55 protein-coding genes and 1 riboswitch (1 of these 56 cut by a window edge) are annotated in these 55,918 nt (G+C 72.7%); of the genes, 30 read left to right on the top strand and 25 right to left on the bottom strand.

The window, feature by feature from the left end; all coding sequences use genetic code 11:
* From SM611_RS35495 to SM611_RS35455, 9 genes are all read left to right on the top strand, one after another.
* On the top strand, positions 1-8 hold the final stretch of the coding sequence (locus SM611_RS35495) for a PP2C family protein-serine/threonine phosphatase (RefSeq protein WP_371954770.1). Its footprint begins 1,855 nt before the window's first position; only the last 8 of its 1,863 coding nucleotides appear in the window; its start codon lies beyond the left edge, outside the window; its stop codon occupies positions 6-8.
* 461 nt (positions 9-469) lie between these two features.
* A riboswitch (cyclic di-AMP (ydaO/yuaA leader) is annotated at positions 470-622 on the top strand.
* 11 nt (positions 623-633) lie between these two features.
* Positions 634-1,398, top strand: coding sequence for a CHAP domain-containing protein (locus tag SM611_RS35490; protein WP_371954769.1), 765 nt, complete (start codon positions 634-636; stop codon positions 1,396-1,398).
* Between the two features lie 240 nt (positions 1,399-1,638).
* Positions 1,639-4,533 (top strand): bifunctional glycosyltransferase/CDP-glycerol:glycerophosphate glycerophosphotransferase, encoded by a 2,895-nt coding sequence (locus SM611_RS35485; RefSeq protein WP_371954768.1) that lies wholly within the window; start codon positions 1,639-1,641, stop codon positions 4,531-4,533.
* On the top strand, positions 4,517-5,788 hold the full coding sequence (locus tag SM611_RS35480; protein WP_371954767.1) for a glycosyltransferase: 1,272 nt from the start codon (positions 4,517-4,519) through the stop codon (positions 5,786-5,788). The genes SM611_RS35485 and SM611_RS35480 overlap by 17 nt, the downstream gene beginning before the upstream one ends.
* Positions 5,789-5,821: 33 nt before the next feature.
* Positions 5,822-7,051, top strand: coding sequence for an acyl-CoA dehydrogenase family protein (locus SM611_RS35475; protein ID WP_371954766.1), 1,230 nt, complete (start codon positions 5,822-5,824; stop codon positions 7,049-7,051).
* On the top strand, positions 7,048-7,827 hold the full coding sequence (locus SM611_RS35470) for an SDR family oxidoreductase (protein ID WP_371954765.1): 780 nt from the start codon (positions 7,048-7,050) through the stop codon (positions 7,825-7,827). The genes SM611_RS35475 and SM611_RS35470 overlap by 4 nt, the downstream gene beginning before the upstream one ends.
* 8 nt (positions 7,828-7,835) lie before the next feature.
* Positions 7,836-8,453, top strand: a complete 618-nt coding sequence (locus SM611_RS35465; protein ID WP_371954764.1) for a TetR-type transcription factor C-terminal domain-containing protein — start codon at positions 7,836-7,838, stop codon at positions 8,451-8,453.
* Positions 8,454-8,478: 25 nt separating this feature from the next.
* Positions 8,479-9,633: an acetyl-CoA C-acetyltransferase gene (locus tag SM611_RS35460; protein ID WP_371954763.1), complete on the top strand. Its 1,155-nt coding sequence runs from the start codon at positions 8,479-8,481 to the stop codon at positions 9,631-9,633.
* Between the two features lie 33 nt (positions 9,634-9,666).
* Positions 9,667-10,827, top strand: a complete 1,161-nt coding sequence (locus SM611_RS35455; RefSeq protein WP_371954762.1) for an NADH:flavin oxidoreductase — start codon at positions 9,667-9,669, stop codon at positions 10,825-10,827.
* 145 nt (positions 10,828-10,972) lie between these two features.
* On the opposite strand, the gene SM611_RS35450 is transcribed toward SM611_RS35455, so the two are convergent.
* Complete coding sequence (locus SM611_RS35450) at positions 10,973-12,124, bottom strand: acyl-CoA dehydrogenase family protein (RefSeq protein WP_371954761.1); 1,152 nt, start codon at positions 12,122-12,124, stop codon at positions 10,973-10,975.
* An 81-nt stretch (positions 12,125-12,205) separates the two neighbouring features.
* Between SM611_RS35450 and SM611_RS35445 the strand changes: the two genes are divergently transcribed.
* The 6 genes from SM611_RS35445 to SM611_RS35420 all read left to right on the top strand — a co-directional run bounded on the left by SM611_RS35445 (position 12,206) and on the right by SM611_RS35420 (position 16,883).
* Complete coding sequence (locus SM611_RS35445) at positions 12,206-12,901, top strand: GntR family transcriptional regulator (RefSeq protein ID WP_371954760.1); 696 nt, start codon at positions 12,206-12,208, stop codon at positions 12,899-12,901.
* A 50-nt stretch (positions 12,902-12,951) separates the two neighbouring features.
* Positions 12,952-13,728: an enoyl-CoA hydratase/isomerase family protein gene (locus SM611_RS35440; RefSeq protein ID WP_371954759.1), complete on the top strand. Its 777-nt coding sequence runs from the start codon at positions 12,952-12,954 to the stop codon at positions 13,726-13,728.
* 12 nt (positions 13,729-13,740) lie between these two features.
* Positions 13,741-14,916 carry an acyl-CoA dehydrogenase family protein gene (locus tag SM611_RS35435; RefSeq protein WP_371954758.1) on the top strand — a complete coding sequence of 392 codons (1,176 nt, stop codon included), beginning with the start codon at positions 13,741-13,743 and terminating at the stop codon, positions 14,914-14,916.
* Positions 14,917-15,006: 90 nt separating this feature from the next.
* Positions 15,007-16,242, top strand: coding sequence for a CaiB/BaiF CoA transferase family protein (locus SM611_RS35430; RefSeq protein WP_371954757.1), 1,236 nt, complete (start codon positions 15,007-15,009; stop codon positions 16,240-16,242).
* Positions 16,243-16,267: 25 nt separating this feature from the next.
* Positions 16,268-16,504: a hypothetical protein gene (locus SM611_RS37615; RefSeq protein ID WP_443112155.1), complete on the top strand. Its 237-nt coding sequence runs from the start codon at positions 16,268-16,270 to the stop codon at positions 16,502-16,504.
* Entirely contained in the window at positions 16,461-16,883 is a 423-nt protein-coding gene (locus tag SM611_RS35420) for an aldo/keto reductase (protein WP_443112154.1), read from the top strand. Before SM611_RS37615 ends, SM611_RS35420 begins: the two co-directional genes overlap by 44 nt.
* Before the next feature lie 3 nt (positions 16,884-16,886).
* Here SM611_RS35420 and SM611_RS35415 read toward each other — a convergent pair whose 3' ends face one another.
* Complete coding sequence (locus SM611_RS35415) at positions 16,887-17,459, bottom strand: peroxiredoxin-like family protein (RefSeq protein ID WP_371954755.1); 573 nt, start codon at positions 17,457-17,459, stop codon at positions 16,887-16,889.
* Between the two features lie 67 nt (positions 17,460-17,526).
* Between SM611_RS35415 and SM611_RS35410 the strand changes: the two genes are divergently transcribed.
* Positions 17,527-18,153, top strand: a complete 627-nt coding sequence (locus tag SM611_RS35410) for a TetR/AcrR family transcriptional regulator (protein ID WP_371954754.1) — start codon at positions 17,527-17,529, stop codon at positions 18,151-18,153.
* Positions 18,154-18,243: 90 nt separating this feature from the next.
* Entirely contained in the window at positions 18,244-19,062 is an 819-nt protein-coding gene (locus tag SM611_RS35405; RefSeq protein ID WP_371954753.1) for an SAM-dependent methyltransferase, read from the top strand.
* 46 nt (positions 19,063-19,108) lie between these two features.
* Here SM611_RS35405 and SM611_RS35400 read toward each other — a convergent pair whose 3' ends face one another.
* From SM611_RS35400 to SM611_RS35385, 4 genes are read right to left on the bottom strand one after another with little or no spacing between them, the layout of a single operon-like run.
* Complete coding sequence (locus SM611_RS35400) at positions 19,109-20,179, bottom strand: NAD(P)H-dependent flavin oxidoreductase (RefSeq protein WP_371954783.1); 1,071 nt, start codon at positions 20,177-20,179, stop codon at positions 19,109-19,111.
* A 53-nt stretch (positions 20,180-20,232) separates the two neighbouring features.
* Positions 20,233-20,964, bottom strand: a complete 732-nt coding sequence (locus SM611_RS35395; RefSeq protein ID WP_371954752.1) for a CoA-transferase subunit beta — start codon at positions 20,962-20,964, stop codon at positions 20,233-20,235.
* The gene (locus SM611_RS35390) at positions 20,961-21,824 is read right to left on the bottom strand and encodes a CoA transferase subunit A (RefSeq protein ID WP_371954751.1); all 864 of its coding nucleotides are present in this window, start codon (positions 21,822-21,824) and stop codon (positions 20,961-20,963) included. Before SM611_RS35390 ends, SM611_RS35395 begins: the two co-directional genes overlap by 4 nt.
* Positions 21,821-22,567, bottom strand: a complete 747-nt coding sequence (locus SM611_RS35385; protein WP_371954750.1) for an enoyl-CoA hydratase family protein — start codon at positions 22,565-22,567, stop codon at positions 21,821-21,823. The genes SM611_RS35390 and SM611_RS35385 overlap by 4 nt, the downstream gene beginning before the upstream one ends.
* 64 nt (positions 22,568-22,631) lie before the next feature.
* On the opposite strand from SM611_RS35385, the gene SM611_RS35380 reads away from it, so the two are divergent.
* The 5 genes from SM611_RS35380 (at position 22,632) to SM611_RS35360 (ending at position 31,109) form a co-directional block, all read left to right on the top strand.
* Positions 22,632-23,399: an SDR family oxidoreductase gene (locus SM611_RS35380; protein WP_371954749.1), complete on the top strand. Its 768-nt coding sequence runs from the start codon at positions 22,632-22,634 to the stop codon at positions 23,397-23,399.
* Positions 23,396-24,304: an SDR family oxidoreductase gene (locus SM611_RS35375; protein WP_371954748.1), complete on the top strand. Its 909-nt coding sequence runs from the start codon at positions 23,396-23,398 to the stop codon at positions 24,302-24,304. The genes SM611_RS35380 and SM611_RS35375 overlap by 4 nt, the downstream gene beginning before the upstream one ends.
* A gap of 245 nt (positions 24,305-24,549) precedes the next feature.
* A complete protein-coding gene (gene hrpA, locus SM611_RS35370; RefSeq protein ID WP_371954747.1) occupies positions 24,550-28,494 on the top strand; it encodes an ATP-dependent RNA helicase HrpA in 3,945 nt (1,314 codons plus the stop codon).
* A 29-nt stretch (positions 28,495-28,523) separates the two neighbouring features.
* Positions 28,524-29,531, top strand: a complete 1,008-nt coding sequence (pip, locus tag SM611_RS35365) for a prolyl aminopeptidase (protein WP_371954746.1) — start codon at positions 28,524-28,526, stop codon at positions 29,529-29,531.
* A gap of 27 nt (positions 29,532-29,558) precedes the next feature.
* Positions 29,559-31,109: a coiled-coil domain-containing protein gene (locus tag SM611_RS35360; RefSeq protein ID WP_371954745.1), complete on the top strand. Its 1,551-nt coding sequence runs from the start codon at positions 29,559-29,561 to the stop codon at positions 31,107-31,109.
* Between the two features lie 34 nt (positions 31,110-31,143).
* On the opposite strand, the gene SM611_RS35355 is transcribed toward SM611_RS35360, so the two are convergent.
* The 3 genes from SM611_RS35355 to SM611_RS35345 all read right to left on the bottom strand — a co-directional run bounded on the left by SM611_RS35355 (position 31,144) and on the right by SM611_RS35345 (position 32,898).
* The gene (locus tag SM611_RS35355; RefSeq protein WP_371954744.1) at positions 31,144-31,359 is read right to left on the bottom strand and encodes a hypothetical protein; all 216 of its coding nucleotides are present in this window, start codon (positions 31,357-31,359) and stop codon (positions 31,144-31,146) included.
* Between the two features lie 140 nt (positions 31,360-31,499).
* Positions 31,500-32,189: a hypothetical protein gene (locus SM611_RS35350; RefSeq protein WP_371954743.1), complete on the bottom strand. Its 690-nt coding sequence runs from the start codon at positions 32,187-32,189 to the stop codon at positions 31,500-31,502.
* A gap of 193 nt (positions 32,190-32,382) precedes the next feature.
* Complete coding sequence (locus SM611_RS35345; RefSeq protein WP_371954742.1) at positions 32,383-32,898, bottom strand: hypothetical protein; 516 nt, start codon at positions 32,896-32,898, stop codon at positions 32,383-32,385.
* 159 nt (positions 32,899-33,057) lie between these two features.
* On the opposite strand from SM611_RS35345, the gene SM611_RS35340 reads away from it, so the two are divergent.
* Positions 33,058-33,240: a hypothetical protein gene (locus SM611_RS35340; protein WP_371954741.1), complete on the top strand. Its 183-nt coding sequence runs from the start codon at positions 33,058-33,060 to the stop codon at positions 33,238-33,240.
* An 11-nt stretch (positions 33,241-33,251) separates the two neighbouring features.
* Here SM611_RS35340 and SM611_RS35335 read toward each other — a convergent pair whose 3' ends face one another.
* The 7 genes from SM611_RS35335 to SM611_RS35305 form a co-directional block, all read right to left on the bottom strand.
* Positions 33,252-34,601, bottom strand: coding sequence for an AAA family ATPase (locus SM611_RS35335; RefSeq protein WP_371954740.1), 1,350 nt, complete (start codon positions 34,599-34,601; stop codon positions 33,252-33,254).
* Positions 34,598-36,070 (bottom strand): hypothetical protein, encoded by a 1,473-nt coding sequence (locus tag SM611_RS35330; protein WP_371954739.1) that lies wholly within the window; start codon positions 36,068-36,070, stop codon positions 34,598-34,600. The genes SM611_RS35335 and SM611_RS35330 overlap by 4 nt, the downstream gene beginning before the upstream one ends.
* Before the next feature lie 7 nt (positions 36,071-36,077).
* A complete protein-coding gene (locus SM611_RS35325; protein ID WP_371954738.1) occupies positions 36,078-37,172 on the bottom strand; it encodes a hypothetical protein in 1,095 nt (364 codons plus the stop codon).
* A complete protein-coding gene (locus SM611_RS35320; RefSeq protein ID WP_371954737.1) occupies positions 37,169-38,008 on the bottom strand; it encodes a hypothetical protein in 840 nt (279 codons plus the stop codon). The genes SM611_RS35325 and SM611_RS35320 overlap by 4 nt, the downstream gene beginning before the upstream one ends.
* Positions 38,009-38,143: 135 nt before the next feature.
* Positions 38,144-39,010: an NAD(P)-dependent oxidoreductase gene (locus SM611_RS35315; RefSeq protein WP_371954736.1), complete on the bottom strand. Its 867-nt coding sequence runs from the start codon at positions 39,008-39,010 to the stop codon at positions 38,144-38,146.
* Positions 39,011-39,118: 108 nt separating this feature from the next.
* Positions 39,119-40,177, bottom strand: a complete 1,059-nt coding sequence (locus tag SM611_RS35310; protein WP_371954735.1) for a phosphotransferase enzyme family protein — start codon at positions 40,175-40,177, stop codon at positions 39,119-39,121.
* Positions 40,178-40,276: 99 nt separating this feature from the next.
* On the bottom strand, positions 40,277-40,678 hold the full coding sequence (locus tag SM611_RS35305) for a nitroreductase family deazaflavin-dependent oxidoreductase (RefSeq protein WP_371954734.1): 402 nt from the start codon (positions 40,676-40,678) through the stop codon (positions 40,277-40,279).
* A gap of 136 nt (positions 40,679-40,814) precedes the next feature.
* On the opposite strand from SM611_RS35305, the gene paaI reads away from it, so the two are divergent.
* Positions 40,815-41,255: a hydroxyphenylacetyl-CoA thioesterase PaaI gene (paaI, locus tag SM611_RS35300; protein ID WP_371954733.1), complete on the top strand. Its 441-nt coding sequence runs from the start codon at positions 40,815-40,817 to the stop codon at positions 41,253-41,255.
* Between the two features lie 50 nt (positions 41,256-41,305).
* Here paaI and SM611_RS35295 read toward each other — a convergent pair whose 3' ends face one another.
* Positions 41,306-42,172: a Sco1979 family transcriptional regulator gene (locus SM611_RS35295; protein WP_371954782.1), complete on the bottom strand. Its 867-nt coding sequence runs from the start codon at positions 42,170-42,172 to the stop codon at positions 41,306-41,308.
* A gap of 591 nt (positions 42,173-42,763) precedes the next feature.
* On the opposite strand from SM611_RS35295, the gene SM611_RS35290 reads away from it, so the two are divergent.
* The gene (locus tag SM611_RS35290) at positions 42,764-43,072 is read left to right on the top strand and encodes a hypothetical protein (protein WP_371954732.1); all 309 of its coding nucleotides are present in this window, start codon (positions 42,764-42,766) and stop codon (positions 43,070-43,072) included.
* A 114-nt stretch (positions 43,073-43,186) separates the two neighbouring features.
* Here SM611_RS35290 and SM611_RS35285 read toward each other — a convergent pair whose 3' ends face one another.
* The 3 genes from SM611_RS35285 to SM611_RS35275 form a co-directional block, all read right to left on the bottom strand.
* Entirely contained in the window at positions 43,187-43,966 is a 780-nt protein-coding gene (locus SM611_RS35285; protein WP_371954731.1) for an ABC transporter permease, read from the bottom strand.
* Positions 43,966-44,430 carry an ABC transporter permease gene (locus SM611_RS35280; protein ID WP_371954729.1) on the bottom strand — a complete coding sequence of 155 codons (465 nt, stop codon included), beginning with the start codon at positions 44,428-44,430 and terminating at the stop codon, positions 43,966-43,968. Before SM611_RS35280 ends, SM611_RS35285 begins: the two co-directional genes overlap by 1 nt.
* A gap of 83 nt (positions 44,431-44,513) precedes the next feature.
* Positions 44,514-45,419 carry an ATP-binding cassette domain-containing protein gene (locus tag SM611_RS35275; RefSeq protein ID WP_371954728.1) on the bottom strand — a complete coding sequence of 302 codons (906 nt, stop codon included), beginning with the start codon at positions 45,417-45,419 and terminating at the stop codon, positions 44,514-44,516.
* A 158-nt stretch (positions 45,420-45,577) separates the two neighbouring features.
* Here SM611_RS35275 and SM611_RS35270 point away from each other — a divergent pair, with 158 nt between their 5' ends.
* Both SM611_RS35270 and SM611_RS35265 read left to right on the top strand, forming a co-directional pair.
* Positions 45,578-46,708, top strand: a complete 1,131-nt coding sequence (locus SM611_RS35270) for a sensor histidine kinase (protein WP_371954727.1) — start codon at positions 45,578-45,580, stop codon at positions 46,706-46,708.
* An 8-nt stretch (positions 46,709-46,716) separates the two neighbouring features.
* On the top strand, positions 46,717-47,373 hold the full coding sequence (locus tag SM611_RS35265; protein WP_371954726.1) for a response regulator: 657 nt from the start codon (positions 46,717-46,719) through the stop codon (positions 47,371-47,373).
* Between the two features lie 379 nt (positions 47,374-47,752).
* On the opposite strand, the gene SM611_RS35260 is transcribed toward SM611_RS35265, so the two are convergent.
* On the bottom strand, positions 47,753-48,454 hold the full coding sequence (locus SM611_RS35260) for an alpha/beta fold hydrolase (protein ID WP_371954725.1): 702 nt from the start codon (positions 48,452-48,454) through the stop codon (positions 47,753-47,755).
* Between the two features lie 233 nt (positions 48,455-48,687).
* Here SM611_RS35260 and SM611_RS35255 point away from each other — a divergent pair, with 233 nt between their 5' ends.
* Positions 48,688-48,924, top strand: coding sequence for a hypothetical protein (locus tag SM611_RS35255; protein WP_371954724.1), 237 nt, complete (start codon positions 48,688-48,690; stop codon positions 48,922-48,924).
* Positions 48,925-49,207: 283 nt separating this feature from the next.
* On the opposite strand, the gene SM611_RS35250 is transcribed toward SM611_RS35255, so the two are convergent.
* Complete coding sequence (locus SM611_RS35250; protein WP_371954723.1) at positions 49,208-50,113, bottom strand: hypothetical protein; 906 nt, start codon at positions 50,111-50,113, stop codon at positions 49,208-49,210.
* Positions 50,114-50,417: 304 nt separating this feature from the next.
* A complete protein-coding gene (locus SM611_RS35245; protein ID WP_371954722.1) occupies positions 50,418-51,701 on the bottom strand; it encodes a citrate synthase in 1,284 nt (427 codons plus the stop codon).
* Positions 51,702-51,829: 128 nt separating this feature from the next.
* Here SM611_RS35245 and SM611_RS35240 point away from each other — a divergent pair, with 128 nt between their 5' ends.
* Complete coding sequence (locus tag SM611_RS35240; RefSeq protein WP_371954721.1) at positions 51,830-52,492, top strand: thiaminase II/PqqC family protein; 663 nt, start codon at positions 51,830-51,832, stop codon at positions 52,490-52,492.
* Positions 52,493-52,498: 6 nt separating this feature from the next.
* Here SM611_RS35240 and SM611_RS35235 read toward each other — a convergent pair whose 3' ends face one another.
* Both SM611_RS35235 and SM611_RS35230 read right to left on the bottom strand, forming a co-directional pair.
* The gene (locus tag SM611_RS35235; RefSeq protein WP_371954720.1) at positions 52,499-53,419 is read right to left on the bottom strand and encodes a serine/threonine-protein kinase; all 921 of its coding nucleotides are present in this window, start codon (positions 53,417-53,419) and stop codon (positions 52,499-52,501) included.
* Between the two features lie 54 nt (positions 53,420-53,473).
* Positions 53,474-54,412 carry an aldo/keto reductase gene (locus tag SM611_RS35230; RefSeq protein WP_371954719.1) on the bottom strand — a complete coding sequence of 313 codons (939 nt, stop codon included), beginning with the start codon at positions 54,410-54,412 and terminating at the stop codon, positions 53,474-53,476.
* 181 nt (positions 54,413-54,593) lie between these two features.
* Here SM611_RS35230 and SM611_RS35225 point away from each other — a divergent pair, with 181 nt between their 5' ends.
* Complete coding sequence (locus tag SM611_RS35225) at positions 54,594-55,379, top strand: hypothetical protein (protein ID WP_371954718.1); 786 nt, start codon at positions 54,594-54,596, stop codon at positions 55,377-55,379.
* The last annotated feature ends 539 nt before the right edge of the window (positions 55,380-55,918 follow it).

The following is a 55,918-nucleotide window of genomic DNA, read 5'->3' as shown; positions in this document are numbered from 1 at the left end:
TCGAGTGACGGGCCTCACACGCGGCCCGCAGTGGTCGCGGGCTGTGAGCTAGGACGCACCTGAACCGCCGCTGAGAGCCCGTGACGGCCCGATCCCGGTGCCCCGCGGGGTGTCCGTGGCCCCCTCCGGAGGTTTCTTTACCTTTTGGTCATCGGGCGGTAAGGCCCGTGGGCAAAGGGCTGGCGGCCACTTCGGTGAAGATCGGGAAGATGCGGCGCCCTGACGGTGTTGGTGAATCCTTGGAAGGGCTTTGAGCAGGCAAGACCGAAGTTTGTGGCTCATTTGCTTTTCCTGGGAAGGTTGATACCTTCTATCCGAATCACGCAGCGCGCCCCATGCGTTGCCGCCGGCCGTGCCGCGCACGGCCGAGGATCGCGGAGCGGTATCCGCACGCGATGCGCGCCATGAAGATGCGCGCCCCACCTCAGATAAGTCGCTGAGACACATCCGAAAAGTCGGCACCGCCGTGTGCGGTGCGAGGCCGAGTCCGTCCAGGTCGCACGACCGGACGGAGCCGGGGACCCAACGTTCCAGGGGTGAATCGGCGCGCAGAGACGCGCCGTAGGGCTGCTTCCATGCCCGAATCCGTCAGCTAACCCGGTAGGCGTCATGGAAGACAAGGAGATTCCCTGCATGACCGGTCGTTTCGATCGTTTCGCGCTCAACCGCTTCTCGTCCGAGGACAAGGCCGTCGGCGTCGCCGTCAGCGCGGTCGTCGCCGGAGCCGTCGGGCTCGCCGTCCTCAACCCCCTCGCGGGGGGCCGCGCCGAGGCCGAGACCCCGGTCCGCGCCGCGGCGGCCGTCGCCGAGCAGGGCACCGCGTCGCAGAGCACCGCGTCGAAGGCGTCCACGGGCATGACCACCGCCGAGGCCCGCGAGGCCGGCTACAAGGTGCCGCCGCGCGCGGTGCAGCCCTCCGAGGTCATCAAGCTGGCCCAGAAGCAGGTCGGCATCAGCGAGGGCAAGGGCAAGCAGACCAAGTTCCACGACTGGTACGTCTCGACCCCGCACGCCAAGGCCACCGCCCAGCGCGACGGCGGCTTCTCGGTCAAGGCCTACAACGGAGCCCAGTGGTGCGACATGTTCGTGTCCTGGCTCGGCGCCCAGACCGGCGTGAAGAACATGGGCTGGGACGCCTACACCGTCCAGCACGCCTCCTGGTTCAAGAAGACCGACCGCTGGGGCCACAAGGCCAAGCCGGGCGCCGTCGTGTTCTTCGACTGGAAGGACGGCAGCAACGGCAGCATCGGTGACATCGACCACGTCGGCCTCGTCGTGAAGGACAACGGCGACGGCACCGTCAAGACCATCGAGGGCAACAGCAACGACCAGGTCGAGAAGAAGACCCGGGACAAGTCGGAGATCGTCGGCTACGGCTACCCCGACTACGCTTCCTGACCCTCCGCGAGGACGGCGGAACGCGACACCCTGAAGGCGCCCGGCTCCGGCCGGGCGCCTTCGGGCGTTCCCAGGTGGTTGCGTCCTATGTCTCCCGCGAAGGCGGGTAATGCTAAGCGTTGACAGCCTTTGATCCCTCTTGGACCTCGATGGGCTCTTCCTGGATAGGAATCCCTGGCAACGCGTCCGACCGGCGCCCGGGCGGCTCCGTCCCGGGGGAACTGGCGAGGGGGGATGCCCATGCGGGTGCGCCCGGATGTCAGCGTGGTGGTGATCGCGTACAACGACGCCCGGCGGCTGCCCCGGGCGGTCGCCTCGTCGCTGGCGCAGTCGCTGGGCGTCGTCGAGACCGTGATCGTCGACGACGCCAGCACCGACGGCACCGGGGAGATCGCCGACCGGTTCGCCGCCGCGCATCCGGGACGGGTCCGGGCCGTCCACCTGCCGTCGAACTCCGGAGGCTGCGGACGCCCCCGCAACACCGGCGTCGACGCCTCGTCCGGCCGGTACGTGATGTTCCTCGACAGCGACGACCTGCTGGACCGGCACGCCTGTCTCAACCTGCTGGCCGCCGCCGAGGACACCGGGGCCGACCTGGTCTCCGGGCTGTGCGACCGGATCTTCCTGGACGTGCCCGAGGGCGCGAAGGGACGCGTCCGGCCCTGGTACCCGTGGCTCTACCGGCGCAGCACCGCGCACGGGTCGCTCAGCGACGAGCCCCGCCTCCTCTACGACACCCTCTCGACCAACAAGGCGTACCGCCGCGGCTTCCTGGAGGAGCACGGGCTGCGGTTCGTCGAGCGGCTGCACTACGAGGACCTGCTGTTCACCGCCGAGGCCTACCTGGCGTCGGGGCGGACCGCGCTCATCCCGCACCGCGTCTACAACTGGCTCGTCAAGGAGCGGACTGCGGCGCCGTCGATCTCCAACCGGCGCACCCAGCTGGCCAACTTCGCCGACCGGCTGGAGATCCATCGGCGCATCGACATGCTGTTCGCGCTGCGCGGCGCCCACGACCTGCGGCTTGCCAAGGACGTCAAGTTCGTCAACCACGACCTGGTCCTCTACCTGCGGGAACTGCGCGACCGAGACCCAGGCCACCGAGCGCGCTTCCTCGAGCTGGCGGCCGGCTACCTGGCCGAGCTGGACCCGCGCGCGTTCGAGCTGGCCCGCCGGCTGCCCGCGATCGCCGCGTACCTGATCCGCGAGGGCGACCACGAGGGGGCGCTCGCCGCCGCCGAGTACCGGGCCTGGGAGCGGCCCGAGCTCCGCGCCCGGCTGGTGGAGCGGGACGGACGGGTCTACTGGGGCGCGGGCGGGCCGCGCGGGCGGCACGGCCACCGGGTCCTGGACGTCACCGGCCTCGGCTTCCACGTGCGGCCCCTGAAGGACCTGCGCCCGGCGAACACGGTGACGCGGCTGGAGACGCGCGGCGGCCGCGTCCTGATGGCCGGGCACGTGCTGAACCCCCTGAACCGCGTCCCGGCGGACGCCGAGCTCGCCGGGACGCTGGAGTTCTGCGACCGGCGCCGCCGCGCCCGCACGGTGCGGGCCCGCGCCGTCGTCCGGCACGAGGGGGACCGGCTGGCCTGGCGGTCGGAGTTCGACCCGCTCCGCCGGATCAGGCCGATCGGGTTCATCGATCCCGTCTGGGACGTCCGGCTGCGCGTCCGGGTCAACGGCGAGGACATGGTCACCCGCCCCGGCGAGGGCCGCGGGTCGCCGTCGCTGACGGGCGTCGCGCTGCCCGTCCGGCCCCGGCTGACCCGGATCGCCGCGGACCGGCTCCGCTCCTACGTCACGGGCGGCGGGCACCTGGCGTTCGCACTGGAGACGGCGAGCCCGTGGGCGCGGCTCGCCGGGGCCGCCGCGCTCCGCGCCGCCCGGTCGCCGGCGGGACGGCTCGTATGGCGCCGCGCGCGGGGGCTGAAGAAGTCCGTCCGCCGGCGGCTCACCGCCCGGACGACCAAGATCGCCGTGTTCAACGGGGTGCTGAGCCGGCTGCCCGTCCGGCCCGGCCTGGCGGTCTTCGAGAGCCATCTCGGCCGCCACTACTCGGACAACCCCAAGTACATCTACCGGGAGCTGCGCAGGACGGGCCGGCCGGTGACGGCGGTGTGGGCGTACGCGTCGTCGCCGAAGGGGTTCCCGGACGACGCCAGGCTGGTCCGGCGCGGCTCGTGGGGCTACTTCCTGGCGCTGGCGCGCGCCCAGTTCTGGGTCGACAACCAGGGGTTCCCCGAGGGGCTGCGCAAGCGCCCGGGGACCACCTACATCCAGACCTGGCACGGCTCGGCGTTCAAGCTGATGGGCCTGGACCAGCCGCGCATGAAGAGCGGCCCCGCCGCCGAGCGGGCCCGGCTGCGCCGGATGGTGGAGCGCTACGACTGCTTCCTGGTCCGCTCCGGGCACGACGCCGAGACGCTGTGCGCCGGCCTCGGGATCCGCTCCGAGCTGCTCCCGGCCGGCTATCCGCGCAACGACCCCCTGGTCAACGGCCTGGACGGCGATCCGGAGCTGGCCGCCGAGGTCGCCTCGCTGCGCGCGTCGCTCGGCCTGGACGGCGGCCGCCGCGCCGTCCTGTACGCGCCGACGTTCGCCACCGGGCGCAAGGGGCGCCCCGTCGAGCTGCTGGACCCGCCCGTCGACCCGGAGGTGTTCGCGCGGGAGCTCGGCGAGGAGTTCGTGCTGCTCGTCCGGCCGCACTACCTGTGCCGGGCCAACGTCCCGCCCGGCGCCCGCGCGGTGATGCGGGACGTCGGCGCGGTGCCCGACGTGACCCCGCTGCTGCTCCTCGCGGACGCGCTGGTCACCGACCACTCGTCGATCATGTTCGACTTCGCGCTGCTGGACCGGCCGATCATCCTGCACCTCCCGGACGGCCGGGACCGCGCCACCGGCTACTTCGACCTGGAACTGCACGGGCCGGGGCCGATCACCCGCGGCGAGGAGGAGCTCGTCGCCGCGCTGGCCGGGCTGGACGAGGCGGAGGCCGTCCACGCGTCCCGGCGCCGCGCGTTCGCCGCGCGCTTCGGCGAGCACGACCGGGGCACCGCCGCCCGCACGGTGGCGGACCGCTACTTCCCGGCCGCCCGGCCGGGCCACGGGGGGAACAGGCATGGCCGCACCGCGTGACGTCTTCATCGTGTGCAACAACGCCGACGAGATGGGCGGGCTCCAGCGCTGGGCGCACCACATGGCGCGGCTGCTGGCCGGCCGCGGCGACCGCGTCACGCTCGTCGGGATCACGCGCGGCCCGGACCCCTACCACCACGGGCGCGACGGCTCCTACGCCGTCGAGGTGCTGCACCGCGACTGGCGTTCGCCGGTGCACGCGTGGCGGCCCGCGACGCCGGTGCAGCGGCTGAACGCGGCGGCCCGCGTGCGGGAGATGCGGCGGGCCGCGGCCCAGCGGCGCGGCGCCGCCCGGCTGTCGGAGCTGTTCGCCGGCGCCGGGCCGGGGGCGGTGGTCATCGTGGCCCAGGTGTGGGCGATGGAGTGGGTGCGGCTGGCGGACACGTCCGGGCTGCGGGTCGTGGCGATGAGCCACGAGTCGTACAAGGCCACCCGCGGGTCGACGCGGTACCGCCGGGTCCGGGAGCACTACGCGGGCGCCGACCGGATGCTGGTGCTGACCGCCGAGGACGCCGACGCCTGGGCCGGGGACGGCATGACCAACGTCGGCCACATCCCGAACGCGCTGCATGTCACGCCGTCTGTCCATCCCACGCTGGACCTCCCCGTGGTCGCCTGCGTCGGGCGGCTGTCGCACGAGAAGGGCGTGGACCTGATGCTGGAGGCGTGGCAGCGGGCCTCCGCGCGCCACCCGGAGTGGCGCCTCCACATCTACGGCAGCGGTCCGGAGGAGGATGAACTGCGCGCCCAGGCGGCGGCCGTGGCAGGCTCGGTCGAGTTCCGGGGCGTGATCGCCGAGGTCGAGGACGCGCTGGTGGAGGCGTCGGTGTTCGCGCTGCCGTCCCGTGCGGAGGGCTTCCCGATGTCGGTGCTGGAGGCCATGGCGTACGGGCTGCCGACGGTGGCGTTCGACTGCGCGCCGGGCGTCCGGGAGCTGATAGCAGACGGCCGGGGCGGCGTCCTGGTCGAGCCCGGCGACACGATCGCGTTCGCCGCCGCCCTGGAGCGGCTCATGGAGGACCCGGACGTGCGCCGCCGCCTCGGCGCCGAGGCCCGCGCGTCCGTGCTGCGGTTCCATCCGGACGCCGTCCTCGCCCGCTGGGACAGGCTGTTCGACCTGCTCCACCGGGACCTGCCGCGGGCCGAGCCGAAACGTCCGCCCGCACCGGTCCCGCAGTGGACGGCCGCGGGGAATCCCGCGGCGAGGGCGGCGGGCAGGCCCGGACGCGAGACCGAACCCGCACCGGGGGTTTGATTCTTTCTAACAACTGTTTGGTAGAGTCGGGGCGTGAACGAGAACGAGTCGCCGGAGGACCGCGCCTTCCGCGCCGAGGTCCGCGACTGGCTCCAGGCGAACCTGTCGGGCGAGTTCGCGCACGCCCGCGGGCTCGGCGGGCCCGGCCGCGAGCACGAGGCGTTCGAGGAGCGGCTGGCCTGGGAGCGGCACATGGCCGCCGCCGGCTGGACGTGCGTCGGCTGGCCGGTGGAGTACGGCGGCCGCGGCGCCACCCTCGAGCAGCAGGTGATCTTCCACGAGGAGTACGCGCTCGCCGACGGCCCCGCCCGCGTCAACCACATCGGCGAGAACCTGCTCGGCCCCACGATCATCGCGTTCGGCACCGACGAGCAGCGCGCCCGCTTCCTCCCGCCGATCGTGGCGGTCGAGGAGCTGTGGTGCCAGGGCTACTCCGAGCCCAACGCCGGCTCCGACCTCGCCAACGTCCAGACCCGCGCCGCACTCGCCGGCGACCACTGGACGATCGACGGCCAGAAGGTGTGGACGTCCCTCGCCCTCGAATCGGACTGGTGCTTCGTCGTCTGCCGCACCGAGCCCGGGTCGTCCCGCCACAAGGGCCTGTCGTACCTGCTCGTCCCGATGAAGCAGGACGGCGTTGACATCCGGCCGATCATCCAGCTCACCGGGACCTCCGAGTTCAACGAGGTCTTCTTCGACGGCGCCCGCACCGGCGCCGGCAACATCGTCGGGGCGCCCGGCGAGGGCTGGAAGATCGCGATGGCGACGCTGGGCTTCGAGCGCGGCGTCGCGACCCTCGGCCAGCAGGTCGGGTTCCGGCGCGAGTTCGAGGGCGTCGCCGACCTCGCCCGGCGCACCGGCGCCATCGCCGACCCGCTGCTGCGCGACCGGCTGACCAGGTCGTACATGGGGCTGGAGATCATGCGGCTGAACGCCGTGCGGACCATGGCGGGCGTCGCCGCCGGAGCCCCCGGCCCCGAGTCGTCGATCTCCAAGCTGGTCTGGGGCACCTGGCACCGCGAGCTCGGCGAGCTGGCCATGGACGTCCTCGGCGCCGGCGGCCTGGTGGCCGACGGCGAGCCCTCCGAGCGCTCTTCGGGCGAAGCCCAGGGGTCCACCCCCAGAGGGGGGTACGACCTGAACGACTGGCAGCGGCTGTTCCTCTTCTCCCGCTCCGACACGATCTACGCCGGGTCGAACGAGATCCAGCGCAACATCATCGCCGAGCGCGTGCTCGGGCTCCCGAGAGAGGCACGCGGATGACCCCGCCCCCCTACGTCCCCGGGCACGGCCTCCTGAAGGACCGCGCCGTCGTGATCACCGCCGCGGCGGGCGCCGGGATCGGCGGCGCCACCGCCCGCCGCTGCCTGGAGGAGGGCGCCCGCGTCCTGATCTCCGACACCCACGAGCGGCGGCTCACCGCGTCCGCGCGGGAGCTGGAGAAGGAGTTCGGCGCCGACCGCGTCGCCGCGCTGCCCTGCGACGTCACGTCCGAGGAGCAGGTGCGGGCCCTCTACGACCTGGCCGTGGAGCGCTTCGGGCGCATCGACGTCGCGGTCAACAACGCCGGCCTCGGCGGGACCGCCGACCTCGTCGACATGACCGACGAGCAGTGGGACCGGGTCATCGACATCACCCTCAACGGCACCATGCGCTGCACCCGCGCCGCCCTGCGCATCATGCGCGGGCAGGGCGCCGGCGTCATCGTCAACAACGCCTCGGTGATCGGCTGGCGGGCGCAGAAGGGGCAGTCGCACTACGCCGCCGCCAAGGCCGGCGTCATGGCGCTCACCCGCTGCTCCGCGCTGGAGGCCGCGGACCACGGCGTCCGGATCAACGCCGTCTCCCCGTCCCTCGCCATGCACCCGCACCTGGTCAAGGTGACCTCGGAGGACCTGCTGGACGAGCTGACGCGCCGGGAGGCGTTCGGACGCTACGCCGAGCCCTGGGAGGTGGCCAACGTTATCGTCTTCCTGGCCAGCGACTACTCCTCGTACATGACGGGCGAGGTCGTCTCCGTCTCCTCCCAGCACGCTTAGGAAACCCGATGAGTCCACGACGGCGCGACGCCGAGGGCACCGCCGCCGCCCGCGCCGAACGGCGGGCCGAGCTGCTCGCCACGGCCGCCGAGGTGTTCGCCTCCCAGGGCTACTCCGCCACCACCGTCCGGAAGGTCGCCGACGCCGCCGGGATCCTGGGCGGCAGCCTCTACTACCACTTCGACTCCAAGGAGGCGATGGCCGACGAGATCCTGTCGACCTTCCTGGACGAGATGTGGGCGGGGTACGACCGCGTCCTGGCCGCCGGGCTCAGCGCCCGCGACACCCTGGAGGCCATCGTCGTCGAGTCGTTCCGCTCGATAGACCGGCACCGGCCCGCCGTCGTCCTCTACCAGAACGAGTCCAAGCACCTCGCGACCAGCGAGCGCTTCCACTACCTGCTCGACTCGCAGCGCCGGTTCGAGGAGATGTGGCTGTCCCTGCTGGACCGCGGCGTCAAGGAGGGCGCGTTCCGCGCCGACCTCGACCAGACGCTCGTGTACCGATTCATCCGCGACACCGTGTGGCTCGCGGCGAACTGGTACCAGCACGGCGGGCGCCTGTCCGCCGACGACATCGCCAAGCAGTACCTCGCCATGTTCCTCGAAGGCATCCAGGCGAGCTAGGCCCCCTGCACGAAGGAGAAGACCCATGGCCGAGGCATACATCGTCGACGCGGTCCGCGCCCCGGTGGGGCGGCGCAACGGCGGGCTCGCCGGCGCGCACCCCGCCGACCTCGGCGCGCACGTGCTCACCGCGCTGATGGACCGCACGAAGGTCGACCCGTCCGCCGTCGAGGACGTCGTGTTCGGCTGCGTCGACACGCTCGGGCCGCAGGCCGGCGACATCGCCCGCACCTGCTGGCTCGCCGCCGGCCTCCCCGAGGAGGTCCCCGGCGTCACCGTCGACCGGCAGTGCGGCTCCTCGCAGCAGGCCGTGCACTTCGCCGCGCAGGCGGTCCTGTCCGGGACGTCCGACCTGGTCGTGGCGGGCGGCGTGCAGAACATGTCGCAGATCCCGATCGGCTCGGCGATGACCGCCGCCGCCCCGCTCGGCTTCACCGAGGGCCCCTTCGCCGGCTCCAAGGGCTGGACGCGCCGCTACGGCGACCAGGAGGTCTCCCAGTTCTACGGCGCCGAGAAGATCGCCAGCGACTGGGACCTGTCCCGCGAGGACATGGAGGCCTTCGCCTACGAGTCGCACCAGCGCGCCATCCGCGCCATCGACGAGGGCCGCTTCAAGCGCGAGATCGCCCCGTACGAGGGCGTCGCCACCGACGAGGGCCCGCGCCGCGACACCACGCTGGAGAAGATGGCCGGGCTGAAGACCCTCGTGGAGGGCGGGCGCCTCACCGCGGCCGTCTCGTCCCAGATCTCCGACGGCTCGGCGGCACTGCTGATCGCGTCCGAGCAGGCCGTCAAGGACCACGGCCTCACCCCGCGCGCCCGCATCCACCACATCTCCGCGCGCGGCGAGGACCCGATCCGGATGCTGTCCGCGCCCATCCCCGCCACCGCGTACGCGCTGAAGAAGACCGGCATGACGATCGGCGACATCGACGCCGTCGAGATCAACGAGGCGTTCGCGTCCGTCGTCCTCGCCTGGCTGAAGGAGACCGGCGCCGACCCGGCCAAGGTCAACCCCAACGGCGGCGCCATCGCCCTCGGCCACCCCCTCGGCGCCACCGGCGCCCGCCTCATGACCACCCTCCTCCACGAACTGGACCGCACCGGCGGCCGCTACGGCCTCCAGACCATGTGCGAGGGCGGCGGCCAGGCCAACGTGACCATCCTCGAACGGCTCTGACTCCCTGACCCACGCGAGGAAACGGAGCTCACCGTGGACGTGTTCGAACCGGCCCGGCTGGGGCCGCTGACGCTGCGCAACCGTGTGATCAAGGCCGCCACCTTCGAGGGGATGACCCCGGACGCGGTGGTCAGCGACGACCTGATCGAGTACCACCGGCGGCCCGCCGCCGGTGGAGTGGCCATGACGACCGTCGCGTACTGCGCGGTCGCGCCCGAGGGGCGGACCGAGCGCGGCCAGATCTGGATGCGGCCCGACGCCGTGCCCGGGCTGCGCCGCCTCACCGACGCCGTGCACGCGGAGGGCGCCGCCGCGTCCGCGCAGATCGGGCACGCCGGGCCGGTCGCCGACGCCAGCTCCAACAAGGCGCCCGCGATCTCGGCCGGACGGTTCTTCAACCCGCTCGGCATGGCGTTCACCAAGGTCGCCACGGCGGAGGACGTCGAGCGCATCACCCGCGCGCACGCCGATGCGGCGCGGCTGGCGATCGAGTCCGGCTTCGACGCCGTGGAGATCCACTTCGGGCACAACTACCTGGCCAGCTCGTTCCTCAGCCCCCGCCTCAACCGGCGCAAGGACGGCTACGGCGGGCCGATCGAGAACCGGGCCAAGGTCGCGCTCGGCATCGCCCGCGCCGTCCGGGACGAGGTCGGCGACCGCATCGCGGTCACCGCCAAGCTCAACATGCGCGACGGCGTCCGCGGCGGCCTGGAGATCGACGACAGCCTCTACGTGGCCCGCCGGCTCCAGGAGGAGGGCACGGTCGACGCGCTGGAGCTGACCGCGGGGAGCTCGCTGCTGAACCCGATGTACCTGTTCCGCGGGCCGATGCCCATCCCGGAGTTCGCGGCGAACTACAAGCTCCCCCTGCGCATCGGCATGCGGATGTTCGGCAAGAGGTTCCTGCGCGTCTACCCCTACGAGGACGCCTATCTCCTGGAGCACGCCCGCAGGTTCCGGGCGGAACTCGACCTTCCGCTGATCCTGCTGGGCGGCATCACCACCCGCGAGACCATGGACAGGGCGATGGGGGAGGGCTTCCAGTTCGTCGCGATGGCCCGCGCGCTCCTCCGCGAACCCGACCTGGTGAACCGCATCGCCGCCGACCCGTCCACCCCGTCCCTGTGCACCCACTGCAACTACTGCGTCCCCACCGTCTACAAGGGCACCCACTGCCCCCTCATCCCCACCTGAGGATCACGCCCGGGCGCGGAGGGGCCGGGCACCCGCTCCGGTCAGGCCGCTTCGAGCGGCGCGCCGCCGAGTACGACGACTGGAAGCGCGCGGTGGAGCGTACGCTCGGGTGGATCCGCGCCGGCGAGGACCCGGCCTCCGCGCCCTAGATCCGGTTCCGCTCGACCAGCTGCTTGACGATCACGTTGCGCTGGATCTCGTTCGTCCCCTCGCCGACGATCATCAGCGGTGCGTCCCGGAAGTAGCGCTCGATGTCGAACTCGGTGGAGTAGCCGGCCGCGCCGTGGATGCGGACCGCGCTCAGCGCGATCTGCATCGCCGCCTCGGACGCGTACAGCTTGGCCATGCCCGCCTCCATGTCGCAGCGCTCGCCCGCGTCCAGCCGGCCGGCGGCGTCCAGGGTGAGCAGCCGCGCGGCGCGCAGCTGCGTGGCCATGTCGGCGAGGTAGTTGCCGACGGACTGGTGCTGCCAGATCGGCTTGCCGAACGCCTCGCGCTCCTGGGCGTAGCGCAGGGAGTCCTCGAGGGCGGCGCGTCCGACGCCCAGGGCGCGCGCCGCGACCTGGATGCGGCCCACCTCGAGGCCGCGCATCATCTGGGCGAAGCCGCGGCCCTCCACGCCGCCGAGCAGCGCGTCGAGCGGCGCCTCGTAGCCGTCGAAGGACAGCTCGCAGCTCTCCACGCCCTTGTAGCCGAGCTTCGGCAGGTCGCGCGAGACGGTCAGGCCGGGCCCCTTCTCCACCAGCAGGATGCTGATGCCCCGGTGCCGCGGGGACGCCTGCGGATCGGTCTTGCACATCAGCGCGATGAGGCCGGACATCCGGGCGTTGGTGATCCACATCTTGGCGCCGTCGACGACGTACCGGTCGCCGTCCCGCCGCGCGGTCGTGCTCATCGCCTGCAGGTCGGAGCCGCCGGACGGCTCGGTGAGCGCCATCGTGGCGCGCAGCTCGCCGGTCGCCATCCGGGGCAGGTAGCGGGCCTTCTGCTCGTCGGTGCCGAACACCGCGAGCAGGTGCGAGACGACCGTGTGCCCGCCGAACGCGCCCGCCAGCGTCATCCAGCCGCGGGCCAGCTCCTCAGTGACGAGCGCGTAGCACGCCTTCGACACGGCCGTGTCGCCGTACGGCTCCGGCACGGCGAGCCCGTAGACGCCGAGCTCCTTCATCCGGTCGATGAGTCCGGCGGGGTAGGTTCCCGCGTGCTCCAGGTCCCGGGCGACCGGGCGGACCTCCTTGTCGACGAAGTCCGCGACGACCTCGACGATGGCGCGCTCCTCGTCGCTGAGCGTGAACACGGCGGCTCGGCCTCCTCCCGCACGGGGATCTCATATATTTGATTTGAAAATACACCCCACCTCAGGCGCTCGGGGGAGACGATGACCGTTGCCCGTTCCGGCGACCACGCCCTCGGCAGGCGCCGCCAGCTCAGCGACGAGGTGGCCGCCCACGTCCGCGACCTCATCATGTCGGGCCAGGTCCGGCACGGCGAGTTCCTGCGGCTGGAACGGATCGCCGAGGACCTCGGGATCAGCGTCACGCCCGTCCGGGAGGCCCTGCTGTCGCTGCGCGGCGAGGGGTTCGTGACCCTGGAGCCCCGGCGCGGGTTCATGCCGGCGCCGCTCACCCGGCGGGACGTCCAGGACCTGTTCGAGGCCCAGGCGTACTTCGCCGGCGAGCTGGCCGCGCGCGCCGCGGGCACGATCGCCGAGCCGGAGCTGGCCGCGCTCGACCGGACGCAGGCGCTGCTGGAGGAGGCGTTCGAGGCCGGCGACTCGGCCGGCATCGAGCACGCCAACCACCGGTTCCACCGGCAGATCAACCTGTGCGCGGGGTCGCCGAAGATGGCCTGGCTGCTGCAGACCGTCGTCCGGTACGCGCCGCGCCGCTTCTACGCGAGCATCGACGGCTGGACCAGGGCGTCCGTCGACGACCACCACCTCGTCCTCGCCGCGCTGCGGACCGGGGACGAGGGGGCCGCGCGGCAGGCGATGCGGGCCCACATCCGGCACGCGGGCACGTTGCTGGTCGTCCACCTGGAGGCGCAGGGGTTCTGGGACGACCCGCCCGGGTGACGCCGCTCGATCCGGCCGCCGTATCGTATAAAAAATTTCCGGGAGGGCTGATGGACGACCGGGTGGTCACGGTCACCGACCGCGACGGGACGCGCGTACTCACGCTGAACCGGCCCGAGGCGCGCAACGCGATCGACGTCCCGATGCGCGAGCTGCTCCTGGCGGAGCTGGAGAGCGCCGCCGCCGACCCCGCGGTGAGGGCGATCGTGCTGACCGGCGCGGGCGGCACGTTCTCGGCGGGCGGCGACGTCCGGTCCATGGAGGGCGCCGACCCCGGCGCCGTGCGGGCCAGGCTCGCGCCCGTGCACCGGGCCGTCCGGCTGATCGCCACCTGCGGGACGCCGGTGATCGCGGCCGTGGAGGGCGCCGCCGCCGGGCTCGGCGTCTCCCTCGCCGCCGTCTGCGACCACGTGGTCGCCGCCGAGGACGCCCGGTTCGTCGCCGCGTTCGGCAAGGTCGGCCTCGTCGCGGACGGCGGCCTCCTCTGGACGCTCCCGCAGCGCGTCGGCATGGGGCGCGCCAAGGAGATGCTCGTGTTCGGGCGGACGGTGCCCGCGCCCCGCGCGCACGAGATCGGCCTCGCCGACTCCCTCGCCCCGTCCGGCGCGGCCCTGGAGAGCGCGCTCGGGCTGGCCGCCGAGGCCGCCGCGCTCGCCCCGCTCTCGGTCGCCGCCGCCAAGCGGCTGCTGGCCCGCGCCGACCACAGCCTGAAGCGGCTGCTGGAGTCCGAGCGCGAGGAGCAGGCGGCCCTCTTCGGAACCGCGGACTTCGCCGAGGGCCGCGCGGCGTTCGCCGAACGCCGCGCGCCGCGCTTCGAAGGCCGTTAGAGAGGAGCAGGAGTGAGCAGGCTGCAGCAGACGTACGGGCTGTCGGACGAGCAGCGCGAGATCATCGCGACCGTCCGCGCGTTCGTCGACAAGGAGATCCTCCCGGTCGCCACCGGGCTGGAGCACGCCGACGAGTATCCGCAGGCCATCGTGGACGGCATGCGGGACCTCGGGCTCTTCGGCCTGATGATCGGCGAGGAGCACGGCGGCCTCGGCGCGTCGCTGCTGACGTACGCGCTGGTCGTGGAGGAGCTGTCGCGCGGCTGGATGAGCGTGTCCGGCATCGTCAACACCCACTTCATCGTCGCCTGGATGATCGCCCACCACGGGACGGACGAGCAGAGGGCGCACTACCTGCCGAAGATGGCGGCCGGGGAGATCCGGGGCGCGTTCTCGATGTCGGAGCCCGGCTGCGGCTCGGACGTCTCCGCGATCACGACCCGGGCCGTCGCCGACGGGGACGACTACGTGATCGACGGGCAGAAGATGTGGCTGACGAACGGTGGCTCGGCCAACCTCGTCGCCACGCTCGTCAAGACCGACCCGGACGCAGGCCACCGCGGCATGACCACGTTCCTCGTCGACAAGACCCCCGGCTTCGGCGAGGTCGCGCCCGGCCTGACCGTCCCGGGCAAGATCGAGAAGATGGGCTACAAGGGGGTCGACACCACCGAGCTGATCTTCGACGGGTACCGCGTGCCGGCCGGCCGGATCCTCGGCGGGACGCCCGGCCGCGGCTTCTACCAGATGATGGACGGCGTCGAGGTCGGCCGCGTCAACGTGGCGGCGCGCGGCTGCGGCGTCGCGAAGCGCGCGTACGAACTGGCCCTCGGCTACGCGCGGCAGCGCGAGACGTTCGGCAGGCCCATCGCCGAGCACCAGGCCGTCCTGTTCCGCCTCGCCGAGATGGCGACCAAGGTCGAGGCCGCCCACCAGATGATGGTGATGGCGGCCCGCCGCAAGGACTCCGGCGAGCGAAACGACCTCGAAGCGGGCATGGCGAAGTACCTGGCCAGCGAGTACTGCAAGGAGGTCGTGGAGGACGCGTTCCGCATCCACGGCGGCTACGCCTACTCCAAGGAGTACGAGATCGAGCGCCTCTACCGGGAGGCGCCGATGCTGCTGATCGGCGAGGGCACCGCCGACATCCAGAAAATGATCATCGGTCGCCGGCTGCTGGAAGACTGACCGGTGACCGCAGCGGAGCGCCGGCGGAGTGAGGATCGCCGGTCAGTCCCCTTCGGGGGTCTGGGGGTCGCCCCCCAGGCAGGTACGCCGATGACCGCGGCGGAGCCCGAGCGGGAGACTTCTTCGGAGGGCGCTGGATCCTTGCTGCCCCTCGCGGGGGTCACCGTCGTCGCGCTGGAGCAGGCGGTGGCGGCGCCGTTCGCCACGCGGCAGCTCGCCGACCAGGGCGCCCGGGTCATCAAGGTGGAGCGGGTGGACGGCGGCGACTTCGCCCGCGCCTACGACTCGGCCGTGCGCGGCGGGCTCGGCACGCACTTCGCCTGGCTCAACCGGTCCAAGGAGTCGGTCGCGCTCGACCTGAAGCGGGACGAGGGCCGCGCGATCCTCGCCGACCTGGTGGCGGGCGCCGACGTGTTCCTGCAGAACCTGGCGCCCGGCGCGGCGGCGCGGCGCGGCTTCGGCGCGGACGTGCTGCGGGCCCGCGACCCGCGCCTCATCGCGGTCGACATGTCCGGATACGGGGCGAGCGGCCCGTACCGGGACAAGCGGGCCTACGACATGCTCGTCCAGGCCGAGACCGGGCTGATCTCCGTCACCGGCACCCCGGAGACGCCCGTGAAGGCGGGTTCGCCGCTGGCCGACATCGCCGCCGGCATGTACGCCTTCTCCGGCGTGCTCGCCGCGCTCGTGCGGCGCGGCACCACGGGGATGGGCGCGTCGATCGAGATCACGATGTTCGACGCGGTCGCCGAATGGATGAGCCAGGCGATGTACACGACGCTCTACACGGGCGCGGTGCCGCCGCGGACGAGGCTGAGCCACCCGGTGATCGCCCCCTACGACGCCTATCCCACGGCCGACGGCGTCGACGTGGTGATCGGCGTGCAGAACGACCGCGGCTGGGCGGCGCTCGCCACCGGGGTGCTGGGGAGGCCCGACCTGGTCACCGACCCCGAGTACGCGACCAACCGGGCGCGCGTCCGCAACCGGGAGAAGGTGGACGCGATCGTCGCCGGTGTCACGTCCCGCATGGCCCGGGACGAGCTGCTGGGGCGGCTCGACGAGGCGGGCGTCGCCGGCGCGTCGCTGAACGACGGCCATGGTCTGATCGCGCATCCGCAGCTCGCGGAGAGGGACCGCTGGCGGGAGGTCGGCTCCCCGGTCGGCGACATCCGGGCGCTCCTGCCCCCGATCACGTTCGCGGACGCCGAGCCGCGGATGGACCCGATCCCGGCGCTCGGCGAGCACACCGACGCCGTCCTGCGCGAACTCGGCCGCGACCGCGAGGCGATCGCCGCCCTCCGTGCCGCCGGCGTGATCGCCTGATCACGCCGGCGGATACCGTGGCGGCATGGCACGCCCCACTCCCGCCCCCGGCCGCCGCGACGAGCTGCGCGACTTCCTGCGGACCCGCCGCGCCCGGCTCGCCCCCGCCGACGTCGGCATGCCCGACGGCGGACGGCGCCGCATGCCGGGCCTGCGCCGCGAGGAGGTCGCCGTCCTCTTTCGCCGGGACGCGAGTCGGCGCCGTCGGGCTCGGCTGCATGGGGATGAGCTGGGCCTACACCGCGTCGGAACGGGACGATGACGCATCGGTCGAGCTGATCCGCGAGGCCCTCGACCTCGGCGTCACGTTCCTGGACACCGCGCAGCCCTACGGCGACGGCCGCAACGAGACGCTGGTCGGCCGCGCGCTGAGGGGACGCCGGGACGAGGCGGTCCTGGCTACTAAGACGGGTCTGGTCATCGAGGACGCGACGTCCTGGAACCTCGTCCGGAACGGGACGCCCGAGCATGTCAAGGGGGCCGAGGCGGGACGGGCGCTGCGCCGCGCGCTCGCCGGCGCGGCCTCGGGTGACCTGCGCGTCCAGGTCGGGGAGCTGCCCCTCGAACGGGCCGCGGAGGCGCACAGGCGGATCGAGTCGGGGGCCACGACGGGCAAGCTCGTCCTCGCCGTCGGGGGCTGACGATCAGCGCGCCGTCCCGGCCGGGACGGCGGCGGCCAGGGCGAGGAGGTCGTCGACGCTCCAGTGGTCGCCGGCGTGCTCGCCGTACTTGGCGGCGGCCAGGCGGCCGTCGGGGCCGAGCAGGAAGTCGGCGGGAAGGCCCAGGCGGCCGCCGTCCGGGCGCAGCTTCGGCGCCCGCGCGCGGCCCCGGGCGAGCTGCCAGGCGCTGACGGCGACCGCTTTGACGATCGTCCACCAGACCCGCGGGTGGAGCAGCGCGCGGCGGGCCGACTCGACGCCGAACTCGGCGTACAGCCGCTTCTCCGGGTCGCCGACCACCGCGAACGGCAGGCCGGCGACGTGCTCGCGCAGTTCGCCGGCGGACGAGTGGAACACGACGACCTCGCGGATCCCGGCGGCCTCGATCTCGGCGTGCCGGACGGTGAACGAGCGCAGGTGCAGGTTGCAGACCGGGCATCCGGCGAACCGGCGGAGCTGCAGGTGGACGAGCCGGCCGGGCTCGGGGACGGTGAGCGCGGGGCCGTTGACCGGGGCGAGTTCGCGCGCCGGGACGTCGGAGCCGGGGACCAGACGCATGGCGTCCTCCTTAGGTGTACAGCATACGCCTATGATGTTAAGCGTAGGCCATACGCTGTCAAGCGCCATGCCTCGACCCCGCTCGCTCAGCACCGAGAAGCTCGCCGGAGCCGCGCTCGCCGTCATCGACCGCGACGGGCTCGCCGGCCTGTCCATGCGCGCCGTCGCCAAGGAGCTCGGCATGAGCACCATGGCGCTCTACCGGTACGTGCGCGACCGCGAGGAGCTGGAAGGGCTCGTCGTCGACCTGGTCTACGCCGAGGTCGACCCGGCGCCGCCCCCGGACGGGCCCTGGGACGAGCGGATCATGATCATGGCGCTGCGGATGCGGGACGCGTTCGGCGCCCACGCCGCGATCGTGCCGCTGACCCTCACCCACCGGCACGCCTCGACCGGGTCGCTGTACTGGGGGGAGGCGGTCGCGGGCATCCTCGCCGAGGCGGGCGTCACCGGGCCGCGCGCGGCCATCGCGCTGCGCGCGCTGATCGCCTACATCATCGGCGCGATCCAGCTGGAGCACCTCGGGCCGCTGGCGGGGGAGGGGACGGCCGCCATCGCCGCGCTGCCCGCCGGCGAGTTCCCGCACATGGTCGAGACGGCGCGGCACGCCCGCCGCATCGGCCCCGACGAGGAGTTCCGCGGGGGGCTGGCGGCCGTGCTGCGCGGCCTCGGCGCGGCCCCCGGGAGCCCATGACCGGTTGGTCAGAAAGTTCGTCGGCGCGGGGCTTTCTGTGATTCGATCTTTGTAACAGTGGCGGAAGGCGCGCAGGTGAAAGGCGAGCACGTGAGCAGTGACAAGCAGGTGCCCTCGGGCGTCGACCCCAGCGTTCCCAGCGTCGCGCGGATGTACGACTACTACCTGGGCGGCAAGGACAACTACATCGCCGACCGGGAGGCCGCGGACCGGGTCATCGCCATCAGCAGGGAGGTCGGCAACGACGTCCGGCTGGCGGCCCGCGCCAACCGCGCCTTCCTCGGCAGGGCCGTGCGGATGCTGGCCGAGATGGGCATCCGGCAGTTCCTCGACATCGGCACCGGCCTGCCCACCCAGGAGAACGTGCACCAGGTCGTGCTGCGCTCCGCACCCGACGCGCAGATCGTCTACGTCGACAGCGACCCCATCGTGCTCGTGCACGCGCGGGCGCTCCTTGCGGACAACCCGCAGACCACGGTCCTGGAGGGCGACCTGCGCGACCCGGACGCGCTGCTCGCCGATCCCGCGCTGCGCGCCCGGATCGATTTCGACCGGCCGGTCGCCCTGATCCTGTGCGCCATCGTGCAGTTCATCTCCGACGACGCCGAGGCCGCGAGGATCGTCGGCCGGCTGTGCGAGAGCCTCCCGTCCGGGAGCCACCTGGTCATCTCGCACGTCTTCCCGGGCGAGGGGCACGACGACGAGCTCGCGGAGGTCGACGGCGTCTACAGCCGGACCACGGCGGGGAACTTCACCTTGCGCAGCCGCGCGCAGATCGGCGCGCTGTTCGCGGGGGCCGAACTGCTGCCGCCCGGCCTGGCCCCCGTCGAGGACTGGCGGCCGGACGGCGGCGGTGACTTCGACTTCGCCAGGGCCACCTACCTCGGCGGGGTCGGCCGCGTTCGCTGACCCGGCCGCGTTCGCCGACCCGGCCGGGTCACTCGGACCGGCCGGATCACTCCGGCCGGCGCACCACGTACGAGCCCAGCGCGGCGATCGCCTCGGCGGCCTGCGTCACGACGGCGTCGATCAGCTCCCCGCAGGTCGGCAGGTCGTCGATGACGCCGACGACCTGGCCGGACGCCATCACGCCCAGGTCGGGGCGGCCGTCCACCATGGCCGCCTTCAGCAGCATCGGCGTGTTCGCCGCCATCAGCACCTGGGACCAGGACAGGTCCTTGCCGTGCTTCATCGCCTTCCCGTCGGCGATCATCGCGCGCCACGACATCCCGGACAGCTTCTTGAACCGGGCGCCGTTGCGCACCGCCCGCACCAGGCCGCCGACCCGTCCGGACCTCTCCAGCGTGTCGACGAGCTCGCTGCGCAGCACCCGGTGCGGCATGCCGTCCACCTGCCGGGTCACCACGGTCTCGCCGGTCTCCAGGTACACCCGCTTGACGGCGTCCGGCACCGAGCTGTCGGACGTCAGCAGGAACCGGGTCCCCATCGCGACGCCCGCCGCCCCGTAGGACAGCGCGGCGGCCAGGCCGCGCCCGTCGAAGAAGCCGCCGGCCGCGATGACCGGGATGTCCACCGCGTCCACGACCTGCGGAAGCAGCAGCGTGGTGGCCACGGCGCCGGTGTGCCCGCCGCCCTCGCCGCCCTGGACGAGCACGGCGTCCGCGCCCCAGCCCGCGACCTTCTCCGCGTGCCGCCGCGCGCCGACCGACGGGATCACGACGAGCCCGGCGTCCTTCAGCTTGGCGATCAGCTCCCGCTTGGGGGCCAGCGCGAACGAGGCGACCCTCACGCCCTCCTTGATCAGGAGGTCGATGCGGTCGCCCGCGTCACCGGCGTCCGCCCGGAGGTTGACCCCGAACGGCGCCTCCGTGCGGTCCTTGACCTCGTGGATCGCGTCGGCGAGCTGGTCCAGCGTCATCGTCGCCGACGCCAGGATCCCGAGCCCGCCCGCGTTCGCGACGGCCGTGACGAGCTTCGGCCCGGCCACCCAGCCCATGCCGGTCTGGACGACCGGGTGCCGCACGCCCGCGAGCCGGGTCAGCGGCGTATCGAGCACCTGCTCCATCAGGCCCGCCCCCTGTCGGGGGACGACCTCCCGCGCCTCCCGGTTCGCTTCGCTCACGCCGGGACCTCCCGCTCGCGCAGCCCCTTCGGGTCGAGGACCTCGCGCATGATCCGCAGCTCCTCGGCGTCCGGCAGCCGCGTCTCCGGCACCTCGCCGGGGACGGCCAGCTCGAAGCCGGTGGCGGCCACCACGTCCGCGACGCTCACGCCGGGGTGGACGGACCGCAGCCGCATCCGCCGGTCCGGCGTGTCGAAGTCGAGCACCGCGAGGTTGGTCACCACGGCGCGGATCTCGTGCGCGCCCCGGTCCCAGCCGACGCCGCTCACCATGTCGACCTTCTCGGTGAACACCCGCGCGGAGTGCTTCGGCACCCAGTAGCTCGTCGGGTTCAGCAGCGTGTTGCCCGGCCCGCCGCGCACGCCGAGGAGCTGCCGGGCCGGCCGCTCCCAGTCGCCGATGCAGGAGATGTTGGTGTTGCCGTGCGCGTCGATCTGGCTCGGCCCCATCACCACGTGCCGCCGCCCGTTCAGGACGAGCCACAGGTGGTCGCGGAACGGCAGCCAGCCCTCGGTCGTCTCCGCCGTCCGGCCGAGCGGGACGGGCTCGGCGCTCAGCGAGGGCCCGCCGTCCGTCGTCAGCAGGTCGGGCGCGAACGTGGCCCGCGCCAGCCGCGACCCGAGCATCGGCACGAACCCGGCCACCGCGGCCGCGACGATCTCCCCGTCGCCCCGGAACAGGTCGGCGCACGCCGCCGCGCACACCTCTGCGCGCGTGATGTCGCTCATCGGTCCTCCTCCCGCCAGACCCGGACGGCGTCCTGGTAGGCGGCCTCGTCGCCGGACAGGAACCGCTCGCTGAACTCGGCCCACTTCTCCGGGTCGCCCGCCGCCTGGGCGTAGAGCTTCTGGAACTTCTCGTCCCGCCCGAAGTCGGGCGTGCAGTCGGTGAAGTGCGCCCCGTTCGGCGTCTCCACCACGCCCGCCACGTGCGACCGGCTGATCAGCATCGACTGCACGGGGCCCTCCTTGGCGAAGTCGGCCGTGTCGACGAGCCGCTCGCAGGACACGTACGTGCGGTCGGCCGCCTTGGCGAACAGGTCGTCCATGTAGGGGTCGGGGCCGAGGTACTGGGCGTTGCCGCGCGCGTCGGCGCGGTTCATGTGCACCAGCGCCGCGTCCATCTTCAGGGCCGGGACGGCGACGAGCTCGGTCGCGTCCTCGTACGGCGACCTGATGGTCTTCAGCTCCGGGTTCACCTTCAGGACGTCCGAGCCGAGGCCGACCGGGGTGGGCAGGAACGGCAGCCGGTGCGCGGCCGCGTACAGCCCGAACATGAACATGCCCTCGTCGTACTCGGTCAGCTCGATCGCGCCGGACTGGCGCGCCTGCCGGAAGTGCGGCTCCAGCGGGATCGAGTCCATCGTCACGAACGCGGTGACCAGCCGGCGGATCTTGCCCGCCGCGCACAGCAGCCCGACGTCCGGCCCCCCGTAGGTCACCACCGTCAGGTCGGTGACGGGGGAGCGGAGGATCGCCCGGACGAGCGCCATCGGCTTGCGCCGCGACCCCCAGCCGCCGATCCCGAGCGTCATCCCGCTCTCCAGCGACGCGGCGACCTCGTCGGCCGACATCACCTTGCTGCTCATTTCGCCCCCTTCGCGACGAAGGCGTCACGGTGCTCGTCGCCGGCGCCGACGAGGTTGAGCTCGAAGGTGAAGCCCTGCTCGTAGCGGTAGCTGCGCTTGACGTCGACCGGGTCGATGCCGTTCAGCGACTCCTTGGCGCGCCGGATGACGTACCGGTCCTTCGCGGCGATGTTGGCGGCGACCTCCATGGCCTTGGCGCGCAGCTCGCCCGCGGGGACGACCTCCAGCACCGAGCCGTGGTGGTGCAGCTCCTCCGCCGTGACGTTGCGGCACGTGTAGACCATCGCCCGCATCAGGTGCTGCGGGACGAGCCGGGCCAGGTGGGTCGCGGCGCCGAGCGCGCCCCGGTCCACCTCGGGCAGCCCGAAGTAGGCGTCCTGCGAGGCGATCACGATGTCGGCGTTGCCCGCCAGCCCGACCCCGCCGCCCAGGCAGAAGCCGTGGACGGCGGCGACGACCGGCACCTCGCAGTCGTAGACGGCCGCGAACGCGGCGTAGCAGCCGCGGTTCGCGCCGACGAGGGCCGCGTGGCCCTCGGTGCTCTGCATCTCCTTGATGTCGACGCCCGCGTTGAAGCCCCGGCCCTCGGCCCGGAGCACGACCGCGCCGACCTCGGGGTCGCGGCCCGCCGCGAGCACCGCGTCGGCCAGCTCGTACCAGCCCGCGACGGTCAGTGCGTTGACCGGCGGCGCGGCCACGACGATCTCGGCGACCCCGTCCAGGGTCGTGGTGGAGACTCCCATGCGCTACCTTTCCACCAAACATTTGTTAGAACAGAAGGTAGCAGAGGGTGCAGGAGGAGGCGGGATGTCACTGACGCTGGACCTTGCGGGCAAGATCGTCGTGGTCACCGGGGGAGTGCGCGGGGTCGGCGCGGGGATCAGCCGTGCCTTCCTGGAGGCGGGCGCCGACGTGCTCGCCGTGGCCCGGCGCGAGCCGGACGCGCTGCCCGAGGCCGGCGGCCGCACGGCGTCGTTCGTCTCGCTGGACATCCGGGACGGCGATGCCGCGGAGGCGTTCGCCGCCGGGCTCGACCGGGTCGACGTCCTGGTCAACAACGCGGGCGGCGGACCCTTCCTGCCGCTCACCGAGGGACCGCTGCGCACCCACGTCAAGATCCTGGAACTGAACCTGATCGGGCCGATGATCATGGCGCGGGCGCTGCGCCCGCTGATGCCGGACGGCGGCTCGGTGATCAACATCGGCAGCGTCAGCGGCGTGCGCCCCTCGCCGGGCACCGCCCCCTACGGCGCCGCCAAGGCCGGGCTGCACAGCCTCACCCAGTCGCTGGCCGTCGAATGGGCGCCGCACGTGCGGGTCAACTCGCTGATCCTCGGCATGATCCGCACGGAGCTGGCGCACCTGCACTACGGCGACGAGGAGGGGGTGGCGGCCGTCGAGCGGACCGTCCCCATGGGCCGCCTCGGCACCCCGTTCGAGGTCGGCGCGGCGTGCGTCTACCTCGCCTCCGACCTGGCGTCCTACGTCACCGGGACCCAGCTGCTGATGCACGGCGGGGGAGAGCGCCCCGCCTTCCTGGACGCCGCCACCGTGAACAAGGAGGAAACGCGATGATCTGCAAGGACCGGGTGGTCGCCGTCACCGGCGCCGGACGCGGCCTCGGCCGCGCGCACGCGCTGGAGTTCGCCCGCGAGGGCGCCCTCGTCGTCGTGAACGACCTGGGCGTCGCCCGGGACGGCACCGGCGACGCCTCCGGCGGGCCCGCGCACGACGTGGTGAAGGAGATCGAGGCGCTCGGCGGGAAGGCCGTCGCCAGCACCGACGACATCGCCACCGACGAGGGCGCCGCGGCGCTCGTCGCCACCGCGATCGACGCGTTCGGGCGGCTGGACGTCCTCGTCAACAACGCCGGCTTCCTGCGCGACCGCATGCTGATCAACCTGGGCGAGGACGAGTGGGACGCCGTCATGCGCGTCCACCTCAAGGGCCACTTCCTGCCGCTCAAGCACGCCGGGCGGTACTGGCGGGCCGAGAGCAAGGCGGGCCGCCCCGTCGACGCCCGGATCATCAACACCTCCTCCGGCGCCGGGCTGCTCGGCAGCGTCGGCCAGGGCAACTACTCCGCCGCCAAGGCCGGGATCGTCGGCCTCACCCTCGTCGCGTCCGCCGAGATGGGCCGCTACGGCGTCACCGTCAACGCGATCGCGCCCGCCGCCCGCACCCGGATGACCGAGGAGGTCTTCGCGCAGACGATGGCGGCCCCCGCCGAGGGCGAGTTCGACGCGATGGCCCCCGAGAACGTCTCGCCGCTCGTCGTCTGGCTCGGCTCCGCCGGGTCCCGCGAGGTGACGGGGCGGGTCTTCGAGGCCGAGGGCGGCAAGATCTGCGTGATGGACGCCTTCCGCCACGGCCCCACGGCCGACAAGGGCGCGAAGTGGGACCCGTCCGAGGTCGGCGACGTCGTCCGGGACCTGCTCGCCAAGGCCCCCGCCCCCGAACCCGTCTACGGCGCGGGCTGAGCCGGGCCCGGGACGGGACGGCCGGCGCGGGCGGGGGCACTGCCGGCGCTCGGCGTCCCGCCGGGCGTGCCGCTGTCCGGGCTCCGCGCTGCCAGGCGTTCCCCGCCGGAATGCGGCCCGGCCGCGGAGCGTTGTAACCGTCCACCGGAAAAATGGATCGCCCCGCGTGAGGCGTTCCGGCTACGGTGCGAAGGTTTGTGAGGTGAGCGGGACCGGGGCCCGGAACCTTATCCTTGTCGACGGTTATGGGGACGAGTTTGGAATCGCCGCTCGCCGGCCTGCGCGCGCGCCTGCCGCGGCTGATGTCGCGGGACCAGCACCGGCTGCGCCGGAGGATCGACGGCGTCCAGAAGATGCGGGACGCCGCCCGCCGCGCGAAGGCCGTCGGGGAGATCACCGCCGACGTCGAGGCCGCCGAGCGGCGGGTCGAGCGGCGGCGCCTCGCCGTGCCCGCGATCACCTATCCGGCCGAGCTGCCCGTCGCGCAGAAGAAGGACGACATCCTCGCCGCGGTCCGCGACCACCAGGTCGTGATCGTCGCGGGCGAGACGGGGTCCGGCAAGACCACTCAGATCCCCAAGATCTGCCTGGAGCTGGGCCGGGGCGTGCTCGGCTCCATCGGGCACACCCAGCCGCGGCGGCTCGCGGCCCGGACGGTCGCCGACCGCATCGCCGAGGAACTCGGCACCGAGCTCGGCGAGACCGTCGGCTACAAGGTGCGCTTCACGGACCGCTCCAGCGACGACACGCTCGTCAAGCTCATGACCGACGGGATCCTGCTCGCCGAGATCCAGACCGACCGGCTGCTCCGCCAGTACGACACGCTGATCATCGACGAGGCGCACGAGCGCAGCCTGAACATCGACTTCCTGCTCGGCTACGTCAAGGAGATCCTGCCCCGGCGCCCCGACCTCAAGGTGATCATCACCTCGGCGACGATCGACCCGGAGCGCTTCTCCGCGCACTTCGACGACGCGCCGATCGTGGAGGTCTCCGGGCGGACCTATCCCGTGGAGGTCCGCTACCGCCCCGTCAGCGACCCGGACGACCCGTCCGCCGACCCCGACCGCGACCAGATCCAGGCGATCATCGACGCGGTGGACGAGCTGGGCCGCGAGGCCCCCGGCGACGTGCTGGTGTTCCTCAGCGGCGAGCGCGAGATCCGCGACACCGCCGACGCCCTCACCAAGCACTTCACCCGGCGGCGCGGGGCGACGGAGGTGCTGCCGCTGTACGCGCGGCTGTCGGCCGCCGAGCAGCACCGCGTGTTCCAGGGGCACCGCGGGCGCCGCGTCGTGCTCGCGACCAACGTCGCCGAGACGTCGCTGACCGTCCCCGGCATCAAGTACGTCGTCGACCCCGGCACCGCCCGCATCTCCCGCTACAGCCACCGGCTGAAGGTGCAGCGGCTCCCGATCGAGCCGGTGTCGCAGGCGTCGGCCAACCAGCGCAAGGGGCGCTGCGGCCGCGTCTCCGAGGGCGTCTGCATCAGGCTGTACTCCGAGGAGGACTTCGAGTCCCGCCCCGAGTTCACCGACCCGGAGATCCTGCGCACCAACCTCGCGTCCGTCATCCTGCAGATGACTGCGCTCGGCCTCGGCGACATCGCCGCGTTCCCGTTCGTGGAGCCGCCGGACCGCCGCAACGTCAAGGCCGGCGTCGACCTGCTGCACGAGCTGGGCGCCATCGACCCGTCCGAGAAGGACCCGCGCAAGCGCCTCACCCCGCTCGGCCGCCGCCTCGCCCAGCTCCCCGTCGACCCGCGCCTCGCCCGCATGGTGCTGGAGGCCGATGGGAACGGCTGCGTGCGCGAGGTCCTGGTCATCGCGTCGGCGCTGTCCATCCAGGACCCCCGCGAGCGTCCCGCCGAGCACCAGCAGGCCGCCGACGACATGCACCGGCGGTTCGCCGACCCCACGTCCGACTTCCTCGCCTACCTGAACCTCTGGAACTACCTGCGCGAGCGGCAGCAGGAGCTGTCGGGCAGCGCGTTCCGCCGCATGTGCAAGAACGAGTTCCTGCACTTCCTCCGCGTCCGCGAATGGCAGGACCTGCACGGCCAGCTCAAGCAGGTCGCCAAGGCGCTCGGCGTCACCCTCAACACCGCCGACGCGCCGCCCGACCGCATCCACACCTCGCTGCTCGCCGGCCTCCTCTCGCACATCGGGCTCATCGACGCCGAGAAGAAGGACAAGCAGCGCCGGGGCCAGGAGTACCTCGGCGCGCGCGGCGCGAAGTTCGCCGTGTTCCCCGGGTCGTCGCTGTTCAAGAAGCCGCCCCGCTGGGTCATGTCGGCGGAGCTGGTCGAGACGTCCCGGCTCTGGGGGCGCGTCAACGCCAAGATCGAGCCGGACTGGATCGAGCCGCTCGCCCAGCACCTGGTGAAGCGCCAGTACAGCGAGCCGCACTGGTCGAAGAAGCAGGCGGCCGTCATGGCGCGCGAGAAGGTCACCCTCTACGGGGTGCCCATCGTCGCCGACCGCAGCGTCAACTACGGCCGCATCGACCCGGCGCTGTCGCGCGAGCTGTTCATCCGGCACGCGCTCGTCGAGGGCGACTGGGAGACCCGCCACCGGTTCTTCCACGAGAACCGCGCCCTGCTCGACGAGGTCGAGGAGCTGGAGCACCGCGCCCGGCGCCGCGACATCCTCGTCGACGACGAGACCCTCTTCGACTTCTACGACGAGCGCGTCCCCGAGGACGTCGTCTCCGGGCGGCACTTCGACGCCTGGTGGAAGAAGGCGCGCCACAGCGACCCCGACCTGCTCGGCTTCGAGAAGTCGATGCTCATCAACGAGACCGCCGGCGGGGTCAGCGAGGCCGACTACCCGGACGTCTGGAAGCAGGGTCCGCTGCGGCTGCGCCTCACGTACCAGTTCGAACCCGGCACCGACGCCGACGGCGTCACCGTCCACATCCCCGTCCAGGTCCTCAACCAGGTCCGCCCGGACGGGTTCGAGTGGCAGGTCCCGGGGCTGCGCACGGAGCTGGTCACCGAGCTGATCCGGTCGCTGCCGAAGCAGCTGCGCGTCAACTTCGTCCCGGCGCCCGACTACGCCCGCAAGGTCCTGGACCGCGTCGCGCCGCGCACCGAGCCGCTGCTGGACGCCCTGGAGCGCGAGCTGACCGCGCTGACGAGCGTGCCCGTCGCGCGGGAGGCGTGGGACCCGGCCCGGCTTCCCGCCCACCTGCGCATCACGTTCCGCGTCGTGGACGACGGCGCCGCCGGGAAGGGCCGCACCGTCGGCGAGGGCACCGACCTGGACGAGCTGAAACGCCGCCTCGCCGGCACGGTGCGCGGGACGCTGTCGAAGGCCGCGTCCACCGTCGAGCGCTCCGGCCTCACCGAGTGGACGATCGGGGAGCTGCCCCGCACCTACGAGCAGAAGCAGAACGGCTACGACGTCAAGGCGTACCCGGCGCTCACCGACGAGGGCGAGAGCGTCGCCGTCCGCATGTACGAGACCGAGGCCGAGCAGCGCCGCGCCATGTGGCTCGGCACGCGGCGGCTGATCCTGCTGAACGCGCCGTCCCCCGTGAAGCTCATCCAGGGGCGCCTCACCAACAAGGGCAAGCTCGCGCTCAGCCACAACCCGCACGGCTCGGTCGCGGCGCTGTTCGACGACTGCGTCACCGCCGCCGCCGACCGGCTCATCGCCGAGGCGGGCGGCCCCGCCTGGGACGAGGACGGCTTCCGCGCCCTCTACGACCGCGTCCGCGCCGACCTGCACGACGCGACCGCGCAGATCGTCGCGCTGGTCGAGCGGATCCTGGCCGAGGCGCACGAGGTCGACCGGCGGCTGCGCGGCACGACGAGCCTCACACTCGTCCCGGCGCTCACCGACATCCGCGCCCACCTCGGGTCGCTGATCCGTCCGGGGTTCGTCACCGCGACGGGCTGGGCGCGGCTTCCCGACCTGCCCCGCTACCTGCGGGCGCTGGGGGTCAGGCTCGACAAGCTCCCCGAGAACCCGGGACGCGACCGGATGCTCGCGCACCAGGCCGATGTCCTGGGGCAGGAGTACGAGCAGGCGCTGCGCCGCCTGCACCCCTCCCGCCGCGAGGAGGAGCCGGCCCGGCAGATCCGCTGGATGCTGGAGGAGTTCCGCGTCAGCCTCTTCGCCCAGCAACTCGGCACGCGCTTCCCCGTCTCCGACAAGCGCATCCGCAAGGCCATGGCCCAGCTCTAGCTTGATCACGCATCGGGTACAACTGGGGCATGGCGCTTCGGGATTACTACCCGCCCATCGAGCCGTACGACTCCGGGCTGCTCGACGTGGGAGACGGGAACCGGATCCACTGGGAGCTCTGCGGGAACCCGGACGGGAAGCCCGCCGTGTTCCTGCACGGCGGCCCCGGCGGCGGCGTGCTCCCCGACAACCGGCGCTTCTTCGACCCGTCCGCGTACCGGATCGTGCTGTTCGACCAGCGCAACTGCGGGCGGAGCGTCCCGCACGCGGGCGACCCGTCGGTGCCGCTGGAGCACAACGTCACGCCGCGGCTCGTGGACGACATCGAACGGCTGCGCGAGCACCTCGGCATCGACCGCTGGCTGGTGTTCGGCGGGAGCTGGGGCAGCACCCTCGCACTCGCCTACGCGCAGGCGCACCCGGACCGGGTGACGGAGATCGTGCTGCGCGGCGTCTACCTCGTCCGCCCGCCCGACGAGGCGTGGGGGTTCACGCCGACGGGCGCGGCGCACCTGTTCCCGGCCGAGTGGGCGGCGTTCCGGGACACGGTGCCGGCCGCCGAGCGGGACGACCTGCTCGCCGCCTACGGCCGCCGCATCGGGGACCCGGACCCGGCCGTGCACGTCCCGGCCGCCCGCGCCTGGGTGGCCTGGGAGCTGTCGGCCAACACGCTCCTGCCCGTCCCGCCGCCGGACCTGGACGACGCCACCGTGCTGGCGTTCGCCCGCATCACCCACCACTACATCTCCAACGGCGGCTTCCTCCCGGCGGAGGGGCTGCTCGCGGGCGTCGACCGCGTCCGCCACGTCCCCGCCGTGATCGTCAACGGGCGCTACGACGTGAAGACGCCGCCGGACCAGGCGTGGGATCTGCACAGGGCGTGGCCCGAGGCGGAGTTCCACATCGTCGAGGACGCCGGCCACGGCGGTTCCGAGCCCGGCATCCGGGACCGCCTGATCGAGGCCACCGACCGGTTCGCCACTCACTTTTCTACGACGTGGGCACCCCCACATGTACCACCCAAGTCACTGCAGTAACTGCGATCAGTGCGTATGGTTCATTCCATGCCTAACAGCGAAGAGCGCGACAATAGCGGCCCCGAGGGGACGGCCGCGGCTCCCCAGGTCGGCGCGGTCTCCGAGGGCGCGGGGGAATCCACCGGGGCGGAGGTCGCCCGCATGGGGGACCCGGTCACGGTATGGCCGTGCGCGAACTGCGGACGTCCCGTCCCGCAGCCCGTGGGTGCGGTCCGCACCGTCCGCTACTGCCAGGACAACGACGGCGTCTGCGCCCGCGAGGCCCGCGAGCGCCGCGACCGCGGCCGGGACGCCCCCGGCCTCACCGGGCAGGTCGCGTCCGCCTGGGAGATGGTCGAGCGGCTGGAGAAGGCCGCCGACGTGCTCGCCGATTCGCTGACCTCCGAGCTGAGCGTCGCCGGCGTCGAGCGCCGCGTCGCCGAGGTGCGGGCCGAGGCCGCCCGCGAGCTCGCCATCGCGCAGAGCGAGCGCGACGCGTCCCAGCGCCGCGCCGAGGAGGCGTGGCAGGAGGCGTCCTCGGCCCGCAAGCGCGCGGAGGGCGCCGAGCAGGAGGCCGCCCGCGCCCGGGAGGAGGCCAGGGTCGCCACCGCCAAGCGCGACGCCGCGCAGCAGGCGTGGGAGGAGGCCCACCAGGTCGCGCAGCAGTCGATGACGGCCAAGCTCGCCGCCGAGAGCGAACGCGACCGCGTCGCCGCCCGCGAGACCGAGCTGCTCGCCGCGCTGGAGGCGGCGCGGGCCGAGCTCGTCGGGCTGCACGCCAAGCTCGCCGAGGCCGAGGGCGCCGCCGAGTCGCAGCGCGTGGAGGCCGCCGTCGCCAAGCAGGGCGCCGAGGACCTGCGCAACGCGATGCGCGACACCGAGGCGCAGCGGCAGCGCGCCATGCAGGCCGCCAGCAAGGCCGAGGCCGAACGCACCGCCGCGCTGCGCGCCCAGTCCGAGGCCGAGGCGGAGGTCGTCCGCGCCAACGCGCGCGCCGACGAGGCCGCCAAGGAGCGCGACGCCGCCCAGGCGCAGGCGACGGCCGCGACGGCGGAGCGGGACGAGCTGGCCGGCAAGGTCAACGACCAGGCCGTCCAGCTGCGGCAGCTGTCCCAGTCGGTCGCCGAGCAGCAGGCCGCGCTCACCGCCCTCGCCGAGGAGCGCGACGCCGCCCGCGCCGAGGCCGACCGCGCCCGCCGCCAGATCGACCAGTTCACGCACCAGACGCTGTCGTCCAGCATCCCGCCCGGCGGCCGGATGCCGGGCGGCGGCGCCCCGATGCCCCCGCAGGGCGTCCCGCACGGCATGGGCACCGGCCCGCAGCACGGCCTGCACCAAGGGCCGCCCCCGCTCGGCGGGCCCGCCCCGCACGGCCCCGTGCCGCAGGCCCCCGTACCGAACGCCCCCCTGTCGAACGGCGGGGTGCCGAACGGCGCTCCGATGCCGCTCGGCGCGCCCCTGCCGAACGCCGCCCCCGGCCCGAACGGAACGCCGGGTTCGCACACCGGCGGCCACCAGGTGCCCGGCGGCGACGCCCAGCGGCACGGCCGCGGCCTGAACGGCGTGGACCGCGAGGACCCCCTCTTCGCCGGTCCCTGACCCCGGACGTGCCCGGGCGGGCGTCCGCCCGGGCTCAGCCGTACTTCAGGGCGAGGAAGAACGCCAGCGTCATCACCGCGACGATGACCACGACGTGGCCGCGCTCGCGCGCCGCCGCCTGCCGCAACGTGGCGACCCGCCGGCGGCCGAGCCGCAGGTCCGTCACCGTGCGCCGGGCGCGCTCCCAGTGGATGCCCGTGTAGAGCGCCAGCGCCGCCAGCGCCAGGATGAGTAACCCGTCTCCGCTCATGAGTCATGCCTCCGTATCCGCGGCAGCTCAGATTGAACAGCGGATGCGGCCTCGATGACAGCGTCGGACGACACATTTCCGCGACTCATGCGGAACCGGATCGGGCCGGCCGGTGGCGGATCACCGGCCGGCAGCCGCGCTCAGCGCCCGAAGGACTCCGGGTCGATCTCGATCCAGATCTGCTCGGCGCGGCCCAGCAGCCGGCCGTCCGCCCCGTACAGCGCCGTCGCCGCGTGCATCTTGCGGCCCTCGCGGCTGCGCGCGAGCCCCATCACGACGCACCGCTCGCCGGCCTCGGGGACGTCCATCACCTGCGCGGTCATGGTGCCGAGCACCGCCGGGCGGCCCGCCACGTCGAACGACCAGCCGCCGGGGCAGTCGAGCGCCGCCCACACCAGCTCCCGCTCGGGCACCCGCTCCGGCATCCACGGCGCCGCGACGATCCCGTCGCCGACCGGCCCCGGCTCGAGCCGCAGCCCGTCGCCGGGCTCCCGGTCCGGCCCGCACACGAAGCAGCCCGGGAAGGGGTGGTTCTCCTGCGTGCGGAACTTCTCCGCCGCCTCCATCGCCCGCTCGAACGGGACGGGCGCGATCGGCGGCACGACGATCGCCCCCGCGAGCGCCTCCGCGACCAGCCGCTCCCCGTCCCACAGCCGCGCGCTGTGCCCCCGCTCGTCCTCGGCCGTGACGGCCAGCTCGGTGTCCAGTGGCGGCGGGCGCCGCAGCGTCACCGTCACCGTGTCGATCGGCACCCGCCCCGCGAGGCGCCCCGCGACGTAGCCGCCGTTCCCGGACCCTTCCGGCCCGTGAAACCGCCTGTCAATGATCACGTGTTCCCCCGTACTCACACCTACCACTCCAAAACGGCACCGATTGTAATGACCCGGCCCGACACGCACGGCTTCACCCTCGGAGAATGTCGAATTCGGTTCTGCGCGGGAGCCGCGGTTCACGCGCCGGAACCGCCATGGCGGGGTCGAGGCCGCCCAAGTCGCCGACGGGGGCCAGAGCCGTCCGCTGGGACTAGACGGCCCTGGACGGCTGGGGACGGCCCGGACGGGTGGTGAAGAAGACCGAGAGGGACCCCTGGAGGCGGGCGCGGACGGTGTCCTCGCCGACGGGACCGTCCTCGGGGACGGGGGTGCGGTCGAGCGCCCGGTCGATGAGGACGTCGATGTTGCGGTCGGCGACGAGGACGGAGCACGTGTCGCACGCGTACCAGGGATAGAGCATGTTGAGGACGGCCACGGCGGTGTCGTCGTCCGAGAGGTCGGTGGTGTCGAGCTCGACCTCGAACATGTCGGTGTCGTCGGGGTCGAGCGTCGGGTAGTACAGCCAGCTCGGCCCGGGCGCGCCGCAGAAGTCGCAGCCCGGCTCCCGCGGGAGGGGCTCGCCGACCGCCAGCTCCAGCTCGTGGTCCCACGGCTCGACCCGCCGGTTGTGGCGGTAGCCGACGCCGTCGAGCGAACCCTCGCGGTTGTGCGTGACGTCGTGCACCTCGCCGCCGCAGCGGGCGCACATGAGGCCGATGTCCTCCATGTCCCCCTCCAGATCGCTGAGGCACCGGATCTCACAGTATCCGGCCGGACGCCTCCGTCGTACCAGGCGGTGCCACTCGGGTACGTTGAAGATCGTCACCGACGCATCCGCCTTCGGCGACCCCGGCCGCCGCGTCCGCGCACGCCGCACACTCCCCGCGTGCCCACCTCGAATCGGCGCGGACCGTCCGGGAGATCGTCCTGGCCGGCGTCACCGGGCACCATCGATCCCGGCCCGGCCGCCGAGGTCCTCACGACCGAGCTGGTCAGCGCGTGCTTCGACCACCCGATCGCCATCGGCCGGAACCGCGGGCGCTGGGCCGCGACCGCCGGGCACGGCTGACCGCCCCGGCCTCAGCCGCCCGCGACGCGGTGCCCGGCGAGGTGGGCGAGGACCGACTGGTTCGCCTCCCACCCGTCGGGGAACTTGACCGGCACGCCGAGGTGCACGGGCTCCGCGGACGGGTGCGCGTCCAGCAGCTCCGGGATGCCCGCCCGCGCCACCACCACGCACGCGTGCCGGTGCCGCGACGTCAGGACGCACAGCCGCCCCGACTCCAGGTGGAACGCGGTGGCGTCGCGGCGTCCCGACAGCGGGTGCAGGACGACCGTCACGTCGTACTCGCGGCCCTGGAGCCGGTTCGCGGTGTCGACGGTGATGCCGTCGCCGTGCGGGCCGAGCGCGGCGCGGATCGCGGTGACCTGGTCGCGGTGCGCGGCGCCGATCGCGACGCGGGCGGCGTCCACGGGGCCGGGCCCCTGCTCGGAATGCGCGACGGGGCCGCGCTGCAGCAGCCGGACGGCGAGCGCCGCCGTCGCGCGGACCGCCTCGGCGTCGGTGCGCAGCGTGTGCCGCGCCGGCAGCTCGTACAGGGCCCAGCCGGTCGCGGCGGCCTCTTCGAGCGCCCGGTCGTAGGTGGTGCCCATGCCGCGCGCGCCGAACTCCAGCCGGCGGTCTCCCGGCCCCGTCCCGGCGCGGAACCCGGTGAACGGGTAGAACGCCCGCGACACCACGGGCGCGGCCGACGCGGGCAGCCGCCACGACACCGGCAGCCGGTGGACGGGCAGGTCCGGGTTGTGCGCGAGGAGGACCGACACGGCGCTGCGCATCGGGTCCCACGTGAGACCCGCCCAGCGCTCGACCTCGACCGTGGAGAACGGGTCGAGCTGGCCGGGGTCGCCGACGAACAGCGCCCGCTCGAACCGCCGGGCGAGGCGCAGCAGCATGTCCGAGCGCATCTGGTACGCCTCGTCGACGATCGCCCACGGCCACGATCCGTCCGACAGCGTCGCCCACTTCGCCGCCGTCGCGATCACGACGGTGTGCTCGGCGAGGTCGTCGGCCTTCTGCGCGACCCGCACCGCCGGATGCGCCAGCACCCGCTCGGACGGCACGTACCCCGACGCCGACAGCCGCCCCAGCGTGATGTCCGGGTGCTTGCCGGCGATGCGCTCGATGAGGTCGTCGACCTGCTCGTTCGTCTGCGCCACGATCATCAGCCGCTCGCCGGCCCCGGCGAGGTGCGCCGCGGCCCGGACGACCAGCGTCGACTTCCCGGCGCCCGGCGGCGAGTCGACGACCACGCCGCGGTGCCCGCCGGCGAGATCGGCCAGCACGTTCCCGACGACCCGCGCCGCGGCCTCGGACGGGTCGAGATCCTCCGCCGCCACCGGCATCGGGCGGCGGCCGGCGTGTCCGCTCACGACCATTCCTCTTCGGCGTCCTCGTCGGTCGGCACGTACTCGCCGGGCGGCCCGCCGTGCGTCCACGGCGTGTCCTCGCGGTCGGGGAACTTCGCCGCGCCGAACGACCCCTCGGTCAGCGACGTGAAGCACACCCGGTCGCCGACCTGCGGGACCGCGCCCGGCTCCGGGGTCAGCTTGCGGCCCATCCCGCCGGTCAGCTCCAGCAGCACGGACCCGTCACCGATCTCCACGATCCTCCCCTTGAGCGCGGGCCGCGCCGCGTTGCAGACGGTCGTCCCGGCGTCCAGCCGCACCGGGTCGCGCGTGCCGACCCGCAGCAGCGGGCGCAGCTTCGGCCGCTTGCCCGTCTCGTCGAGCCGGGCCGGGTCGCACTCGGCGACCGTCCCGCCGAACGCCTGGCCGTCCAGCCGGTGCTCCGCCATGACCAGCGGGTCGTCGAACGCCCGCTGCGCGTCGTAGGCGTCCTGCGCGCGCTCCAGGTCGTGCAGCCGCCGCGCCGCCCGCACGGGCGGGTCGCGGCGCGCCTGAGGATACGCCTCGCCGAACGTCTGGTGGTAATAGGTGAACGCGTCCCGGTCGCGCTCCCAGCGCCGCGGCACGCTCGCGCCCTCGGGCAGGGCGCGCAGCAGCCCGACGGCCCGCCACATCAGGTCCCAGGTCGGGGTGAGCTGGCCGGCGAGGACGTCCCGCAGCCGCTCCTCGGCGCGGGAGCCGCGCCCCGCCCGGTCGAAGGCGGCGATCGCCGGGGCGAGGACCTCGTTGTCGAACGTCGGGTCGGTGGTCGGCCCGGCGGGCGGGCACACCACGGGGTCTTCGGCGCGGGCCGCCGCGGCGGGTCCGTCCATGCCGTCCGGCGGGTCGATCCAGCCCATCAGCGCCGCGAGGTTGCCGTCCTCCAGCGAGCTCTGGCCCGTCGCCCAGTGCAGCCGCAGCGTCTCCGTCATCGCCAGCAGCAGCGACGACCCGGGATGGTCGTACCGGTCGGCGAACCACGTCAGCCACCGCCCGAGCACCGGCACCGCCGGGTCGACCGCGTACGGGCCCTCGGTGCTGCGGAACCGCGTCGACCGGCCCATCAGCCGCAGGAACGCGACGCCGCCCCGGTTCGGGACGAGCACCTGCGGCGCGTCCCCGTACCGGATCCGCTCGTCGCCCTCCTTGCCGGGCGGCAGCTCCTCCACCGCGCCCCGGCTCGTCTCGATGTGGTTCAGGACGAGTTTCGCGAGGTCGGCCGCGAACGCGAACCGCAGGTCGCGGTTGCGGGGCTGCGGCACGACGAGCAGCGTGGGATCGTCAGGGGCGCTCCCGACCAGCACCGCCAGCGGCGCCGCCGCCTCCCCGGCGAGCTTCAGCGGGACGAGGACCAGCGGCGCGTCCGGAAGATGGCAGTGCCGCACGGTCGCGAGCGGCTGCGCGACACCCGCGGCCACCGCCTGCAACTGCGCGAGCGACGACAGTGCGCTCATCCGGCGGTCACGCCGCCCCGTGCAGCGCCTCGGCGCGCAGCCGGGCCGCGGCGCGCAGCTGCGCGGCCGTCTCGACCAGGTCGTCGGACGGGCTCAGCGAGCCGTCCGCCAGCGCCAGCGCGGTCCCGATCGTGTCGACGCCGCCGAGGTCGTCGCGGACGGACCGGCCCAGCGCGCCCGTCGCGCCGCACGCGCGGGCCTCGTCCCGGCAGAACAGCGCCATCTCGCATCCCGACATGCATTCGGGCGCGTACCTCGCCTCCACGGCGCGGACCGACTCCGCGAGCGCCTCGCCCGGCTCGAACGTCAGCCCGTCCGGCAGCTCCGCCAGCAGCTCCTCGACGCGGGTGAGGCGCGCGAGCTGCCGTTCGAGGACGGCGAGCTGCGGCCGGACGTCCAGCGGCGTCGCGGTCGGGCGGTTGGAGAAGTTCTCCGGGCAGACCAGGAACACGTCGTGCGACACCCGCGCCGGGTCGTGCCCCAGCTCGGCCACCAGCCGGCGCAGCGCCAGCACGTACACCGCCGACTGGCGGGCCGCCGCGGCGACCTGCTCCGGCTCGGCCTGCCCGTCCACGACCGCGAACGACTTGATCTCGATGACGTGCAGCCGGCCCGCGAGCTGGAACGCGATGACGTCCGGCTCCAGGTAGGCCGGGCACCCGGCGATCTCCAGCCGCAGCAGCGGATGGTCGAACAGCGTGCCCTCGCCCGACTCCAGCGCGCGGGCGAGCAGCCGCCGGGTCCGCGAGTGGCGCAGCTCCCGGCCGTCGTTGCCCGCGACCACCTCCAGGTCGTCGTAGGCGACCTCGGGCACGTCGAGGCCGAGCCGCTCGCGCAGCAGCGTCAGCAGCTCCGCGCACCCGTCCGCCTTCACCTGCGCCTCGAACGCGTTCCCGCGCGTGATCGCGAACTGCGACTGCCCGAACGGCGCGGGGAAGCCCAGGGCCCGCGCCACCGCGTCCTTGTCGACGCCCGCCGCGTCCATCACCCCGCGGCGGGCGCAGCCCGGATTGGACGTCAGCGCGGCGATCGTGCGGGCGTCGTGGTTGCGCGCGGGCTCGCCGCCGCGCAGCCGGTCCAGATCCGGTGCGGTGTCGGTCATGGATCATTCTCTCCGTTGATGGCGGGGCGCCGCCCGGACGCGCGGACGGCGCGCAGCCGGCTGCCGAACAGCCGCTCCGCGTCGTCGAGCCGCTCCCGGGCGCGCGCCGCGGCGGCCTCGCGGCGCCGCCGGTCGGGTTCGCGATGGACGTCCAGCTCGGCCCGGGCGGCCTCGGCGAGCGCGGCCGGATCGGCCGTACCGACCGTACCGGTGACCGCACCGGGAATGTTGGACGCGAAACGCCACAGCAGCCGCTGCACGTCCGGGGCCGGCGTCCCGGCCCCCCGCCCGGCGTGCTCGGCGAGGCGCAGCGCGGCGGTGAGGAAGTCGGTGCGCGGGCTGAGCGGCCCGACGATCCGCTGCTCCAACGGCCAGGTGCTCACGGTGAGCAGCCCGCGCGCGGGGGCGAGCAGGTCGGCGGTCAGCGCGGCGCACAGGTAGTACGGCCGCGCGTACGGCGCGGTGCGGAAGGAGCGCTCCTCGTCGCGGCGCAGGCTCGTCAGCCGGGTCCCCGGTATCTCGCCGGGGAAGAACGCCGCGTGCACCGACCCGATGAGCTTCGGCGCCGCCGGCGCGCCGAGGAGGGTGAGCGCCTGGTGGACCTGCTCGCGGACGGGCAGGAGCCCGCGCTCGCCCTCGTCGCGGGGGGCGGGCGGCGGCGCGGGCTCGCCGAGGACCGCGTCGTCCCAGGCCTGCTCGGCCCCGCGCAGCTCGGCGCGCAGGTCGCGGGCGCGCCGCCGGTCCCCGGCGGCCATGGCCCGGCGCACGGCGGCGCGCAGCTCGCCGATGCGCGTCTCCAGCTCGTCGGGGGACGGCCTGCCGGGGGACCGGGACATGCCGCAGACAGTACAGGCACTTCCGGACAGTTCCAGTGTTTTCCAGCTTTGCGGCGCCGGAAGACGATCAGTGCGGTTTCCGCCGCACGAACGGGCACCGCCGCCTCGCCTCGGTGACCACCGCCGCCGGCCGGGTCACGCCGGGAAGCTCGCGTGGTAGGTGGCGGCCATGTCCTCGTCGCCGTGCCCCTGCTCGATGGCGCGGCGGAACCGCTCGCCGGCCGCGTCGTTGACGTCCACCCGGATCTTGGCGGACTCCGCCGCCTCGTGGATGAGCCGGGTGTTCGTCTCCGCGTTGCGGACCGCGAAGCTCGGCTCGAAGTCGCCCTCCACCATGGCCTTCATCTTCGTCTGCAGGTAGACGCTGTCGAGCGGGCCGCCGGTGAGGACCTCGCCGAGCAGCGCCGGGTCGAGCCCGAGGCCCTTCGCCAGCGCCACGGACTCGGCGACGACCGAGGTCAGCGAGATGGCGTAGCTGACCGCGGCGAGCTTCAGCCGGGTGCCCGCGCCGCCCGCGCCGTTCTCGTCCAGCCAGAGCGTCCTGGCGCCGACGGTGTCGAACACCGGGGCGAGGGCGCCGCGCGCGTCCTGCGGGCCCGCGGCGAGGATCACCAGCTTCCCCTGCTCGGCGGGCTGCTTCGTGCCCTGGACGGGCGCGTCGACGAACGTGAGCCCGCGCTCGGCGGCGAAGGCGGCGAGCCGGCCGAGGGACCCGAGGCCGACCGTGCCCATCTGCGCCCAGACCTGGCCCCGGCGGAGCGAGGGCGACGCCTCGTCCATGACGGCCAGGGCGGTCTCGCCGTCCTTCAGCATCGTGATGACGACGTCGGCGCCGTCCACGGCCTCGGCGGGGGAGCCGGCCACCGCGGCGCCGTCCGCGGCCAGGGGCTCCGCGCGCGCCGCCGTGCGGTTCCAGACGGCGACCGGGTGGCCGCCGCGGAGCAGGTTCCGGGCCATCGCGGCCCCCATGATCCCGGTACCGAGCATCGCGACCCGTGTCATCTCACGCTCCAATTTGGACTATCCGGTTCATAACCATGCGGGGCAAGCCTCGCACGGGGCTGCGCGTCGCGCATCCCGGATACCCCTACCCAGCGGCGGCGGGCCCGCTCAGCCGTAGGCGTGGCCGTCGTCCGGCGCGTCGGCGTACACGGCCGTGTACGGCGCGGCGAAGGCGTCGAGGGTGCGGTCGAGCTGGGCCGACCACCACGCCACGAGCGACGCCGGGCCGCGCCCGCCCGTGCCGTCCTCGCCCAGATACCGGTGCCGCAGCGGCGCCACGTCGCAGAGCCGCTCCCACCACGCGCGGTGCACCGCCGACTGGATCTGCCCCGCGTCCAGCGGATACGCCGCGCGGTGCCCCCGCACGAACGCCTGCACGCGGTCGAGGTCGAGGCCGCGCTCGTCGTCGCAGGCGAACAGCCGCGCCGCCGCCCCGACCACCTCGCCGGCGACCGGGCCCGTCGTCAGCCCGTCCCAGCCGAGGACGGCCGTGACGTTGCCCGACCCGCCGTAGCGCAGGTGCCCGGCGTCGAACGAGCCGTGCAGGTGCCCGACCGTGCTGACCTCGATGTCGGGCGGCTGGTGGCCGGCGAACTCGGTCAGCAGGTCGCGCCGTTCGCGCAGGCGGCGCGCGGTCAGCGCGTCGAAGTCGGTGCCGTCACCGTCGCCCGGGACGTCCCGCAGCATCTCCTCGACGGCGGCGGCCGCGTCGACGGCGCGCGGCGTCGGCACGAGCATGCTCTGCTGGACGGGCGCCGTCAGTTCGTCGAGCGCCGCGTGCAGACGTCCGAGCAGCTCGCCGAGCGCCTCGCACTGCGCGAACGTCAGCTCCAGCCCGCCGCGCCCGCGGCCGCCGACCCACGGGTACAGGACGTACCCGCGCCCGGCGGCGGTGACCAGCGTCCGGCCCGCGCGCGCGGACAGCGGCGCGAGCACGGGGAGCCCGGCCGCGTCCAGCGCCGCGGTGACGGTGTGCTGAAAGAGCACGCGGCGGCGGTCGGGCTCAGCGTACTCGCGGAGGAAGAACGTCCCCGCGGCCGTGCCGACGCGCCAGCACCGGCGGCCGGGCCCCGCCGCGAGCGGGTCCGCCGCCTCGGGCGCCCCGATGTCCCAGCGCCGCAGCAGCCGCGGCGGCGGATCGGCGTCGTCGAGCTCGGACGTGGGCACCTCGGCACCTCGGCTGCGTCGGGGCGGTCGAATGGATGTTCTACGACGACGCTACACGTCCGGCCCGCACGGCGAAAGGGAACCCGCGCGGACGGCCGCTCAGACGCGCTCCAGCACCACCACGGGGATCTCGCGGCTCGTCTTCTTCTGGTACTCGTCGTAGTCGGGCCAGACCGCGGTCATCTTCCGCCACATCGCCGGCTTCTCCGCCGGCGTCGCGGTTCGCGCCCGCGCCGTGAACTTGTCGCCCTTCACCTGCACCTTCACCTCGGGCTGCGCCTCCAGGTTCAGGAACCAGAGCGGCGGCTCGTCCGCCCCGCCCTTGGACGCGACCACGAGGTAGGCGTCCCCCTCGGGCTGGTAGATGAGCGGCGTCGTGCGCTCCTTGCCCGTCTTGCGGCCGGTCGTGGTGAGCAGCAGCGTCGTCGTGCCCTGCCAGTCGTGCCCCTCCGCCCCGTCGGTCTCCTGGTAGCGCTGGACGTGTTCCTTGCCGTACAGCATTCGGTCCTCCCTCTCCCTGCCGGGCCTCCGGTCACCGGTGCCGGCCCCCGGACCTCGGATGACCTTCCCACGGTTGCGGCTCTCAAGCCGTGGCCTGCGGATGCCCCGCCGGGCGCGGGGTCATTACGCTGTGCCGGTGGACGATGCGGCGGCGGTGGCGCGGCGATGCGCCGAGACGATGTACGCACGGGACAAGGTCGCGCAGGACCTCGCCATGGAGATCGTCGAGATCGCGCCCGGCCGGGCGCGGCTGCGCATGACGGTCGCCGACACCATGGTGAACGGCTTCGGGCTCGCGCACGGCGGATACCTGTTCCTGCTCGCCGACTCCGCGTTCGCCTACGCCTGCAACACCCACGGCGCCGTGACGGTCGCCGCGTCCGCCGACGTGGTGTTCGTGGCGAGCGCGCACGGCGGGGACGTCCTGGAGGCGACGGCGGCCGAACGCGTCCGCTACGGCCGCAGCGGGATCTACGACGTGACCGTGCGCCGGGTCCCGGACGGCGAGATCGTCGCGGAGTTCCGAGGCGGAAGCCGCACCCGCGACCAGCGGATCGCCGGCGCCGCCCGGCCCTGACACCGCCGCGCGTGCGGTGATGCGGCGGGGGACGCGGTACGGCGCCCGGGTCAGAGGTCCTTGAGGATGCCGGTGAGGTAGCGGGCGGTGTCGTCGGGGCGCTCCGCCGTGATGCACAGGTTGTTCATCGCGCGCATGTAGGTGTCGACGTCCGTCGGCTTGTCGAGGTAGAGCGCGCTGGTGAGCTGCTCCAGGTAGACGACGTCGGACAGACCGGGCTCGGCGAAGCGCAGGATCGTGAACGGGCCGCCGGCCGCCGCGTGCCCGCCCGCGCCGAACGGCACGATCTGCAGCGTCACGTTGGCCAGCTCCGACACCTCGATGAGGTGCTTGAGCTGCGCCCGCATCACCTCGCGGCCGCCCAGCGGGCGGCGCACGACCGCCTCGTCCAGCACGGCCCACAGCGTCGGCGCGCCGGGGGAGGTGAACCGCTCCTGCCGCGTCGTGCGGATCTGGACGCGCCGCTCGACCTCCTCTTCCGAGGCCTCGGAGTAGCCGAGCCGGACGACGGCGCGCGCGTAGTCCTCGGTCTGCAGCAGCCCGGGAACGAACTGGAGTTCGTAGGCGCGCAGCATCGAGGCGGCCTCCTCCAGGCCGAGGTACACCTCGAACCAGCTCGGCAGGATGTCGCCGTAGCGGTGCCACCAGCCGGGGTTGTTTGCCTCCTTGGCGAGCTGCAGCAGCGGTGCGCGCTCGGCGGGGGCGGAGACTCCGTAGAGGGTGAGGAGGTCGGCGACGTCGCGCTCCTTGAAGCCGACCCGGCCCAGCTCCATCCGGCTGATCTTGGAGTGCGAGCCGCGGATCTCGTAGCCCGCCTGCTCGGTGGAGATCCCGCGGGCCTCGCGCAGCCGGCGCAGTTGCGCGCCGAGCAGAATGCGCAGGACGGTGGGGCCGCCGCGCCGGGGATAATCGATCAGCCGTCCGGCCGGATCACCTTCGGACGGAGGTGTTGGGGCAGCTGAATCCTGGGACAAGGGGTCACCAGCCAGTTGACGGGTCTGAGTGGAGGCCGGACGGCATCGCCCTATGTTAGAGGATGCCGTCACGTTTTTGGGAGGTATGAAAATCGTGCCCGCGGACGGGGCCGCAAGGGCGGTCTCGGCGCGGCCGGTCAGGCCGGATGCCCGGTGACCAGTGCTGTCAGTGCCCGCACGGCTGCGGAACGTGGCGCCGTCGCGCCGCCGGCGATGCTCGGACGGTCATTTCGCCGGCGGGCGCGCCATCGCCGGCGCGCCAATTGCCCACCGTTCTCCGGCATTGCGGGCGACCAATCCTGACAAGCCATTCCGGGGGCCGTCGGATGACGCGTGAATGTCGCGCGTCGCGCATTCGGTGAAGTCTTCGGGGGCGGTTGCGGGCCGTCGCCGTCCCGGCGCGGACGGCTTCGTGACGAAGCTCTCCTCCCCGGCGGGCAAGATCTCCGGGCGTCCGGACGTTCACATGATCAGAGAGCGGTCACCACCGCCGCTCTGCAGAAGCCGACCACCACCGCGCATCTGGGGGAGAACATGAACGCCACCCGTGAACGACCGGAGATACGGTTCCTGACCTCGGGCGATGTCTCGGCGCACGAGCGCTCGGCGGCCGAGCGCGCCGTCCGCGAGGCCCTGTCCGGCGCCCGCGACGTCACGTCCGTCCAGGTCACGCTGAGCGTCGTCAACGACCCGTCGCTGCCGAGGCCGGCGCTCGCCCAGGCCGTCGTCGAGCTGCACGGCCGGCGCGTCCGCGCCCAGGCGGCCGCGCCCCGCATCGACCAGGCCGTCGGCATGCTCCGCGAACGCCTGGCGATCCGGGCGACCTCGCTTCAGGCGAGCTGAACCTGACAGGTTCGCCCCCGTGTTTCGCCGGTCCCTCCGGGCCCGGCGCGTCGTGGAACGGCGGAGCCCCGAGGAGGGGCGCCGCCGTTCGTGCGTTCCGGAGGCCCGCGGCGTTCAGGCGTCCCGCCGCACCAGGACGAGCGCGGCGGCGCCGAGCGGGACGATCACGTACGCGGCCAGCACGGCCGACGCCGCGGCGGGGGACAGCAGATCGCCGTACACGGAGTCGTCCGCGCTGATCCCCGCCATCTGCCTGGGCAGCGCGGCGAGCATCACCGAACCGGCGCGCTCGTTCCACGGCCCCGGCAGGTGGAAGACGAGCAGCGGCAGGACGTGCCACACGAAGACGACCGACACCAGCGATCCCGCCGTGGAGCGCAGCAGCACCCCGAGCGACAGGCCGAGCAGCGCGAACACCGGCACCACCGTCCCCGCGAGGACGAAACCCGGCAGGTCGTGCGCGATGGACGCCTGCTGATCGGCGAAGGGCCGGTCGCCGACGACGAGCCGCGTCCCGAGGAACGAGCCGACCGTCACCGCCTCGCCGGCGGCCAGCGCGACCGCCCCGACCACCGCCCCCTTGGCCAGCAGCAGCCTGCGGCGCGCCGGAACCGCGACCAGGCTCGTGCCGATCATGCCCGTCCGGTACTCCGACGTCACCGACAGCACACCGAGGACCGCCAGGCAGAGCGACGCCGTCCAGCCGCCCAGCTCCTGCAGCGGACGCAGCAGCAGATCGTCCCTGCGCTCGTCCGGCAGCCCGTCCCAGACGTGCGCCATCTGGAACGCCAGCAGCAGCACGAACCCCGTGAACGCGGCGGTCACCGACAGCACGGCATAGGTCGAGCGGACGCTCCGCACCTTGTACCACTCGGCCGCGAGCGCGTCGCCCATCACGCGTCGTCCCTGCGGGCGAACGCGTACGCTCCGGCCCCCAGCGCGACGACGACGTAGGCCGCTGTCAGCGCCACCACGCCCATGGTGACCCCCGCGACACCGGCCTTGGCCATGAACAGCGCACCCCGGCGCGGCACCGCGACCAGACTCGCCCGGATCGTTCCGGACGCGTACTCGGACGTCAGCGTCAACGCCCCCAGCACGACCGCGCACACCGGCAGCGACACCGCCAGTGGCTGCTCCGCCGGTGCCACACGGAGTGCCGCCCTCCGCGCAGCCGGAAGACCGTCCCAGGAGCGGGCCGCGTAGCACGACCACGCGACGCACAGCAGCGCGAACGCCGCGATCACTCCGAACACGGCCCAGGTCGACCGCACACTCCGCAACTTCCACCACTCCGCCAGAGCGACATCTCCCACCCCGCTCAAAGGCCCCTGCCCCCGAACCGTCCCGCCGGGCATGGAACCGTGGCCGATCGGACCAGACGCGCAATTGCCGTCCGCCGTGCCGAATGCCCGACCACCTTCGCGGCTCTTCGTACCGGTCATTTGGGGGCCGTCTCGAATTCGGTGCTGCCGGCGGTCAGTTCCATGTAGGCCTCCTCCAACGAGGCGCTGTGCGGTGTCACCTCGTGCAGAGGGATTCCGTGGGCCGCCGCCGCGTCGCCGATGGCGGCGACGTCCAGCCCCGTCACGGTGAGGGCACCGCCCGGCACGGCCTCGACACCGCCCCCGGCGGCGGCGAGCACCGCGGTCAGGTCCGCGGGGCGCGGTGAGCGGACCAGGACGCCGCGCCGGAACCTGTCCGCCAGCTCCCGCACCGAGGTGTCGGCGATCAGCCGGCCGCGCCCGATGACGACCAGCCGGTCGGCGGTCAGCTGCATCTCGCCCATCAGATGGCTGGAGACCAGCACCGTCCGGCCCTCGGCGGCGAGCGACCGCACCAGCTCGCGGATCCAGCGGACGCCGTCCGGGTCCAGGCCGTTCACCGGCTCGTCGAACATCAGCACCCCCGGGTCGCCGAGCAGCGCCGCCGCGATCCCGAGCCGCTGCCGCATGCCGAGCGAGAACCCGCCGACGCGCTTGCGCGCCACCCCCGCGAGACCCACCTGCTCCAGGACCTCCGCCACCCGCCGCGTCCCGATCCCGTTGCTGCGCGCGAGCCACCCGAGATGGTCGAACGCCCGGCGCCCACCGTGGACGGCGCCCGCGTCCAGCAGCGCCCCGACCTCCCGCATCGGCCGCCGCAGCGCCGCGTACCGGCCCCCGTTCACCAGCGCCTCACCGGACGTGGCCCCGTCCAGCCCCAGCAGGACGCGCATCGTGGTCGACTTTCCCGCCCCGTTCGGCCCCAGGAAGCCGGTCACCGTCCCCGGCTTCACCACGAAGGAGAGGCGGTCCACGGCCAGGGTTCCGCCGTAGCGCTTCGTCAGCTCGCGTACTTCGATCATGCGGCCGACACTCCTACGGCACCCTCCCGCCGCACATCGGAACACGGTCGGGACCGCGTTCTCCGCGCACGGTCGGACACACGGCCCCGAGCTCCTACCCCGGTATGACGGACACCGGTAGGAGGTGCTCCACGGCGCCGTCCCACTACCTTCGTGACGTGGACGAATCCGAGCTGCGCTCCCCGTTCCTCACGCGACTCAGCCGGCGCGCCCTCATCAAGCTGGACGCCGCGGTCGCCGTCGGCTACACGTTCGCGCTGCTGACGCTCCCCGCCGACGCCGAGACGTCCGCGGTCGCCGCCGTCCCGCTCGCCGCAGCGGCCGGCCTTCCCCTGGCGGTGCGGCGGCTCTGGCCGGTGCCCGTCTTCGCGGCCGTCCTGTCCGCCTCGACCCTCTCCTTCGCGCTCGGCCTCCCCTGGGACTCCTACGCCGCCGCCGCGTTCGCCCTCTACCCGGTCGCCCTCACCCGGCGCCGCCGCCGCTGGATCCCGACGCCGCTCATCGGCGCCGTCAGCGCCCTGCTGATCCTCGCCGGCGCCGTCGTCGGAACCGCGGACTGGCACGCCGAGCTCGTCGGCCGGCTGGTGCTGGGCCTCGCCGTCCTCGGCGCGTCCTGGACGCTCGGCCGCGTCGTCCGCGAACGCCGCGCGCAGGCCGAGCGTTCCGCCCGCCGCCTCGCCGACCAGGCCGTGTCGGACGAGCGGCTCCGCATCGCCCGCGAACTCCACGACGTCGTCGCGCACAGCATGAGCCTGATCGCCGTCAAGGCCGGCGTCGCCGTCCACGTCGCCTCGGCCCGTCCCGGCGAGGCCCTCGACGCCCTGCGCGTCATCGAGACGACGAGCCGCAGCTCCCTCGCCGAAATGCGCCACCTCCTCGGCGTTCTCCGCACCGACACCGACCTCGGCCCGGCCCCCGGCCTCGCCGACCTCACCGCCCTCGCGGAACGCGCCGCCATGGCCGGCGTCCGCGTCGACCTGGACGTGGACGCCCCGGACCTCCCGGAAGGCGTCGCGCTCTCCGCCTACCGGATCGTCCAGGAGGCGGTCACCAACGTGGTCAAGCACGCCGCGCCCGCCCGCTGCCACGTCCGCGTCAGATCCGACGGGCTGCGCATGCGCATCGACGTCACCGACGACGGACCCGGCGTCCGCGTCCTGCCGGGCGGCGACGGGCACGGGCTCATCGGCATGCGCGAGCGCGTCATGATGTACGGCGGCGACTTCACCGCCGGCCCCCGCCCCGACGGCGGCTTCGCCGTCTCGGCCGCCTTCCCGTACGAACCCTAGGAACCCCGTTGGAACTGCGCGTCCTCGTCGCCGACGACCAGGCCCTGCTGCGCGGCAGCTTCCGCGTCCTCATCGACACCGCGCCCGGCCTGCGCACCGTCGGCGAGGCCGGCACCGGCGCCGAAGCCGTCGCCCTGGCCGCCGGTGAACGCCCCGACGTCGTCCTCATGGACGTCCGCATGCCCGAGATGGACGGCATCGAGGCGACCCGGCGGATCTGCGCCGACCTCCCGGACGTCCGCGTCCTGATCCTCACGACGTTCGATCTGGACGCCTACGTCTACTCGGCGCTGCGAGCCGGTGCGAGCGGCTTCCTGCTCAAGGACACCCCGCCCGCGGACCTGCTGTCCGCCATCAGGTCCATCGCGGCCGGCGACTCACTCCTCGCCCCCACGGTGACCCGCCGCCTGATCGCCGAGTTCGTCCGCCGCCCGGCCCCTGTCCAGCACCCACCCGCCGCCCTGAACGCCCTGACCGACCGGGAACGCGAGGTCCTCACCCTCATCGCCCGCGGCCTCTCCAACGCCGAACTGGCCGAACACCTCCACCTGAGCCCCGCCACGGTCAAGACCCACATAGGCCACCTGCTCTCCAAACTCCAAGCCCGCGACAGAGCCCAACTAGTGATAACCGCCTACGAAACCCGCCTGGTACAACCCACCTGAGCCACCCCAAGGCCCCACCCCGAAGCCCTCCCACCCCATGCGGTGCCGCTCCTGTCCGGTGCCGCTCCCGTCTTGAAAGCGTCACGCCAGTAAAAGGCGCATCGCCGTGCGAAAGCGGCCCGAAAACCGGTTGAGCTGCAACCCGGCCTGGGCCAGCCTGGCGGGACCATACCTAAACGCGACGTCAGGGCCTGCTACGACCGCGACTCGATCAGCGCGTTGCGCTCTCTTTGTGGGTGCCCACTGGCCTTCCCATCGTCGCCGTGTACGAAGGCCAGTGGACAGTGTGGCGCTGTTTCGTGGACGCCCGCAGGCGGCGCTCGTCGCGCTGCGCCGAGGTCGGCAGGGACGCCGTGCCCGTGGTGTTCTGGTGGCCGGATCAGCGCGGCCGGACGTGATAAGCCTCAAGGCGCTCGGCCAGTTCCTCGGGGCGGCTTAGCGCGAGCAGGTGGCCGCCGGGCATGTCATCGACCGGAATGCCCAGGCGTTCGCGCACCACACGACGCTGAAAATCCAGTGGGAAGAGGCGGTCGTCGCGTCCCTGCAGGAACACGGTCCGGGTGTCGGGCCACGTGCTCAGCGGCCACGGTTCCGCGAACGGTGTCGATGACTGCGGAGGCTCATCCTTGGCGAGCGCCTCGGCTTTCACGTCCGGCGGGACGTCATGAAAGAAGGTCTCCTCCAGATCGAACTCCGCAGACGGCGTGCGCCCCTCCCGGATCGCCTGGTCGGCCATGGCCTGTGCCTGACCGGTGTTCTCCCACCAGGCGCCACCCGACTCGCCGGGGACGGGAACCATGGCGTTGAGGAGGACGAGGAGGTCGATCGGCAACCGCTCGCAGACGAGGGGCGCGGTGAGCCCGCCCATGGACTGCGCCACGAGGATCAGTTCGGTCCGGTCGCCGATCGCCTTCACCACCGTGTCGGCGTACTCCTGCAAACCCGCCGATTCGTCGCCTGCCGGGAGGTCGACCACCACCACCTCGTGCCCGCGCTTCCGCAACTCTGGGACGAGGCGGTGCCAATACCAGGCTTGGCCACCGGCTCCAGGAACGAGTGTGTAGGTCGCCACGATCACCATCCCATGTGGTCGAGTTTGACGGCCGTCAGGCTACGAGCCGTCACTGACATTTCCCAGCTCTCACTCCTGCCGCACGGGCGATTCGTGGCTGGGCTGCGGCCAGGACGTCGCCTCCCGCCTCTCGTCCCGCTTCGCCATGCCCACGTTCGCGGCGTGGCTGCTGCCGCAGCGATGTGAACGTCATCGCGTGTCCTGCTTTCCTCGAACGCTTGTTCGGATTACGGTGTCGTCTCGTGCTGATCGATGAACCCGTCTCCGCGGAGACCACCTCCACCGGCCGTCCGTCCCAGATCACCGGCCCGCGCGGGCGCTACCGCGTGCGCCGTGTCCTGGAGGAGTGGCAGGCGCCCGGCCAGGCGCGCTTCTACCGCCTCCAGGTGGCCACGCCGGACGGCCCCGCGATCGCGGAGGTCCTCGGCCCGCAGACCCCCGGCACCGCCCCCTGGACCCTTCACCGGGTCTGGTCCTGAGGGGACGCCGGGCCTGGTCCTGAGGACGTACCGGCTGCGGTCGCGCATCGCGATCTCCCCCGGCCGAGAACTTGGGCGACGCCTTCCTCTCCGACCGCTTCACTCCACATCACGCATCGCAAGGCGTCCTCCGCGGGAGGCGCACGGTCGTTCCGTAGCTCCCACGCACACCACCACTCCCGCGTGATTGCGCAGAGCCTGTGATGGAGCCGTCAGCGGTCGGTGCGGCCAGGCAGTCGGCGCCCTCAGCCGCGTAGGGCCGGTCGGCTGCCTCCGCGGGCGGTCAGTCAGGAGGAACGCTGCTGTCGGCCTCGCAGGTGAGCAGCTCGTGCAGGACGGGCGGGAGGTCGTCCCAGAGCCATTCGTTCAGGGTGCCCGGAAAGCCTGCCGGGGGCCGGATGCCCAGACGCCGCGGTCCGGCTTCGGTCAGCCGTACCGCGATGGGGCCGTCGTCCCACAGGGGGTGTCGGTTGCCCCAGAACGCGGAGAAGTCGGTGCTCGTCAGCATCAGTTCGCCTGGCAGCGTGTGCTCGCCGGGGTGCCTGCCCAGGGGCAGCAGTCGTTGCGCGGTCGTGCGGATGATGTTGAGCGCGGCCAGGTCGTGGGGGCACGCTACGTCGGCCATTTCCAGCTCGGGCAGCCCGAACCTGCACAGCCCACGGGTCTTGAGCGTGACGCAAGCGCAGCCGTCGATGTCGTCCTCGTCGGCGGTGCAGCGTCCAGAGTTCCGGTACGGGGGTAGTACGACGCCGAGCCAGTCGTCGCCGAGAACGAAGTCGTCTAAGCGATCGAGGCCGTCCGGTGACAGGGTCCGGCCGGTGGCAAGGTCCACGGAGACCGCGCAGAGCGAGTCCGCGATCGCCCTGGCCGTCGCCCGGGTGAGGTGCGGCCCGGACGGCAGGGCGCCGACCGGCAGCACGGACATGACACCGATGTGCCGGGTCGCTTGGCGGGCCCTCTCTGCGTCGTCCTCGTCGGCGCCGGTCACCTCGCTCATGTTCCAGGGCGAGTCGCCGGCGGGGTGGCAGGTCAGCGCGAGACGCGGGGTGCCGAGGCGCCCCGCCACCGCCGCGGCCAGCGGGGCGGGGAGCCGCTGCCGGATCGTCGCCGCGAGGTCGCCGGGCTCCCGGTCGGTCGCGACGACGAAGCCGGCGGTCGTCTCTTCGGGAACCGTGATGGTGACGCGCATGGGAGCCTCCTCGGGGCCTGGACCGGCGTTCGAGGTCCAGCTTCGAGGAGGCCGCCGCGCCCTTTCACTAGAACGCGATTCTGTGGATAGAGGCTGCGAGTGCGCAGGTCCGGGCCCGGTTCGCGGGGTGCTCGCGATCGGCGGGCATAGGCTGGGGAGCCGATCGGCGTCTCGTCACCGCGACGCGTGCCGGACGAACGTCCGTCTTCACCGCCCAGCCGGATCGTCCGTCAGGAGGTCCAGGGTGGCCGGGAGGGCGCCCGGCCTCACGCGGGAATCGACGATCCGGCGGCCCGCCTCGCCGTCAGCGGGCGGAGCGCTCCACGTAGTGGCGCTCGCCCGGGCCCACGTACACCTGGCGCGGACGTCCGATCTTCGTCGCCGGGTCGTTCATCAACTCGCGCCACTGCGCGATCCAGCCGGGCAGCCGGCCGAGCGCGAACAGCACGGTGAATGCGTTCGTGGGGAAGCCCATCGCCTTGTAGATGACGCCCGTGTAGAAGTCGACGTTCGGGTAGAGCTTGCGTTCGATGAAGTAGTCGTCGCTCAGCGCGACCTCTTCGAGACGCATGGCCAGGTCCAGCAGCGGGTCGGACTTGCCCAGCGCGTCCAGGACCTTGCCCGTGGCCTTCTTCACGACGGCGGCGCGCGGGTCGTAGTTGCGGTAGACGCGGTGCCCGAAGCCCATCAGCTTGACGCCGGGCTCCTTGTTCTTGACCCGCTCCACGAACGCGTCGATGTCGTCGCCGTTCTCGTGGATGCGCTCCAGCATTTCCAGGACGGCCTGGTTGGCGCCGCCGTGCAGCGGGCCGAACAGCGCGTCCACACCCGCGGACACCGACGAGAACAGGTTCGCCTGGCTGGACCCGACGAGACGCACCGTCGAGGTCGAACAGTTCTGTTCGTGGTCGGCGTGCAGGACGAACAGCATGTCCAACACGCGCGCGATCTCGGGGTCGATCTCGTAGGGCTGCGTCGGGAGGCCGAACATCATGCGGAGGAAGTTCTCCACGTACCCGAGGGAGTTGTCCGGGTACAGGAGCGGCTGGCCGTTGGACGTCTTGTAGGCGTACGCGGCGATGGTGGGGAGCTTCGCGATGAGCCGGATGCTGGACTGGTCGACCTGCTCGGGATCGAACGGGTCGAGGCTGTCCTGGTAGAACGTCGACAGGGCGCTCACGGCGGACGACAGCACGGCCATGGGGTGGGCGCGGCGCGGGAAGGCCGAGAAGAACGCGCGGAACTTCTCGTCCAGCAAGGTGTGGTTGCGCACGCTGTCGGTGAACGCGCTCAGCTGGTCGGACGTCGGCAGCTCACCGTAGATGAGCAGGTAGGCCACCTCAAGGAAGGACGACTTCTCCGCCAGTTCCTCGATGGGGTAGCCCCGGTAGCGGAGGATGCCCGCCTCACCGTCGATGTAGGTGATGGCCGACGTGGTGGACGCGGTGTTGGTGAAACCGGGATCGAGCGTGACATGCCCCGTCTCTTTCAGGAGGCTGCCGACGACCAGCCCTGACGGCCCCTCCGTCGCCTCGGTGACCTCCAGAGGCATCCGGCCGCTCGCGTGGTCGAGCTCGAAATCCGACATACTCGCTCACTCCCAACTGCGTCCACACCTGCGTAGACGTTCCGTTCTTCATCGTATCCAGGTGATCACCCGGGCTGATCCGGCCGGTCCCGTTGACGGAGGCCCGGCTCGGATGCTCCGGTGGAGTCATGACCGATCACGGGGCCGCCGAACTCATCGCACGCACCCGCCGGGAGATCGCGGCCGCCACGACCGCGAACCGCTTCGTCGAGATGCTCGAAGTCGGTGACTTGCCTCGGGATCGCCTGGTTTGGCTGGCCGGTGAGGAGTATCGGATCGTCAGGAGCGATCGGTGTAGTTTCGCCCTCCTGGCGGCCAGGTTTCCCGATCCGCCGACCGGTGAGCTCTTTCTGGGGCTCGCACAGGGCGAGGGGCAGGCGCTGACGTTGCTCGGAGACTTCGCGGGCGCGCTCGGCCACAGTGAGAAGAATCTCATGACGTACGAACCGAAACCCTTTGCGCAGGCCTATCCCGCCTATCTCGCGCAGAGGGCGGCGTTCGGGACGGCCACCGAGGTGGCCCTGGCCATGTTGGCCAACCTGGAGGAGTGGGGTGCTTACTGTGCTCGCACCGCCCAGGCCCTCCGAACGCAGTACGGCCTCCCGGACGAGGCCGTCGGGTTCTTCGACTTCTTCTCCGAGCCGCCGCCGGGCTTCGAGGACCAGGCCCTGCACGTGATCGCGTCAGGGCTGGCATCCGGTGACGACCCGGTCGAAGCGTCACGCGCCGCCCGCCTTCTGCACGCCTACGAGACCGCCTTCTGGGAAGCACTCGCCGACGGCTTGCCGTGACCGCGCCTACAGATGCTCCCGGAGCGTGGGCAATTCGGCGGTGATCTCGATCAGCGTCCGCTCTTGGACGCCGATCAGTTGCTCGACGTCCACGGGCGGCCATTCCTCGCCGTAGTGGGCGTCCAGCAACGTGGACAAGGCGACGAGGATCTGCTCCGGCGTCGGGCGTTCACCAGGATCCTTGACCAGGCAGCGGGTCACGAGCCCGCGCATGGGGTCGGGCAAGAGGGAGAGGTCCGGTTCGCCGTGCACGATCCTGCTGCGGACCTTGTGATCGGTGCCGAAAGGTGCGGCCCCGGTAGCCGCGAACACGAGGGTCGAGCCAAGGGAGAACACGTCGCTGTCCGGATGTACGGGGTCGCCGAGCGCCTGCTCCGGCGACATGTAGGCAGGTGTCCCCAGAATCTCCGTCCGCGACAGCGGCAATGCGTTCAGAGGCCTTGCGATGCCGAAGTCGATGACCCTTGGCCCATCGGAGGCGAGCAGCACGTTCGAGGGTTTCAAGTCCCTGTGCACGATGCCCGCACGGTGGATCGCGATCAGCGCCTCCGCGAGCCCGGCCCCCAGCTGGCAGGCCGCTTTCTCGCGAAGCGGCCCTTTCTCTCTGACGACCTTGGCCAGACTCACTCCGCGGATGTACTGGGTCGCAAGCCACGGCTGGTCCGCGTCGGGATCGGCGTCGACGACGGGCGCCGTGTAGAAACCGCTCACCGATCGCGCCGAGGTCACCTCTCGCCGGAACCTCACCCGCCACTTGGGGTCGTCCAGAAGTTCCGGACGGATGACCTTCACCGCGACGAGACGCCTGCTGGGCGACGCCCCGAGGAACACCTCGCCCATCCCACCGGCGCCGAGCCGGGCGACCACACGATAGGGGCCGATCATCTCTGGGAGTTCTGACTGCATGGGCACGGGGGATCCGATCATGGTGGGCGCGCTCAATCGTGCCACGTGGGCGCGGACATCCGGCAACGTGTGCGGTCATGTCCAGGGCAGCGCGCTCCGCTCGTTCCAGTAGCGCTCCGGTGGCACGCTCAGATCCGCCAGCATCCGCAACTCACCCTGGTCGAGGGAAACCGTCGACGCCGCCAGGTTCGACTCCAGTTGAGCGGGACTGACCGCGCCGATGAGGACGGTGTCCGCCCACGGTCGGCTGAGGGCCGCCGCCAGCGCCAGACCGTCCGGCCCTACGTGGTGCTCGGACGCGATGGCCTGCACAGGCGCGGGTGGCTGCACGGCGAGCCGCCCATTGGCCAGCACCTCCTTGAGCAGGACGTGCAGCCCCGCCTCGTGTGCTTCGCGCAGGGCCTTCTCGGCCGATGTCTCCAGGACGTTCCACGTCGATTGGACGGTACTGAACAGCCTCTGGCCAGAGACCTGCAGCGCCATCGCCCGGCGGATAGTGTCGGCCTGCCTTGGGCCCGTGGTGGAGAAACCGACGCGGATCCCCTCGGTGGTCAGTTCCGCCAAGGCCTCCTGTAGGCGAACGTCCTGAAACAGTGGGCTTTCTTCGGTCAATGAGTGCACTTGGTAGACGGAGAGGAAGTCGTCCAGGAACTCGCGGGTCTCCCTGTACTGGGCGCGGTAGCGGCCGAGACTGTGTTCCTTGACCTCGTGCACTGCAGCATCGGTCTGCCAGTCACCGACGTAGGCGTAGCCCCACTTGCTGGACACCGTCAGATCCTCCGGGGCGCGTGAGCTGAGCCACCCCCCGAGGAACTCTTCCGCCAGGCCGTAGGAGCGCGCCGCGTCCACCCAGCGGATGCCCGCAGCAAAGGCCGCGTCCAGGACGTTCCAGGTCGCCTCGCGCATGAGCTCCACGGTCCGGCCGGGTGGCAGGTCGTCGGCCCGGCCCACGTTGATGTAAGCGGGCCGCCCCAACGCGGCGAGCCCGATGCCCAAACGATCCATGGCGTTCATGATCCCAGCCTCGCATGCCGTAGGCAGCGCTCCAGGTCCGCGCCATTTGTCCGAACTTTCCCAAAAGAGCGTGGTCCTTCAGTTGAGGATTATCCACAGAACCGAGTTCTATTATTCTCCGGGTTGCCCGTCCGCGAGGCTGTGTCACGTCAATGCCGACCGCGGCACGAAAGGCACGGAAATGCCTGCGCAGATCAATCGCACCGAGTACGGCGCCCGCCAGTTCGCCGGCCACCTGGGGCTCGCCCAATGGCAGTTGCGCGTGGGCCTGGAGCACGGGATCGTCCCCGCCCCCGACCTGCACGGCGAACGGTGGTCCGCCGACCTGGCCGAGAAGGCCCGGGAGGCCGCTGAGGAGGTCATCGCCAGATTCGGAGAGGAACCGCCGATCGGTTCCACGCGCGCGGCGGCCCGGCTGGCAGACCGCGTGATCCTCGACGTGGAGCGTCCGGACATCGAGGTGCTCGTCGCACAGGGAGACCTCAACGTCGTGAGCAGCTTCCGCGGCCACCCGGTGTACCTCATGCGCGACCTGGACCGACTCGACCCAGAGACCGTCCGGACGGTCGTCTCCACGAGGAAGGGCCCGCTCACCGGCACGGTCGACTCCGGTGGAGCGGCCACGATCCTCGGATGCCCGCGCCGGACGTTCGACCGGATCGCCGGTGAGCGCGGGCTCGAGCCGGACCGCTTGGGGCACTACGCCCTCGCCGACGTCCAGGCCCTGAGGACGGACGACGTCCTGACCCGCGAGCTCGCGGAGGAGAAACGCCGGCTGGCCCTTGACCGGACACGAAGGGCCGAGGCCCACGTCGAAGACGTCGTACGCGCCTGGATCCTGCGCTGCTCGGCCTACGTGGACCGCGACATCGACCAGCCACCGAACACCGCCCCGCTCAGCCGGGCGCTCCGGAACCTCGGCACCCTGAGGACGGAGCTCGATGACCAGAATCGCCGCGCCTCCTGATTGAGACCTCCCGACGCACCAGGACGGTCGATGCGAGGAGGCTTCCCACCCAGTCGGCCCAATCCGACCGAACACCGAAAGCGGCTCGGAGGACGCCGATTGGGAGACTCCCACAGCCGGGGGGAGATCGTCCACACCATGGACATGCCCGGCCCACTGAGGCACAACGAGCGCCATCAGCACCGGACCGGATAGTTCGGCGACGAGGTCAGGAGGCAGCCGGTCCCTAGCCGCGCTACGTGTTGCTCATCCACGATGCCCTGGAGGTTCGGGGGAGACACGTCACCGCCAACCGACCCTCCGGACGATCCCGAGATCAATATTGGCCAGACGAACGCACCCAACCCCGGCAGGGCCCGCCCGCCACGCCCTTCACCTGACCAACGACCCCTCATGAAATCCGTCCCGTGTCCCGTGGGGTCAGACATCCCTGGAGGTTGGGATGTCAAGCGGCGAGGTCGTGGTGGTGGTGTGACCAGGCGGTTGCCTGGTCGTAGGGGGTTTGGGTTTTGAGGCAGCCGTGGAGGATGCCGACGAGG

This window comes from Actinomadura monticuli (assembly GCF_041463655.1).
Lineage (GTDB): Bacteria > Actinomycetota > Actinomycetes > Streptosporangiales > Streptosporangiaceae > Spirillospora > Spirillospora monticuli.
The sequence above is the reverse complement of the archived record's forward strand: the minus strand, read 5'-3'. Positions and strand labels throughout refer to the sequence as shown.

Bases quoted from the DNA above. Each gene is read 5' to 3' on its own strand.
- SM611_RS35490 (WP_371954769.1), top strand. From the start codon at position 634: ATGACCGGTCGTTTCGATCGTTTCGCGCTCAACCGCTTCTCGTCCGAG.
- SM611_RS35485 (WP_371954768.1), top strand. From the start codon at position 1,639: ATGCGGGTGCGCCCGGATGTCAGCGTGGTGGTGATCGCGTACAACGAC.
- SM611_RS35480 (WP_371954767.1), top strand. From the start codon at position 4,517: ATGGCCGCACCGCGTGACGTCTTCATCGTGTGCAACAACGCCGACGAG.
- SM611_RS35470 (WP_371954765.1), top strand. From the start codon at position 7,048: ATGACCCCGCCCCCCTACGTCCCCGGGCACGGCCTCCTGAAGGACCGC.
- SM611_RS35465 (WP_371954764.1), top strand. From the start codon at position 7,836: ATGAGTCCACGACGGCGCGACGCCGAGGGCACCGCCGCCGCCCGCGCC.
- SM611_RS35460 (WP_371954763.1), top strand. From the start codon at position 8,479: ATGGCCGAGGCATACATCGTCGACGCGGTCCGCGCCCCGGTGGGGCGG.
- SM611_RS35445 (WP_371954760.1), top strand. From the start codon at position 12,206: ATGACCGTTGCCCGTTCCGGCGACCACGCCCTCGGCAGGCGCCGCCAG.
- SM611_RS35440 (WP_371954759.1), top strand. From the start codon at position 12,952: ATGGACGACCGGGTGGTCACGGTCACCGACCGCGACGGGACGCGCGTA.
- SM611_RS35430 (WP_371954757.1), top strand. From the start codon at position 15,007: ATGACCGCGGCGGAGCCCGAGCGGGAGACTTCTTCGGAGGGCGCTGGA.
- SM611_RS37615 (WP_443112155.1), top strand. From the start codon at position 16,268: ATGGCACGCCCCACTCCCGCCCCCGGCCGCCGCGACGAGCTGCGCGAC.
- SM611_RS35420 (WP_443112154.1), top strand. From the start codon at position 16,461: ATGGGGATGAGCTGGGCCTACACCGCGTCGGAACGGGACGATGACGCA.
- SM611_RS35415 (WP_371954755.1), bottom strand. From the start codon at position 17,459: ATGCGTCTGGTCCCCGGCTCCGACGTCCCGGCGCGCGAACTCGCCCCG.
- SM611_RS35410 (WP_371954754.1), top strand. From the start codon at position 17,527: ATGCCTCGACCCCGCTCGCTCAGCACCGAGAAGCTCGCCGGAGCCGCG.
- SM611_RS35400 (WP_371954783.1), bottom strand. From the start codon at position 20,179: ATGGAGCAGGTGCTCGATACGCCGCTGACCCGGCTCGCGGGCGTGCGG.
- SM611_RS35395 (WP_371954752.1), bottom strand. From the start codon at position 20,964: ATGAGCGACATCACGCGCGCAGAGGTGTGCGCGGCGGCGTGCGCCGAC.
- SM611_RS35390 (WP_371954751.1), bottom strand. From the start codon at position 21,824: ATGAGCAGCAAGGTGATGTCGGCCGACGAGGTCGCCGCGTCGCTGGAG.
- SM611_RS35385 (WP_371954750.1), bottom strand. From the start codon at position 22,567: ATGGGAGTCTCCACCACGACCCTGGACGGGGTCGCCGAGATCGTCGTG.
- SM611_RS35380 (WP_371954749.1), top strand. From the start codon at position 22,632: ATGTCACTGACGCTGGACCTTGCGGGCAAGATCGTCGTGGTCACCGGG.
- SM611_RS35375 (WP_371954748.1), top strand. From the start codon at position 23,396: ATGATCTGCAAGGACCGGGTGGTCGCCGTCACCGGCGCCGGACGCGGC.
- hrpA (WP_371954747.1), top strand. From the start codon at position 24,550: ATGGGGACGAGTTTGGAATCGCCGCTCGCCGGCCTGCGCGCGCGCCTG.
- pip (WP_371954746.1), top strand. From the start codon at position 28,524: ATGGCGCTTCGGGATTACTACCCGCCCATCGAGCCGTACGACTCCGGG.
- SM611_RS35360 (WP_371954745.1), top strand. From the start codon at position 29,559: ATGCCTAACAGCGAAGAGCGCGACAATAGCGGCCCCGAGGGGACGGCC.
- SM611_RS35355 (WP_371954744.1), bottom strand. From the start codon at position 31,359: ATGAGCGGAGACGGGTTACTCATCCTGGCGCTGGCGGCGCTGGCGCTC.
- SM611_RS35345 (WP_371954742.1), bottom strand. From the start codon at position 32,898: ATGGAGGACATCGGCCTCATGTGCGCCCGCTGCGGCGGCGAGGTGCAC.
- SM611_RS35330 (WP_371954739.1), bottom strand. From the start codon at position 36,070: ATGAGCGCACTGTCGTCGCTCGCGCAGTTGCAGGCGGTGGCCGCGGGT.
- SM611_RS35325 (WP_371954738.1), bottom strand. From the start codon at position 37,172: ATGACCGACACCGCACCGGATCTGGACCGGCTGCGCGGCGGCGAGCCC.
- SM611_RS35320 (WP_371954737.1), bottom strand. From the start codon at position 38,008: ATGTCCCGGTCCCCCGGCAGGCCGTCCCCCGACGAGCTGGAGACGCGC.
- SM611_RS35315 (WP_371954736.1), bottom strand. From the start codon at position 39,010: ATGACACGGGTCGCGATGCTCGGTACCGGGATCATGGGGGCCGCGATG.
- SM611_RS35305 (WP_371954734.1), bottom strand. From the start codon at position 40,678: ATGCTGTACGGCAAGGAACACGTCCAGCGCTACCAGGAGACCGACGGG.
- SM611_RS35290 (WP_371954732.1), top strand. From the start codon at position 42,764: ATGAACGCCACCCGTGAACGACCGGAGATACGGTTCCTGACCTCGGGC.
- SM611_RS35285 (WP_371954731.1), bottom strand. From the start codon at position 43,966: ATGGGCGACGCGCTCGCGGCCGAGTGGTACAAGGTGCGGAGCGTCCGC.
- SM611_RS35280 (WP_371954729.1), bottom strand. From the start codon at position 44,430: ATGCCCGGCGGGACGGTTCGGGGGCAGGGGCCTTTGAGCGGGGTGGGA.
- SM611_RS35275 (WP_371954728.1), bottom strand. From the start codon at position 45,419: ATGATCGAAGTACGCGAGCTGACGAAGCGCTACGGCGGAACCCTGGCC.
- SM611_RS35260 (WP_371954725.1), bottom strand. From the start codon at position 48,454: ATGGTGATCGTGGCGACCTACACACTCGTTCCTGGAGCCGGTGGCCAA.
- SM611_RS35250 (WP_371954723.1), bottom strand. From the start codon at position 50,113: ATGCGCGTCACCATCACGGTTCCCGAAGAGACGACCGCCGGCTTCGTC.
- SM611_RS35245 (WP_371954722.1), bottom strand. From the start codon at position 51,701: ATGTCGGATTTCGAGCTCGACCACGCGAGCGGCCGGATGCCTCTGGAG.
- SM611_RS35240 (WP_371954721.1), top strand. From the start codon at position 51,830: ATGACCGATCACGGGGCCGCCGAACTCATCGCACGCACCCGCCGGGAG.
- SM611_RS35235 (WP_371954720.1), bottom strand. From the start codon at position 53,419: ATGATCGGATCCCCCGTGCCCATGCAGTCAGAACTCCCAGAGATGATC.
- SM611_RS35230 (WP_371954719.1), bottom strand. From the start codon at position 54,412: ATGAACGCCATGGATCGTTTGGGCATCGGGCTCGCCGCGTTGGGGCGG.
- SM611_RS35225 (WP_371954718.1), top strand. From the start codon at position 54,594: ATGCCTGCGCAGATCAATCGCACCGAGTACGGCGCCCGCCAGTTCGCC.